The sequence below is a fragment of the Synechococcus sp. LTW-G genome, from assembly GCF_054459035.1.
Map to the genome: position 1 here is coordinate 1 of NZ_JBTKYW010000006.1, position 54,824 is coordinate 54,824.

The 54,824-nt window shown below is 64.9% G+C and carries 54 protein-coding genes and 1 tRNA gene (1 of these 55 running past the window's edge); 29 read left to right on the forward strand and 26 right to left on the reverse strand.

Annotated elements, in window-relative coordinates:
• The first annotated feature begins 221 nt into the window (after positions 1–221).
• On the forward strand, positions 222–1,967 hold the full coding sequence (alsS, locus tag ACXIQ9_RS09620) for an acetolactate synthase AlsS (RefSeq protein ID WP_459016537.1): 1,746 nt from the start codon (positions 222–224) through the stop codon (positions 1,965–1,967).
• Between the two features lie 7 nt (positions 1,968–1,974).
• On the forward strand, positions 1,975–2,829 hold the full coding sequence (gene budA, locus ACXIQ9_RS09625; protein ID WP_459016538.1) for an acetolactate decarboxylase: 855 nt from the start codon (positions 1,975–1,977) through the stop codon (positions 2,827–2,829).
• On the opposite strand, the gene ACXIQ9_RS09630 is transcribed toward budA, so the two are convergent.
• Together ACXIQ9_RS09630 and ACXIQ9_RS09635 are read right to left on the reverse strand one after the other, a co-directional pair.
• A complete protein-coding gene (locus ACXIQ9_RS09630; RefSeq protein WP_296421366.1) occupies positions 2,776–3,531 on the reverse strand; it encodes a 16S rRNA (uracil(1498)-N(3))-methyltransferase in 756 nt (251 codons plus the stop codon). The two genes, budA and ACXIQ9_RS09630, sit on opposite strands and share 54 nt — an antisense overlap.
• A 6-nt stretch (positions 3,532–3,537) precedes the next feature.
• Positions 3,538–3,972 (reverse strand): nucleoside deaminase, encoded by a 435-nt coding sequence (locus ACXIQ9_RS09635; RefSeq protein ID WP_459016539.1) that lies wholly within the window; start codon positions 3,970–3,972, stop codon positions 3,538–3,540.
• A gap of 50 nt (positions 3,973–4,022) precedes the next feature.
• On the opposite strand from ACXIQ9_RS09635, the gene ACXIQ9_RS09640 reads away from it, so the two are divergent.
• Positions 4,023–4,514 carry a cupin domain-containing protein gene (locus tag ACXIQ9_RS09640; RefSeq protein WP_296416266.1) on the forward strand — a complete coding sequence of 164 codons (492 nt, stop codon included), beginning with the start codon at positions 4,023–4,025 and terminating at the stop codon, positions 4,512–4,514.
• A gap of 99 nt (positions 4,515–4,613) precedes the next feature.
• On the opposite strand, the gene ACXIQ9_RS09645 is transcribed toward ACXIQ9_RS09640, so the two are convergent.
• Positions 4,614–4,685, reverse strand: a tRNA-Thr gene (locus ACXIQ9_RS09645).
• Positions 4,686–4,731: 46 nt separating this feature from the next.
• Here ACXIQ9_RS09645 and ACXIQ9_RS09650 point away from each other — a divergent pair.
• Positions 4,732–4,992, forward strand: coding sequence for a DUF3493 domain-containing protein (locus ACXIQ9_RS09650; protein WP_459016540.1), 261 nt, complete (start codon positions 4,732–4,734; stop codon positions 4,990–4,992).
• Here the strand turns inward: ACXIQ9_RS09650 and ACXIQ9_RS09655 are convergent.
• The 6 genes from ACXIQ9_RS09655 to ACXIQ9_RS09680 form a co-directional block, all read right to left on the reverse strand.
• On the reverse strand, positions 4,936–5,979 hold the full coding sequence (locus tag ACXIQ9_RS09655) for a low-complexity tail membrane protein (protein ID WP_459016541.1): 1,044 nt from the start codon (positions 5,977–5,979) through the stop codon (positions 4,936–4,938). The genes ACXIQ9_RS09650 and ACXIQ9_RS09655 overlap by 57 nt on opposite strands.
• A gap of 2 nt (positions 5,980–5,981) precedes the next feature.
• Entirely contained in the window at positions 5,982–9,296 is a 3,315-nt protein-coding gene (gene infB, locus ACXIQ9_RS09660) for a translation initiation factor IF-2 (RefSeq protein ID WP_459016622.1), read from the reverse strand.
• A gap of 61 nt (positions 9,297–9,357) precedes the next feature.
• Entirely contained in the window at positions 9,358–9,639 is a 282-nt protein-coding gene (locus ACXIQ9_RS09665) for a YlxR family protein (protein ID WP_029626136.1), read from the reverse strand.
• On the reverse strand, positions 9,636–11,054 hold the full coding sequence (gene nusA / locus ACXIQ9_RS09670; protein ID WP_459016542.1) for a transcription termination factor NusA: 1,419 nt from the start codon (positions 11,052–11,054) through the stop codon (positions 9,636–9,638). Before nusA ends, ACXIQ9_RS09665 begins: the two co-directional genes overlap by 4 nt.
• A gap of 42 nt (positions 11,055–11,096) precedes the next feature.
• Positions 11,097–11,570 (reverse strand): ribosome maturation factor RimP, encoded by a 474-nt coding sequence (gene rimP / locus ACXIQ9_RS09675; RefSeq protein ID WP_029626137.1) that lies wholly within the window; start codon positions 11,568–11,570, stop codon positions 11,097–11,099.
• 151 nt (positions 11,571–11,721) lie between these two features.
• Positions 11,722–11,991 (reverse strand): hypothetical protein, encoded by a 270-nt coding sequence (locus ACXIQ9_RS09680; protein ID WP_010315231.1) that lies wholly within the window; start codon positions 11,989–11,991, stop codon positions 11,722–11,724.
• Here ACXIQ9_RS09680 and ACXIQ9_RS09685 point away from each other — a divergent pair.
• The 3 genes from ACXIQ9_RS09685 to rpiA are packed head-to-tail and all read left to right on the forward strand — an operon-like array spanning position 11,990 to position 14,715.
• Positions 11,990–12,835, forward strand: coding sequence for a metallophosphoesterase (locus ACXIQ9_RS09685; RefSeq protein ID WP_459016543.1), 846 nt, complete (start codon positions 11,990–11,992; stop codon positions 12,833–12,835). The genes ACXIQ9_RS09680 and ACXIQ9_RS09685 overlap by 2 nt on opposite strands.
• 33 nt (positions 12,836–12,868) lie before the next feature.
• Positions 12,869–13,963: a trypsin-like peptidase domain-containing protein gene (locus ACXIQ9_RS09690; protein ID WP_459016544.1), complete on the forward strand. Its 1,095-nt coding sequence runs from the start codon at positions 12,869–12,871 to the stop codon at positions 13,961–13,963.
• 38 nt (positions 13,964–14,001) lie between these two features.
• Positions 14,002–14,715, forward strand: coding sequence for a ribose-5-phosphate isomerase RpiA (gene rpiA / locus ACXIQ9_RS09695; protein WP_010315237.1), 714 nt, complete (start codon positions 14,002–14,004; stop codon positions 14,713–14,715).
• A 4-nt stretch (positions 14,716–14,719) separates the two neighbouring features.
• Here rpiA and hisD read toward each other — a convergent pair whose 3' ends face one another.
• Positions 14,720–16,054: a histidinol dehydrogenase gene (gene hisD, locus ACXIQ9_RS09700; RefSeq protein ID WP_459016545.1), complete on the reverse strand. Its 1,335-nt coding sequence runs from the start codon at positions 16,052–16,054 to the stop codon at positions 14,720–14,722.
• Positions 16,055–16,162: 108 nt separating this feature from the next.
• Between hisD and rpsT the strand changes: the two genes are divergently transcribed.
• The 14 genes from rpsT (at position 16,163) to ACXIQ9_RS09770 (ending at position 33,366) form a co-directional block, all read left to right on the forward strand.
• Positions 16,163–16,465, forward strand: a complete 303-nt coding sequence (gene rpsT, locus ACXIQ9_RS09705; protein WP_010315240.1) for a 30S ribosomal protein S20 — start codon at positions 16,163–16,165, stop codon at positions 16,463–16,465.
• A gap of 34 nt (positions 16,466–16,499) precedes the next feature.
• The gene (locus ACXIQ9_RS09710) at positions 16,500–17,321 is read left to right on the forward strand and encodes a TatD family hydrolase (protein WP_247477047.1); all 822 of its coding nucleotides are present in this window, start codon (positions 16,500–16,502) and stop codon (positions 17,319–17,321) included.
• A gap of 314 nt (positions 17,322–17,635) precedes the next feature.
• Positions 17,636–20,926 (forward strand): DNA-directed RNA polymerase subunit beta, encoded by a 3,291-nt coding sequence (gene rpoB / locus ACXIQ9_RS09715; RefSeq protein WP_247477049.1) that lies wholly within the window; start codon positions 17,636–17,638, stop codon positions 20,924–20,926.
• Between the two features lie 78 nt (positions 20,927–21,004).
• Positions 21,005–22,909, forward strand: coding sequence for a DNA-directed RNA polymerase subunit gamma (locus ACXIQ9_RS09720; protein ID WP_010315245.1), 1,905 nt, complete (start codon positions 21,005–21,007; stop codon positions 22,907–22,909).
• A gap of 47 nt (positions 22,910–22,956) precedes the next feature.
• A complete protein-coding gene (locus ACXIQ9_RS09725) occupies positions 22,957–27,063 on the forward strand; it encodes a DNA-directed RNA polymerase subunit beta' (RefSeq protein WP_459016546.1) in 4,107 nt (1,368 codons plus the stop codon).
• The gene (locus ACXIQ9_RS09730) at positions 27,060–27,215 is read left to right on the forward strand and encodes a high light inducible protein (RefSeq protein ID WP_459016547.1); all 156 of its coding nucleotides are present in this window, start codon (positions 27,060–27,062) and stop codon (positions 27,213–27,215) included. The genes ACXIQ9_RS09725 and ACXIQ9_RS09730 overlap by 4 nt, the downstream gene beginning before the upstream one ends.
• Positions 27,215–28,312, forward strand: a complete 1,098-nt coding sequence (rlmN, locus tag ACXIQ9_RS09735; protein ID WP_459016548.1) for a 23S rRNA (adenine(2503)-C(2))-methyltransferase RlmN — start codon at positions 27,215–27,217, stop codon at positions 28,310–28,312. The genes ACXIQ9_RS09730 and rlmN overlap by 1 nt, the downstream gene beginning before the upstream one ends.
• 47 nt (positions 28,313–28,359) lie before the next feature.
• The gene (locus ACXIQ9_RS09740; protein WP_459016549.1) at positions 28,360–30,102 is read left to right on the forward strand and encodes a sodium:solute symporter family protein; all 1,743 of its coding nucleotides are present in this window, start codon (positions 28,360–28,362) and stop codon (positions 30,100–30,102) included.
• A gap of 24 nt (positions 30,103–30,126) precedes the next feature.
• A complete protein-coding gene (locus ACXIQ9_RS09745; protein ID WP_010315253.1) occupies positions 30,127–30,252 on the forward strand; it encodes a hypothetical protein in 126 nt (41 codons plus the stop codon).
• A gap of 39 nt (positions 30,253–30,291) precedes the next feature.
• Positions 30,292–31,092: a HEAT repeat domain-containing protein gene (locus tag ACXIQ9_RS09750; protein WP_247477057.1), complete on the forward strand. Its 801-nt coding sequence runs from the start codon at positions 30,292–30,294 to the stop codon at positions 31,090–31,092.
• 65 nt (positions 31,093–31,157) lie between these two features.
• Positions 31,158–31,370 carry a DUF2997 domain-containing protein gene (locus tag ACXIQ9_RS09755; RefSeq protein ID WP_010315257.1) on the forward strand — a complete coding sequence of 71 codons (213 nt, stop codon included), beginning with the start codon at positions 31,158–31,160 and terminating at the stop codon, positions 31,368–31,370.
• Positions 31,370–31,762: a DUF1257 domain-containing protein gene (locus tag ACXIQ9_RS09760; protein ID WP_247477059.1), complete on the forward strand. Its 393-nt coding sequence runs from the start codon at positions 31,370–31,372 to the stop codon at positions 31,760–31,762. The genes ACXIQ9_RS09755 and ACXIQ9_RS09760 overlap by 1 nt, the downstream gene beginning before the upstream one ends.
• Before the next feature lie 9 nt (positions 31,763–31,771).
• Positions 31,772–32,167: a ferredoxin gene (locus ACXIQ9_RS09765; RefSeq protein WP_010315260.1), complete on the forward strand. Its 396-nt coding sequence runs from the start codon at positions 31,772–31,774 to the stop codon at positions 32,165–32,167.
• A complete protein-coding gene (locus tag ACXIQ9_RS09770) occupies positions 32,167–33,366 on the forward strand; it encodes an aldo/keto reductase (RefSeq protein ID WP_459016550.1) in 1,200 nt (399 codons plus the stop codon). Before ACXIQ9_RS09765 ends, ACXIQ9_RS09770 begins: the two co-directional genes overlap by 1 nt.
• On the opposite strand, the gene rsmG is transcribed toward ACXIQ9_RS09770, so the two are convergent.
• The gene (gene rsmG / locus ACXIQ9_RS09775; protein ID WP_459016551.1) at positions 33,363–34,091 is read right to left on the reverse strand and encodes a 16S rRNA (guanine(527)-N(7))-methyltransferase RsmG; all 729 of its coding nucleotides are present in this window, start codon (positions 34,089–34,091) and stop codon (positions 33,363–33,365) included. The two genes, ACXIQ9_RS09770 and rsmG, sit on opposite strands and share 4 nt — an antisense overlap.
• A 55-nt stretch (positions 34,092–34,146) precedes the next feature.
• On the opposite strand from rsmG, the gene ACXIQ9_RS09780 reads away from it, so the two are divergent.
• Together ACXIQ9_RS09780 and ACXIQ9_RS09785 are read left to right on the forward strand one after the other, a co-directional pair.
• Entirely contained in the window at positions 34,147–34,647 is a 501-nt protein-coding gene (locus tag ACXIQ9_RS09780; RefSeq protein ID WP_296416281.1) for a J domain-containing protein, read from the forward strand.
• The gene (locus ACXIQ9_RS09785) at positions 34,589–34,855 is read left to right on the forward strand and encodes a DUF3143 domain-containing protein (RefSeq protein WP_010315269.1); all 267 of its coding nucleotides are present in this window, start codon (positions 34,589–34,591) and stop codon (positions 34,853–34,855) included. Before ACXIQ9_RS09780 ends, ACXIQ9_RS09785 begins: the two co-directional genes overlap by 59 nt.
• Here the strand turns inward: ACXIQ9_RS09785 and ACXIQ9_RS09790 are convergent.
• The 5 genes from ACXIQ9_RS09790 to ACXIQ9_RS09810 are packed head-to-tail and all read right to left on the reverse strand — an operon-like array spanning position 34,852 to position 38,301.
• Positions 34,852–35,016, reverse strand: coding sequence for a hypothetical protein (locus ACXIQ9_RS09790; RefSeq protein ID WP_459016553.1), 165 nt, complete (start codon positions 35,014–35,016; stop codon positions 34,852–34,854). The two genes, ACXIQ9_RS09785 and ACXIQ9_RS09790, sit on opposite strands and share 4 nt — an antisense overlap.
• 13 nt (positions 35,017–35,029) lie before the next feature.
• Positions 35,030–35,689, reverse strand: a complete 660-nt coding sequence (gene bioD, locus ACXIQ9_RS09795; protein WP_459016554.1) for a dethiobiotin synthase — start codon at positions 35,687–35,689, stop codon at positions 35,030–35,032.
• Entirely contained in the window at positions 35,686–36,462 is a 777-nt protein-coding gene (locus tag ACXIQ9_RS09800; protein ID WP_459016555.1) for a methyltransferase domain-containing protein, read from the reverse strand. The genes bioD and ACXIQ9_RS09800 overlap by 4 nt, the downstream gene beginning before the upstream one ends.
• Positions 36,449–37,144 carry an alpha/beta hydrolase gene (locus ACXIQ9_RS09805; protein ID WP_459016556.1) on the reverse strand — a complete coding sequence of 232 codons (696 nt, stop codon included), beginning with the start codon at positions 37,142–37,144 and terminating at the stop codon, positions 36,449–36,451. The genes ACXIQ9_RS09800 and ACXIQ9_RS09805 overlap by 14 nt, the downstream gene beginning before the upstream one ends.
• The gene (locus tag ACXIQ9_RS09810) at positions 37,141–38,301 is read right to left on the reverse strand and encodes an aminotransferase class I/II-fold pyridoxal phosphate-dependent enzyme (protein ID WP_459016557.1); all 1,161 of its coding nucleotides are present in this window, start codon (positions 38,299–38,301) and stop codon (positions 37,141–37,143) included. Before ACXIQ9_RS09810 ends, ACXIQ9_RS09805 begins: the two co-directional genes overlap by 4 nt.
• A 69-nt stretch (positions 38,302–38,370) precedes the next feature.
• Between ACXIQ9_RS09810 and ACXIQ9_RS09815 the strand changes: the two genes are divergently transcribed.
• Positions 38,371–41,181 carry a DEAD/DEAH box helicase gene (locus tag ACXIQ9_RS09815; protein ID WP_459016558.1) on the forward strand — a complete coding sequence of 937 codons (2,811 nt, stop codon included), beginning with the start codon at positions 38,371–38,373 and terminating at the stop codon, positions 41,179–41,181.
• Positions 41,182–41,290: 109 nt separating this feature from the next.
• A complete protein-coding gene (locus ACXIQ9_RS09820) occupies positions 41,291–41,725 on the forward strand; it encodes a 23S rRNA (pseudouridine(1915)-N(3))-methyltransferase RlmH (RefSeq protein WP_459016559.1) in 435 nt (144 codons plus the stop codon).
• Between the two features lies 1 nt (position 41,726).
• Here ACXIQ9_RS09820 and purB read toward each other — a convergent pair whose 3' ends face one another.
• Entirely contained in the window at positions 41,727–43,022 is a 1,296-nt protein-coding gene (gene purB / locus ACXIQ9_RS09825) for an adenylosuccinate lyase (RefSeq protein WP_459016560.1), read from the reverse strand.
• 52 nt (positions 43,023–43,074) lie between these two features.
• Positions 43,075–43,281 carry a hypothetical protein gene (locus ACXIQ9_RS09830; protein ID WP_010315289.1) on the reverse strand — a complete coding sequence of 69 codons (207 nt, stop codon included), beginning with the start codon at positions 43,279–43,281 and terminating at the stop codon, positions 43,075–43,077.
• Positions 43,282–43,421: 140 nt separating this feature from the next.
• On the opposite strand from ACXIQ9_RS09830, the gene ACXIQ9_RS09835 reads away from it, so the two are divergent.
• A complete protein-coding gene (locus ACXIQ9_RS09835; protein WP_459016561.1) occupies positions 43,422–44,255 on the forward strand; it encodes a TlyA family RNA methyltransferase in 834 nt (277 codons plus the stop codon).
• Between the two features lies 1 nt (position 44,256).
• Here the strand turns inward: ACXIQ9_RS09835 and ACXIQ9_RS09840 are convergent, their stop codons facing one another.
• Positions 44,257–44,595 carry a P-II family nitrogen regulator gene (locus ACXIQ9_RS09840; RefSeq protein ID WP_010315293.1) on the reverse strand — a complete coding sequence of 113 codons (339 nt, stop codon included), beginning with the start codon at positions 44,593–44,595 and terminating at the stop codon, positions 44,257–44,259.
• A 172-nt stretch (positions 44,596–44,767) separates the two neighbouring features.
• Between ACXIQ9_RS09840 and queF the strand changes: the two genes are divergently transcribed.
• Positions 44,768–45,172, forward strand: coding sequence for a preQ(1) synthase (gene queF / locus ACXIQ9_RS09845; RefSeq protein WP_459016562.1), 405 nt, complete (start codon positions 44,768–44,770; stop codon positions 45,170–45,172).
• On the opposite strand, the gene ACXIQ9_RS09850 is transcribed toward queF, so the two are convergent.
• From ACXIQ9_RS09850 to ACXIQ9_RS09880, 7 genes are all read right to left on the reverse strand, one after another.
• Positions 45,160–46,440 (reverse strand): cytochrome c biogenesis protein ResB, encoded by a 1,281-nt coding sequence (locus ACXIQ9_RS09850; RefSeq protein ID WP_010315297.1) that lies wholly within the window; start codon positions 46,438–46,440, stop codon positions 45,160–45,162. The genes queF and ACXIQ9_RS09850 overlap by 13 nt on opposite strands.
• A gap of 25 nt (positions 46,441–46,465) precedes the next feature.
• Entirely contained in the window at positions 46,466–47,182 is a 717-nt protein-coding gene (locus ACXIQ9_RS09855) for a cytochrome c biogenesis CcdA family protein (protein ID WP_010315299.1), read from the reverse strand.
• A gap of 23 nt (positions 47,183–47,205) precedes the next feature.
• Entirely contained in the window at positions 47,206–48,387 is a 1,182-nt protein-coding gene (locus tag ACXIQ9_RS09860) for an FtsW/RodA/SpoVE family cell cycle protein (RefSeq protein WP_459016563.1), read from the reverse strand.
• Positions 48,388–48,492: 105 nt separating this feature from the next.
• The gene (locus tag ACXIQ9_RS09865) at positions 48,493–48,693 is read right to left on the reverse strand and encodes a phycobilisome linker polypeptide (protein WP_247477076.1); all 201 of its coding nucleotides are present in this window, start codon (positions 48,691–48,693) and stop codon (positions 48,493–48,495) included.
• A gap of 32 nt (positions 48,694–48,725) precedes the next feature.
• Positions 48,726–49,214, reverse strand: coding sequence for an allophycocyanin subunit beta (gene apcB, locus ACXIQ9_RS09870; RefSeq protein WP_247477078.1), 489 nt, complete (start codon positions 49,212–49,214; stop codon positions 48,726–48,728).
• A 41-nt stretch (positions 49,215–49,255) separates the two neighbouring features.
• Positions 49,256–49,741 carry a globin family protein gene (locus tag ACXIQ9_RS09875; protein ID WP_247477079.1) on the reverse strand — a complete coding sequence of 162 codons (486 nt, stop codon included), beginning with the start codon at positions 49,739–49,741 and terminating at the stop codon, positions 49,256–49,258.
• A 412-nt stretch (positions 49,742–50,153) separates the two neighbouring features.
• Positions 50,154–53,195, reverse strand: a complete 3,042-nt coding sequence (locus ACXIQ9_RS09880) for a phycobilisome rod-core linker polypeptide (protein ID WP_424163634.1) — start codon at positions 53,193–53,195, stop codon at positions 50,154–50,156.
• A 163-nt stretch (positions 53,196–53,358) separates the two neighbouring features.
• Between ACXIQ9_RS09880 and ACXIQ9_RS09885 the strand changes: the two genes are divergently transcribed.
• Both ACXIQ9_RS09885 and ACXIQ9_RS09890 read left to right on the forward strand, forming a co-directional pair.
• Entirely contained in the window at positions 53,359–54,579 is a 1,221-nt protein-coding gene (locus ACXIQ9_RS09885; RefSeq protein WP_459016564.1) for a class I SAM-dependent methyltransferase, read from the forward strand.
• A 38-nt stretch (positions 54,580–54,617) separates the two neighbouring features.
• Positions 54,618–54,824, forward strand: partial view of an ATP synthase gene (locus tag ACXIQ9_RS09890; protein ID WP_459016565.1) — the beginning only. Its footprint extends 297 nt past the window's final position; the window shows 207 of its 504 coding nt (coding positions 1–207); the start codon lies at positions 54,618–54,620; its stop codon lies beyond the right edge, outside the window.

Genomic DNA, 54,824 nt, shown 5'->3' on the forward strand with positions numbered 1-54,824 from the left:
CGACCTGGCTGCTGCTGAGTCCACCCCCGTGGCTCTGACCGCACCTGCCATCGGCTGAGGTTGATCCTCAAACCAAACGGTTCAATCTCGGTTGAACCAGAAGCCCCCTCGCAAGAGGGGGCTTTTTGTTGGTGGGGCGCAGATTCCCGAAAAAAAACGAACGCAGGGGCTGTGGTGCAGCGTTGTGGTCATGGTGTGCGAATCAGCCTTCGGACCGTCGGATGACGACATCGGCACGCCATTCCCATCCCCACGCACCGCAGACCTCTAACCGCAGAACGCCAGGCCGCCCAGTGGAGCCGGCGCCGCGGTCCAAGGCTCTGACGGGTGCTCAGTTTCTGGTCAAGGCGCTGGAAGCCCATGGCGTCACCCATGTGTTTGGCATCCCCGGGGCCAAGGTCGACAGCGTCTTCACGGCCCTGCTGGATTCGCCCATCGAGCTGGTGCTCTGCCGCCATGAGCAGAACGCGGCATTCATGGCTCAAGCCTTTGGCCGCCTCACCGGCCGCATCGGCGTCTGCCTGGCCACCTCCGGCCCTGGCGTGACCAACCTGGTGACGGGCCTGGCAACGGCGACCACTGAAGGCGATCCGGTGTTGGCGATCGGTGGTGAGGTGCCCCTGGACGATCGCTTCAAGCAGACCCATCAGTCGCTGGATGCCATCGGCCTGATGCAGCCGGTGACGCGCTTTGCCCAGTCCGCCCTCTCGATTCACGACCTACCGGAGGTCCTGGGCAATGCCATTCGGGCGGCTGAGCAGGGCCGGCCGGGGGCAGCCTTTCTGGGGCTGCCCAAGGACGTTGGCTTGGCTGAGATCGAGGCCGACCCATCGGCGGGCTGGGGTGAGCCGATCCTGCAGGGGCCCTGCCATCCCCAGGCCCTGAGCCGGGCCGCGGAGTTGATGGCAACCCTGGAGCGGCCCCTGCTCCTTCTGGGGATGCAGGCTTCAGATCCAGATCTCAGCGAAGCGCTCCAGGCCTATGTGCGCCGCAGCGGACTGCCCTACTGCGCCACCTTCCAAGGGCCCGGGCGCTGGGTCGCGCCGGAGCAGTACGTGGGGCGGTTGGGACTCTTCCGCAACCAACCGGCGGATGCTCTGCTGAGCGCGGCCGATGGGGTCATCTGCCTCGGCTTTGATCCGGTCGAATACGACCCCAGCCTCTGGAATAGCGATCAATCCCGCACCCTGATCAATGTCGATGTCCAGGCTGCGGACCAGGACCAAGCCTTCCTGCCCCAGGTGGAGTTGATCGGAGATCTGCAGCAGACCCTGATCGCCATGGCCACCCTGCCGCCACTGACGATCGCCCCTGATTTCCGTCAGCAGCAGCAGGCCCTCGCCGCTGAATTACGGGCGACGGCCGCCGAGGGTGCCTCCATGGGTGGGGCTGCTCCTCTTCATCCGTTGCGCCTGGTGCACGAGATCAGTTCGGTGATCACCAAGGACACCACGCTCTGCCTGGATGTCGGCTCCCACTACATCTGGATGAACCGCTATGCCCAGGCTGAGCGAGCCCGCCAGGTGCTGGTGAGCAATGGTCAGCAGACCCTGGGCGTGGCCCTGCCCTGGGCCATTGCCGCTGGGATGGTGCGCCCCGGCTGTCCCGTGGTCTCCGTCTCAGGGGACGGTGGCTTTTTGTTCACGGCGACAGAGCTGGAGACGGCGGTGCGGATGGGCAGCCGCTTCGTGCACGTGATTTGGAACAGCCACTCCTACAACATGGTGGAGTTCCAGGAGCAGGCCCACTACGGACGGGTCTCGGGGATCCAGCTTGGCGACTACGACGTCGTCAAGTTCGCCGAGGCGTTTGGCGCGAAGGGCTACTCGATCCAGAACGCCGAGGACCTCGGCCCTGTCCTGCGGGAGGCCCTGCAGCAGCCGGTACCGGTTCTGATCAATGTTCCGGTGGACTACTCCGAGAACATCCGGCTGATGCAGAACGTGCACCAGCAGTTCATCCACTGAGGTTCCGATGAGCACGCAGCATGCGAGCGGTCACCACCTGAACGTCTCCGTTGGCGATGGTCTCTGGGACGCGCTGCACGCCTTGGCTGAACGCACGGGCGACAGCGTCAGCCATCTGGTTCGCCGCTCCCTGGCGGAAACCCTGGATCTTGACCACCACACGATCTATCAGGTCTCCACCTCTGGAGCGCTGGTGCAGGGGGTCTATGAGGGTTGCGTGCGGGTGGCGGACATCAAGCGCCATGGAAACTTCGGCCTGGGCACCTTCGATGGCCTCGATGGTGAGGGGATCATGCTCGATGGCACCTGCTGGCAGGCCCGCAGTGATGGGTCGGTGCATGTCGCCCCGGACTCGGCCCTGGCTCCCTTTTGGGCAACGACCTTCTTTGCGGCTGACACCACCACGACGCTGCCGTCCGTCAGCAGTTGGGACGACCTCACCGCCCAGCTCGATGGCCTAAGGCGCAGCGACAATCTCTTCTGCGCCATCCGCATTACCGGCACGTTCGAAAGGATCCACTACCGCGTGGCCTGCAAGAGCGCCCATGGCACGGACCTGGTGAGTGCGACCAGTCACCAGGCGGAGTTCAGCCAGAGCGGTCTGCGCGGAAGCCTGGTGGGGTTCTGGACTCCCAGCTATGCCCGCACGATCAATGTGCCCGGCTATCACCTGCACCTGCTGAGCGATGACCACAACCATGGCGGTCACATCCTCGACGTGCAGGCCAAGGATCTGACTGTGCAGGTGCACATGGACAACCACGTGCACTTGGCCTTGCCGGAAACGCCGGCCTTCCTGGAGGCGGATCTACAGGGGGATCCCGCCGAGGCTTTGGCCCGAGCTGAGAGCAAACACAGCTGATCCCTGAGCCAGGGTTGCGCTGAGGGCTGTGTCCACGCTCAAGGTGCGCTCTCCTAGATGGACGGGGCGGGCACCGTGGGCCTGGGCGAGCTCGATCTCAAAAGGGACAAAGCCGCCCTCGGGCCCGATCATCACCAGAGCGGGTTGGCCGGCGTGCTGAGCCAAGGGCTCCTCGGCCCCCATCTCAGTGATCAGGCAGAGCCGTCCGGCGCAGAGCCCTGGGAGCTCGTCTTCGATGAAGGGCCGGAAGCGTTGGTGCAGATGCACCTGCGGGGCGATGGTGTCTCGGGAGCGCTCCATGCCCGCCAGCAGGGCGGCCTCGACGTTGCTGGCTTGCAGCAGCGGGCTTTGCCAGTAGCTCTTCTCGACCCGCGCACTGTTGATCAGGTGTAGATGGCTGATCCCAAATTCGGCGCATTGCCGCAGGATCCGGCGCAGCATCTTGGGTCTCGGTAGGGCCAGCACCAAATCGAAGGGATGGCGCTTGGGTGGCGGTTCGCTGAGGACGGTTCTGAGCACCACGCCACTGGAGTCCAGCGACTCAATCAGCCCCTGACCGCAGGCACCTCCGATGAGCCCGAGCCGCAGGGTCTCGCCCACGCTCGACTTGAGCACATTGCGGATGTGGCGCGCCCGCTCGTCATTCAGCAGCACGCGCTGCTCGTCGATCCAGTCTTCTGGCCTCAGCAGGACGATGTTCATCGCTGTTCAGCAGCCGATGTCTTCTGCCCAGAGCTCAGGCTTCTGCTGCTGCATGGTTTGCATCAGCGCTTCGCAGCGTGGATCGTCCAGGCAGGTGACTTCGATTCCAGCCTCCTTGAGCCAGGTCTCGGCCCCTTGAAAGGTCTTGCGCTCTCCGATGACCACCCGCCGGAATCCCAGCAGAACGGCCGTTCCGGCGCACATCGGACAGGGAGAGAGGGTGGTGACCAGGGTCAGCTCACGCCAGTCGCGGCGCCGCCCGGCGTTGCGGATGCACTGGGTTTCACCATGGCTGGTGGGATCCCCGTTCTGGACCCGTTGGTTGTGTCCACGGGCGACGATCGTTCCATCCTCTTGGGCTAGGACGGCGCCGATGGGAATTCCCCCTTCGCTCCAGCCCTGTTTGGCTTCGGCCCGGGCCGCATCGACCAGACGTTGCATCGTGCTGCGATCGATCGCACCTCCGTGCCGTTGGCCCAAGCATGGCAGGCATGACGCAAGACAACCTCGGTCCGTGGGATCCAGAACGCCACAGCGTGGCTGAGATCGTTGCGGCCCTTGATCTTCAACCTCACCCCGAGGGGGGGTGGTATCGAGAGACCTTCCGCAGCGCGCTCAAGGTGCGCCGCGCCGATGGGGTGCAGCGCGACGCCCTGACCCAGATCCTGTTTCTGTTGGGCCCCGGGGAGATCAGTCGCTGGCATCGGGTGAACCACGCCGATGAGAGTTGGTGCTGCCTAGCGGGGGATCCCTTGGCGTTGCTGTTGGTGATGGATGGGCAGCTGCAGGAGCACTGTCTTTTACCGGCTTCAGCAGAAACGGTCGTGGTGCCAGCGGGTGTCTGGCAGGCCGCTCGGGCTTCAGGGCGTTGGAGCCTGATGGTGTGTGCGGTCGCCCCTGGTTTTGACTTTGACGACTTTCAAATGCTCAGCGAACTTTCAGAAGCTGAACATCCACCAGCTGCCCTGGTCGAGTATCGCTAGAGCCAGGTGCCATCTTTGGCTCGAATTCAAAGCCGCTGGCTCAGATGTCTTGCTGTGACTGCAGGGTCCCATCTCTTTTGAGAGCGTCAGGACCTGAAAAGCCGGAGATCGGACTTGAACCGACGACCTACTGATTACGAATCAGTTGCTCTACCACTGAGCTACACCGGCAGCCCAGTGAAATTAGCATTCAGGCTTCGATGCCTGAGACGCACGGATGCCGCCTGACCCCCGTCCCCCACTGGATCCCGATCTCAGGGCTCGCCTGTTGCAGGAGGCCCGCACCCCCTGGCGCGGCCTCAGGCGAGGACTCTGGTTGGCCTTCACCGCTTCGGCGGCCGTTGGCCTCGCCACGATGGCCATGCGTTCGGCCGGTGGGGAGGTGGTGCAGTCCACTGACCTGCTGATTCAGGTGTCGGCGTTAGCCCTCTTCGGGCTTCTCCTCTGGCGCGACCGTTCCCCCAGCGTCGACGACTGACGCGTCTTCGCTGTCCTGTTTGGCAGGGTCTTCCTCAGTGTCTTGGGGTGCTTCGGCAGTGGTCTCTTCGGGGCCGGTTTCTTCGGAACAGGGCTCTTCGTGAACGACCGCTTCCTCCTCGGGCTCTGCGTCGGCGCCTGAGGCTTCCGCTTGCGGCACATCGACGTCTTCTGAGGCAAGGGCTTCAGCGTTGGCCTCGTGGCCCTCGTCGGTTTCCTCAACGACCTCCGCGTCCGCCTGCAAAGGCTCTGCAGCAGGTTCAGAAGCTTCTGCGGCGACGGGCTCTGTCTCGGTAGGTGAGTCGGTCTGCTCGGGTTCAGGAGCGATAGCTTCGGTTTTTTCCTGTTGCTCTTGCGGTGTGACCTTCGGTTCCGGCTCGACGGAAGCCGCAGGTTCCGCAAAGGCCAACGGCGCGAGAAGCAAGAGCGGTAGCCCAGCGTTGAGGCGCTGCTCAGCGGCCTGGACTTGGGTGAGGGGCAGGGTCTGATCCACCAGACCCGCGGATCTGGTGAGCATCCAGAGGGACTGGATCACTTGGGCCCACTGCCATTGGATCAGCGCCAGCACCGGGATGCAGAGCAGCAGAATCACCAGCCTGGGGCTGCTGGAGAGAGGGGACCAGGCCCAGGCCATGCCGGCGTGGCTGTCGGCCCACCAGGTCAGGGGAAGCAGCAGTGCGGCGCCCAGGGCAATGACAACCTTCAGAGGCAGGGCGGTCTGTAGGGCACTCAGACGAAACTGCTCAGGCCTGCGACCCCGCAGGGGCACCTGCAGGATCAGCACAGACCAGAGGTCGGGAGGAAGGCGCCAGAAGAGGACCGCGCTTCCCAGGGCGCCGATCGCCCAGGTCAGTAAGCGTTCAAAGCCGGGGAAGGGACCCGGGTCTGCCCCTGCAAACAGCAGGAATAGCAACAGGATTTCGAGCGGCAAGGCCGCGAGCCCCAGTAGCTGGAGCCACAGGAGCGGTTCGCGTCTTGCCGGATTCACGGTCAGTTGCTGAGGGTGCGTCGCTGTGTGACCAGTTTGAAGGATTCCACCCGGTCGCCCTCTTGCCAGTTGGCAAAACGATCACAGCCGATGCCGCATTCGAAGCCGGTGGCGACTTCTTTGACATCGTCCTTGCCGCGGCGCAGGGAGTCCAGGTCGCCCTCGAACACCTTTTCCTTGCCGCGCCAGACGCGGACCTTGCAGTTGCGCTGCAGTTTGCCGCTTGTGACGTAGCAACCTGCCACGGCGCTTTTGCCGATCGTGAAGACGGCCCGAACCTCGGTTTCGCCCAGGGGCTCTTCCACCAGTTCGGGTTCCAGCAGGCCTTCCATGGCCATCTGGATGTCCTCGAGCAGTTTGTAGATGACGTCGTAGTCACGAACATCCACGCCCGTGGCGTCAGCAGCACGCTTGGCGCCAGGCGCCATCGAGGTGTTGAAGCCGACGATGACAGCACCGGAAGCCGCCGCCAGGTCGACGTCGGTTTCGGTGACTTCGCCCGGTGCAGAGAGCAGCACGCGGACCTGAACCTCCTCTTGAGGCAGTTGTTCCAAGGACCCGAGGATTGCCTCGACGGAACCCTGAACGTCGGCCTTGAGGATGAGGTTGAGTTCCTTGAGTTCCCCTTCGCTGGCCTGGCCCGACATGGAGGCCAGAGAGACCCGGCGGGAGGCCATCTGTTGGGCCAGGCGGGTTGCGCGGGCTTCGGTGGCGCGGTCGCCGACCACCGCACGGGCCGTTTTTTCGTCGGTGTAGACCTCGAACTCGTCGCCGGCCGTCGGCACTTCGCTGAAGCCCAGGGCCTCAACGGCGTAGGAGGGGCCGGCTTCTTTGACGCGCTTGCCGTTGTCGTCGACCATGGCGCGCACCTTGCCCAGGATCGGACCAGCGGCCAGCACGTCGCCGGTGCGCAGGGTGCCGTTCTGGATCAGCAGGGTGGCCACAGGGCCCTTCGCCTTGTCGAGGTGTGCCTCGATGACGGTGCCCCGGGCCATCCGGTCTGGGTTGGCCTGCAGGTCTTCCACTTCGGTGACCAGCAGGATCATCTCCAGCAGCTTCTCGATGTTCTCGCCCTTGATGGCACTCACCGGCACCATCACGGTGTTGCCGCCCCAGTCCTCAGCCACGAGTTCGTGGGAGGACAGCTCCTGTTTGACGCGATCCGGGGAGGCACCTTCTTTGTCGATCTTGTTGATCGCCACCACGATCGGCACCTTGGCGGCGCGGGCGTGGCTGATGGCTTCCAGGGTCTGGGGACGCACGCCGTCATCGGCGGCCACCACCAGCACGGCCACGTCAGTGACCTTGGTGCCACGGGCCCGCATGGCGGTGAAGGCTTCGTGGCCAGGGGTGTCCAGGAAGGTGATCTTCCGCTGCTCCCCGGCGTGGGGAACTTCGACTTGGTAGGCACCGATGTGCTGGGTGATGCCACCGGCTTCGCCAGCGGTGACCCGGGTTTTGCGGATTGAGTCCAGCAGGCTGGTCTTGCCGTGGTCCACGTGGCCCATGACCGTGACCACAGGTGGACGCCGGATTAGGTGAGCGAGATCGCTCTCTTCGATCATCTCGACGGTCTTGGCCGCCGCTTCCTCGACGTCGTCCTCGAGCACCGGAACGCCGAATTCCTGGGACACCGTCTCGATCGCTGAGAGATCGAGGGTTTGGGTCACCGTGGCGATGATGCCCTTGAAGAAGAGGCTCTTGATGATCTCGGAGCTCTCGACGCCCAGCTTGTCGGCCAGCTCCTGCACCGTGAGGTTGCCCTCCGGAACGATGAGCATTTCGGGCCGCTGTTGCTTGGCTTCCCGTGCGGCACGCAGCTCCATCGCACGGCGGCGCTGACGCTGACGGGCGGTTTCCTTGCGGCGCTTGCGGGCCACAACGGTTGGCTTCGGCTGAGCGGAGCCAGCGCTGCGGGGTTTCGCTGGACGGGCGAGGGAGGCCTGCAGCACCACCGCATCGGTGTCACCGGCGTAGCCGCCGGTTTGTGCGGCCAGCGAGTCGTCGTTCTCGCCAATGATGTGAACGCGCTGGCGCTGCTTCTGGGGTGAGCGGCTGCGCAGTGCATCCAGACGCGCGCTGTCGTCCCAATCGGGGCGGCGGGGACGGCCGCCACCGGGCGGCATGGGAGCGCGGAAATTCGGGCGGCGAGGAGCCGACGGGGGAGTGGCTGAAGGACGGTTGGCGTCGCCTGCTCCAGGGGCTCCGGGGGCGCCGGCGGGTGCGCCAGGGGCGCCACCAGGACGCCGAGGCGGCGGTGCGCTGGGCCTTGCTCCAGGTTTCTGGAGCTGCATGAGCTCGCCAGGGGCCACCGGCTTGCGCATGCCAGGCATGCCGGGACGGGTCGGGGGCGCGGGGCGGTTCCCGCCGCCACCAGGACCGCTGAGATCACGGCGAATGGGTTTGCCGACCAGCTCCACCTGAGGGCGGGCGGGTTTGGCGGGCTTGCCGCCCTGTCCCACCCGCGTGGGGGCTGGTGCGCCGGGGCGTGTGGGCATCCCTGGCCGCTGGCTCAGGGCCGGGCGGCCGGAGGGCGTGGCAGGACGGGCTCCGCCCTGGCCGCCCTGAGGACGGCTCACGAGCTGCGGGCGGCCACCGCCTGCAGCGGGACGCGTGGGGGCGCCAGGACGCTGGGGGGGGCTACCTGCCGCAGGGCGCGACACAGGGGGCGCCGGCTTGCGGGCCGGGGGGGCTCCTGCTCCTGCCGGGGTCTTAGACACGATTGCCGGTGCAGGTCGGCTCGGGGCCGGGGCTGCGGGCCGGCTGGGGGGAGCGCTGGCAGCGGGTTTGGCGGCAGGCTTGGCCGCTGCGGGACGAGCCGGAGGCGCTGACGGGGCCGCTGGACGGCTGGGGGGAGCACTGGCCGCAGGTTTGGCTGCGGGCTTGGCCGCTGCCGCAGGGCGGGCTGGGGGAGCGGATGGTGCAGCTGGGCGAGCTGGAGCGGACGGAGCGGCGGGCTTGGCTGCCTGGGGCTGGGGCCGAGGAGCAGGGGCCGCAGCAGCAGGTTTGGCCGGAGCAGGGCTGGCTGCTACCGGTTTGGCCGCTGCGGGTTTCGCAGGCGCTGCCGGTGCAGCAGGAGCGGCCTTCTTGACCGAGAGGATGGCTTTCTTGGGCTCGTCCACCGTCGGAGCGGCCTTGCTGCCATTCCCGCCACCTTTAATCAGGCTGCGGATTTTCGCTGCCTCGTCATCGCTGATGGAGCTGCTATGGCTCTTCGCTGCGATCGACAGTTTCTCGGCGGCATCGAGCACGTCCTTGTTCTCAAGGCCCAAGTCCTTGGACAGCTCGTAAATCCTGACTTTGCCGCTGCTGGTCATCAAGTGCTCCAAGTGGTCGGGGGCAACACGTGCCACCGGGCCATCACCCACAGTGAGGCCACTATTTATCTTGCCTCAGCGCCTGATAAGAGGTGGCATTCAGGCGCTGCGCCAAGGCCGCGTAGATGGAATCTGACACTTGGCACCGGAGTGCCTTCTGCAGACGCTTGCGGCGCTTGGCTTCCTCAAAACAGCTCTCGGTCGGACAGAGATAGGCCGATCGGCCCATCCCTTGGTCCAGAGCCATGCCGCCCTCGGCAAGGCGGATGACCCGTAGCAGGTGCTGGCGATCCAGCAGTGCACGGCAGGTCACACAACGCCTGAGGACGGGCTGTTGCTTCACCGGGCTCCTTCCTCGTCGGTCGTCTCTTCCGTTGCCACGGCTTCGGTGGCCTCAGCCTCAGCCACAGGCTCTTGCTCGTAGGCCGCTTCGTCGTACTGGGCCTGCTCGCCGTACTCCTCTTCGTCCTCGGGCAGGGGATAGAGCTCCCGAAGACGGGCGTCTTCCTCGGCACGCAGGGCGTGTTCTGCCTCCATTCGGGCTTCAGCTTCCGCCTGAAGCGCTTCCTCTTCCTGGCGCATGGAGATCAGTTCCGCGACCTTCTCGTCCTCAGAGGCCTGGTCGTACTCGGTGCTGTTTTTGATGTCGATCTTCCAGCCGGTCAGGCGAGCGGCGAGACGGACGTTCTGACCCTCGCGACCGATGGCCAGGCTGAGCTGATCGGGGGGCACTAGGACGTGGGCATGCTGCCCTTCGGGATCCACCAGTCGAACCGCTTCCACGCGGGCGGGGCTCAGGGAGTTGGCGATGTACTGGCCCGGGTCATGGGACCAGCGGATGACATCGATTTTTTCGCCACGCAGTTCGTTCACGACCTGTTGGATGCGAGAGCCGCGGGCGCCAATGCAGGCGCCGACAGGGTCCACTTCGCGCTCCACGCTGTCCACGGCCACCTTGGTGCGGGGACCGACCGAGCGGGAGGGGGGGTTGGCCTCACGGGCGACGGCAACGATGCGGACCGACCCCTCCTGGATCTCGGGCACTTCGTTCTCGAAGAGATAGACGACCAGACCGGCGTTGGCGCGGCTGACAAACAGTTGAGGTCCGCGGCGCGGAATCTCACTGACTTCCTTCAGGAAGACCTTGAAGGTGGCGTTGGCCCGGTAGTTGTCATTGGGCAGCTGGTCGCGGCGGGGGAGTTCGGCCTCCACTTCGGGGCGACCCAGTCCGCTGCTGACGGCCATGATCACGCTCTGTCGCTCGAAGCGAATCACGCGAGCGGTCAGGACGGGATCTTCCAGGTCGGCGAACTCCTCCTGGATCATGCGGCGCTGCTGGTCGCGCAGCTTCTGGGCCAGCACCTGTTTGGTGGTGGCGGCGGCCATGCGGCCGAAGTCTTCCTTCTCGGGGGTGACGTCCAGCACCACGGTGTCACCGGCCTGGGCGTCTTCCGCCACCTGCATCACTTCGGCCAGTGAGATTTGGTGGTCTTCGCTCTCGACCTCTTCAACGATGATTTTGGAGGCCAGTACCCGGTAGCCCTCTTCGTCGAGATCCAGGGCGACATCGAAGTTGGAGAAGTAGTCCTCCTCGAAGGGGTCCTCGCTAATCCCCAGATAAAGGGTGCGGCGGTAGCGCTCATAGCCCTTGAGCAGGGCTTCACGCAGGGCCGCTTCCACCACCGCAGGGGGCAGTTTTTTCTCTTCGCTGATGTCCTCGATCAGATTGGAGAGACCGGGGAGCAGGACCAGTGCCATGGCAGGTGGTTGGGTGCGGGATTGGAGAGGGGAACGGAGGGGTTAGGCCTCTTTGGGAGTCACCAGCTTCACGCTGATCACATCGGGGCGCGGGATTCGAACCGTGCGTCCCCGGACGTTGAGGAGAACGTTCTCCTCATCGCGTTCGAGCAAGAGGCCCTCACGCTCGTTGTCGCCCCCGGATTTGGTGTCGCGGTAGCGGATCGAAACCGGGAATCCGCGGAAGCTGCGGAAGTCTCGGTCGTCGCTCAGCTGCTCGCTGACGCCCGGACTGCTGACTTCCAGGACATAGGGGTCCTGCAGCAGCCCGCTGTTCTCGATGGCGTCGCCCAGCACTCCGCTGAAGCTGGCGCAGTTGTCCAGGCTCACGTCTCCGCCATCGGCCAGACGCAGCTGGACCAGCAACGTCATCGGAATTCGATGGGTGAGCAGTTCAAGGCCGCAGACCTGGAATCCAGCGCCCTCCGCCGCCTGGCTAGCCAGGGTTTGGAGGTCAGGGTGCAGGGGATGCGGCAAAGCCTGGATCGTGAACAGGGGAACGGGCGACCCGTCCGGCACCTGCAGTGATCTGCTGTCTGGCTGTCCAGCTGCTCCCGAGGAGTCAGCGCTGTTCAGTCAGAGGTGCCCGCCGGGCACAACACAACAGTACGTGATCGGCCTTGGAGCGTCAGGCCCCCATGCTGCCGAGATCGACAGCAGGTGGCTCCATGTAGGCATCCCCAGGTTGGGCCTCGCCCCGCAAGCTGGGGTCCTGGTTGAGGCACTGCGACTTTTGTTCGTCTGTGCGCAGGAACTGGCAAACCCGGGCGTAGAGCTTGGAGCGGGTGGAGGGCTTGCCTTGGCTGAAGTGCACCTGATCCAGGCCGCCGACTAAGCCCTGAATCTCCACTTGGCAGAGAGCACAGCGTTGACGGGTGCCCGGGGGGATAGCGGCCATGCCAGCTCGGTCAAGAACGGGCAACTTAGGGCCATTGATCTGCTCGGTTGGTGTGCTTGGCCTCCTTCAGTTGAGTGATCCGCACCTCCTGGCAGACCCTCGGGGGCACTGCCGAGGTCGTCCCTCCATGGCGTCCTTGCGCCACGGCCTGCGGCAGGCCCTGTCCCAGATCGATCAGCCCCCGGATCTGCTGCTGATCACAGGGGACCTCTGCCAGGACGAAAGCTGGGGCGGGTATCGCCGCCTGCAGGAGGTCCTGGAGGACGTTGAACCCCTGAGGGAGGTTCCCCTGGCCTTGACCCCGGGCAACCACGACCATCCGGCCCTGATGCGATCGGCCTTGGGACGTCGCGCTGTGATTGCCCCGGCGGCCCTGGACCTCGGCGACTGGACGCTGCTGTTGCTCTCGAGTCACCGCAGTGGCGCCGTTGCTGGCTTCCTTGACCCCAGGCAGCTGGCTTGGCTCGAGCGCCAGCTGGAGCTGGCCGATCAGCCCGTGGTGCTGGCTTTGCACCATCCCCCGGTGCCCATTGGTGATTCAGGCTTGGATCCGATCGCTCTGCAGGATCCAGGCCCGTTTCTTCGCTGCCTCCAGCGGGCCCCAGCCCTCAAAGCCGTTCTCTTCGGCCATGTCCACCAGCATTGGCAGGGCGAACTGCCCCGCAGCGGCGCTGGGTCTCCCATACCCCTTTGGGCCTGTCCCTCGTCGTTGGCGTCCTTTGCGGCTGTTCAACCCTGTCCCTTGGGGCGGCCTGACTGGCCGGGGGGGCGTTGGCTGACCTTGCAGCCCTCGGGCGAGGTGGCCTCGACCCTTCTGCGTTGGTCTCCCGTGGAATCTGCCTAGCCTTCAGTCCACTTGGGTGTGTTGCGGATCTTGGTGCGCGTTCTGCTGGCCCTGGTGTTGTTGCTGGCCGCTTGGTTCCCGGCGGCTCCAGCCTGGGCGGACTTTGGAAGCAACACCAACCACAGTTTTGTCTCTGCGGCGGTGAAACGGGTTGGGCCGGCGGTCGTGCGGATCGACACCGAGAGGACCGTCCCACGGATTGGTCTGGACCCTTCCTTTAGCGACCCGCTCCTGCGGGAGATGTTTGGCGATCAGATCCCCAATAGCCGTGAGCGCGGGCAGGGATCCGGAATCGTGATTGATGGTCAAGGCATGGTTCTCACGAACGCCCACGTCGTGGATGGCGCTGACCGGGTTGAGGTGACGCTGGCCAGTGGTCAAGAGCTGGAGGGCTCGGTGCTCGGAATCGATCCCGTGACCGATCTGGCGGTGGTGCGCATTGCCAAAACCCAGGGGTTGAAGTCCGCGCCACTGGGGGACTCCAGTGCCCTGGAGGTGGGGGATTGGGCCATCGCCTTAGGGACCCCCTATGGCTTGGAGCGCACCGTCACCCTGGGCATCGTCAGCAGCCTGCACCGCAACATCACCAGCCTGGGCTTCTCGGACAAGCGTCTGGAATTGATTCAGACCGATGCGGCGATCAATCCGGGCAATTCCGGTGGCCCACTGATTAATGCCAGCGGCGAGGTGATTGGGATCAACACCCTGGTGCGTTCGGGTCCGGGAGCTGGATTGGGCTTCGCGATCCCGATCAACCTGGCCAAGGGTGTTGCGGCCCAGCTGAGCCAAGGGGACTCCGTGGTGCACCCCTACCTGGGCCTACAGCTGGTGCCCCTCAATCCGAGGCTGGCTCGCGACAACAACGCTGACCCCAATGCCCTGCTCCAACTGCCCGAGCGGGACGGAGCACTGGTGCAACGGGTGATCCCGGATAGCCCTGCCGAACGGGCTGGCTTGCGCCGGGGAGATCTGGTGGTCCAGGCCGCGGATCAAGAGGTCAGCGATCCCGGGGAGCTGCTGCGTTTGGTGGAGGCCTCCCAGGTTGGTGATGTCCTGGCGATCCGCGTGTTGCGGGGCGATGAACAGATCGATCTCTCGATCCGGCCTGAGGCTCTGCCGCATTCCTGAGGCCTGAGCTACGGTCACTGGCCAGTGAAAACGGCGTGATGGCGGATCTGCAGGACCAGATGAAACAGGCGGTGGCGGCTGCAGCCACCGAGCAGATCCAGAGCGGAATGGTGGTGGGCTTGGGCTCCGGTTCAACCGCTGCCCTGATGATTCAGGCCCTCGGCGCCAAGCTCAAAAGCGGAGAGCTGCGGGACATCGTTGGGGTGACCACCTCCTTCCAAGGTGAGGTGCTTGCTGCCGAGCTGGGTATCCCGCTGCAGAGCCTGAATGCCGTGGATCGGATCGATCTGGCCATCGATGGCGCCGATGAGGTGGATCCTTCGTTCCAGTTGATCAAGGGCGGCGGCGCCTGCCACGTTCAGGAGAAGCTGGTGGCGGTTCGTGCCAAGCGCTTCGTGGTTGTGGTGGATTCCACCAAGCTCGTGGACACCCTCAACCTGGGCTTTCTGCTGCCCGTGGAGGTGATGCCCGGTGCCTGGCGTCAGGTCCAGGGCCAGCTCAAGGAGATGGGGGGTGACGCCCAGCTCCGTATGGCAGTCAAAAAGGCTGGTCCCGTCGTGACGGACCAGGGCAACCTCGTGCTGGACGTCAAGTTCAGCGGTGGCATTGGCGATCCCGTCAGCCTGGAGAAGGAGATCAACAACCTCCCCGGCGTCCTGGAGAACGGTCTGTTCGTGAACATCACCGACCAGGTGCTGGTGGGCGAGATCAACGACGGTGTTGCCGGCGTCCGGGATCTGGTCAAGCGCTGAGCGCTTAGGCCAGGCGCCGGCGAACGGACTCTGCGTGGCTGTGGAGTCCCTCGCTGTCAGCCAGGGTGCCAACGGCAGCGCCGGTGGCTTCCAGGGCTTGCCGGTTGAATTGAATCAAGCTGGTGTGGCGCATGAAGGTCTCCACGCACAGCGCTCCGGCGAATCGGGCCGTACCCGAGGTCGGCAGGGTGTGGTTCGGGCCGGCCAGGTAATCGCCAACAGCCTCCGGGGTCCAGGCCCCCATGAAGATCGCCCCGGCCTGTTGGATCTGTTCGGCCAGGGGCTCAGGCTGCTCCACCTGCAGTTCCAGGTGTTCGGGGGCAAAGCGATCACTGAGCTGTGCCGCCTCATCCAGGTCTGAGCAGACCACGATCAAGCCCCAGTCGTTGAGGGCCTGACGGGTGATGGCGGCACGGGGGTGTCCCTCCAGTTGCTGCTCAATCGCGGCGGGGATGGCCCGTGCCAGTTCCTCGCTGGTGGTCAGAAGGATTGCTGCAGCTAGGGGGTCGTGCTCCGCCTGCGCCAGGAGATCGGCCGCGACGTGGTCAGGATTGGCGCTGGCATCGGCGATCACCAGCACTTCACTGGGACCAGCTAGTGAGTCAATGGCGACCCGGCCGTAGACCGCTTTTTTGGCCAGGGTCACATAGAGGTTGCCTGGACCGCTGATGACATCCACCCGGGGGATGGATTCCGTGCCGTAGGCCAGGGCTCCCACGGCCTGGGCACCTCCGACCCGATAGATCTCGTCGATTCCTGCTAGGTGGGCTGCCGCCAGCACGGTGCTGTTGATGCGGCCGTCGGGTCCGGGAGGGGTCACCATGACCACCCGCTTGACCCCCGCAACCTTGGCGGGCACCGCATTCATCAAAACGGTGCTGGGGTAGCTGGCGCGGCCCCCTGGGACATAGAGACCGGCCCGCTCCACCGGGCGCCAGCGGCGGCCCAGCCGCTCTCCGTGCTCTCCGGTGATGGCCAGGTCCTTGGGCAGTTGGCGCTGGTGGAAGTCCAGGATCCGGCGGTGGGCCAGGGCCAGGGCCTCCTGCAGCTCAGGGGAGGTGGCGGCCCAGGCCGCTTCGATTTCCTCCTTGGGAACGCGCAAAGGATCCGGGCGGACCCCATCAAAACGCTCGGTCAGTTCAAAGAGGGCGGCATCGCCCTGCTGTTGCACCTGCTCGAGGATTCCCTCAACCCGTTGGGCGACCTCTCGGCTTTGGCCGCTACCGGTGCGCTCGGCGATGGCCTCGAGCCGTTGACCGGCCTGCTCGGCATCGCGCAGCAGCTCGATCTGCAGCGGTGCGATCGACTCGGCACGGCTTGGAGGGGAGCTGGCGGTCACGAAACCGTGGTGCGGCGGTGATTGTTCAAGCTAGTTGCTCAGCCTTTGGGGAGGGTCGCAAGCCAGGGGGTAAGCTTGTCGACTGCCGAATCAGCGCCTTTTCCGTCTGTGGCCAATAACAAGTCGTCGAAGAAACGCATTGAGGTTGCCGAGCGCAATCGTCTGCACAACCGCACCTACAAGTCTGCGGTCCGCACCCTGATGAAGCGTTGCTTCGCCGCTTGCACCGCCTACAGCCAGGAGCCCGGCGATGCAGCCAAGCAGGCTGTCCAGTCGAGCCTGAGCGCTGCCTTCAGCAAGATCGACAAGGCCGTCAAGGTCGGCGTGCTGCACCGCAACAACGGTGCCCACCAGAAATCTCGCCTGAGCGCTGCTGTTAAGAGCGCCATCGAGCCCGCAGCGAAGGCCTGATTTTTTAGGTTGGATCCAGGTGAACCTTGGATCCATGGCAGCTGCCGTCGCTCTCGAGAGCCTTCCGGCTCCTTTGATTGACAGCCACTGCCACATCGTCTTTCGAAATTTCGACGAAGACTTGGAGGAGGTTGCTCAACGCTGGCGTGATGCCGGTGTGGGGCGCCTCCTTCACGCATGTGTGGAGCCTTCTGAGATTCCGGCGATTCGAGCGCTGGCCGATCGCTTCCCCGAGCTTCGCTACTCCGTTGGCGTTCATCCTCTGGATCCGGAGCATTGGGCTTCCAACACGCAGCAGGTGTTGCGCGAGGCGGCTCAAGCTGACCCCAGGGTCGTGGCGATCGGCGAGCTCGGTTTGGATCTGTTCCGCGACAACAATCTCGAGCAACAGCTGGCGATGCTCCGGCCCCAGCTGGATCTGGCGGTGGAGCTGGATCTGCCCGTGATCATTCACTGCCGCGATGCCGCTGAACCGATGCTTGCCGAGTTGCGCGAGCGTGCTGAGCGGGGTGCCTGCCCTAAGGGCGTGATGCACTGCTGGAGCGGTACTCCCGAGGAAATGCAGGGGTTCCTTGAGTTGGGGCTCTACATCAGCTTTAGCGGCAATGTGACCTTCCCGAAGGCCACCGACACCCATGCCTGCGCCCAAGCGGTTCCCGCGGATCGATACCTCGTGGAGACCGACTGCCCGTTCTTGGCGCCCGTGCCGCGACGGGGCAAGCGCAACGAGCCTTCCTATGTGATGGCTGTGGCGGAGCGAGTGGCAGTCCTGCGCCAGGAGCCGCTGCAGACCGTTGCCTTACAGAGCACCCGCAACGCCTGTGCACTGTTTGGACCCGCTCTTCACAATGTATGATGTTTCATTGGCCTGGCAGCGAGTCGTGATTTATCCGTGCTCGTTGCAGCCCGAAAGCGCTCGCCAGGGATCTGGTGAGTTAGCCCATGACCAGTGGTGCGTTGTCTTTCCGGTGCGAGTTGTCGTTCCCTGCGGTGTTCAAGCGATCTGAATAGGCGCCCCTGCTGGCCAGTCGCTCCCGAGAGGGACGGCTGGCTCTGTCGTCTGTGTGGTGATGTCGCGCTGGCATCCCCCTTCGTCTTGATCTCCGCCTGGTTCTGAAACTGCTGTCCAGGCCCTCCGTTCCGTTTCACCCGTTCCTGCAGGTTCACCGCATGAGCAGCGCGATTCAGGTCGCCAAGACCGCCACTTACCTCCCCGACCTGGTGGAGGTGCAGCGCGCGAGCTTCAAATGGTTTCTGGAGAAGGGCCTGATCGAGGAGCTGGAGAGCTTCTCCCCGATCACCGACTACACCGGCAAGCTTGAGCTGCACTTCATCGGTAGCGAGTACCGCCTGAAGCGCCCTCGCCACGACGTGGAAGAGGCCAAGCGCCGTGACGCGACCTTCGCGTCCCAGATGTATGTGACCTGCCGCCTGGTCAACAAGGAGACCGGCGAAATCAAGGAGCAGGAAGTGTTCATCGGGGAACTGCCCCTGATGACCGAGCGCGGCACGTTCATCATCAACGGCGCCGAGCGCGTGATCGTGAACCAGATCGTGCGTTCACCCGGCGTCTATTTCAAAGACGAGCAGGACAAGAACGGCCGTAAGACCTTTAACGCCAGCCTGATCCCCAACCGTGGCGCCTGGCTGAAGTTTGAAACCGACAAGAACGACCTGCTGCACGTTCGCGTCGACAAGACCCGCAAGATCAACGCCCACGTGTTGATGCGGGCCATCGGCCTGTCCGACAACGATGTCCTCGACAAGCTGCGCCACCCCGAGTACTACCAAAAGTCCATCGAGGCGGCGAACGACGAAGGCATCGCTTCAGAAGACCAGGCTCTGCTTGAGCTCTACAAGAAGCTGCGTCCGGGTGAACCCCCCTCGGTGAGCGGTGGTCAGACCCTGCTGCACAGCCGCTTCTTTGATCCCAAGCGCTACGACCTCGGCCGGGTTGGTCGCTACAAGATCAACAAGAAGCTGCGCCTGACCATCCCCGATGCGACGCGCACCCTCACCCCTGAGGACGTCCTCAGCACGATCGATTACCTGATCAACCTCGAGCTCGATGTGGGTGGCGCCACCCTCGATGACATCGACCACCTCGGTAACCGCCGCGTTCGCTCCGTGGGCGAATTGCTGCAGAACCAGGTCCGCGTTGGTCTGAATCGCCTCGAGCGGATCATCAAAGAGCGGATGACCGTTGGTGAGACCGAAAGTCTGACCCCGGCCCAGCTGGTGAACCCCAAGCCCCTGGTGGCGGCGATCAAGGAGTTCTTCGGCTCCAGCCAGCTGAGCCAGTTCATGGATCAGACGAATCCCCTGGCTGAGCTGACCCACAAGCGCCGCATCAGCGCCCTGGGCCCAGGCGGTCTGACCCGCGAGCGCGCTGGCTTTGCCGTGCGCGACATCCACCCTTCCCACTACGGCCGGATTTGCCCGATCGAGACCCCTGAAGGTCCGAATGCCGGTCTGATTGGCTCCTTGGCCACCCACGCCCGGGTGAACGAGTACGGCTTCATCGAGACTCCGTTCTGGAAGGTGGAGGACGGCATCGTCCTCAAGCAGGGTGACCCCCTCTACCTCTCGGCGGATCTCGAGGACGAGTGCCGTGTGGCTCCTGGCGACGTCGCCACCGACGCCGATGGCCGGATTAAGGCCGACCTGGTTCCCGTGCGCTACCGCCAGGACTTTGAGACCGTGCCCCCCGAGCAGGTTGATTACGTGCAGCTCTCACCGGTTCAGGTGATCTCGGTTGCAACCTCGCTGATCCCCTTCCTCGAGCACGACGACGCCAACCGGGCCCTGATGGGTTCGAACATGCAACGTCAGGCTGTGCCTCTGCTGCGCCCTGAGCGTCCCCTGGTCGGCACCGGTCTGGAGACCCAGGTCGCCCGTGACTCGGGCATGGTCCCCATCACCACCGTCAACGGCACGGTCAGCTTTGTCGATGCCACCGCGATCGTCATTCGCGATGAAGAGGGCAACGACCACACCCACTACCTCCAGAAGTACCAGCGCTCCAACCAGGACACCTGCCTCAACCATCGTCCGATCGTCAAACTTGGCGATCAGGTGATTGCCGGTCAGGTCCTGGCCAACGGTTCGGCCTGTGAGGGTGGTGAAATCGCCCTGGGTCAGAACGTTCTGATCGCCTACATGCCTTGGGAGGGTTACAACTACGAGGACGCGATTCTCGTTTCCGAGCGCCTGGTGCGCGACGACCTCTACACCTCGGTGCACATCGAGAAGTACGAGATCGAAGCCCGTCAGACCAAGCTTGGACCTGAGGAGATCACCCGCGAGATCCCCAACGTTGCCGAGGAGAGCCTGGGCAACCTGGACGAGATGGGCATCATCCGCATTGGTGCCTATGTCGAAAGCGGCGACATCCTGGTCGGCAAGGTGACCCCCAAGGGTGAGTCGGACCAGCCCCCGGAAGAGAAGCTGCTACGCGCGATCTTCGGTGAGAAGGCTCGCGATGTCCGCGACAACTCCCTGCGAGTTCCCAGCACCGAGCGTGGCCGTGTGGTCGACGTCCGGATCTATACCCGCGAGCAGGGCGATGAGCTGCCGCCCGGCGCAAACATGGTGGTTCGGGTCTACGTGGCCCAGCGCCGCAAGATCCAGGTCGGCGACAAGATGGCCGGCCGCCACGGCAACAAGGGCATCATCAGCCGCATCCTTCCCCTGGAGGACATGCCCTATCTGCCCGACGGCACCCCGATCGACATCGTGCTCAACCCCCTGGGTGTGCCGAGCCGGATGAACGTCGGACAGGTCTTCGAGTGCTTGATGGGCTGGGCTGCATCTCACCTGGATTGCCGCGTCAAGGTGGTGCCCTTCGACGAAATGCACGGCCCTGAGACCTCGAAGAACACCGTTCAGGCCTATCTCGAGGCAGCTAAGTCCCAGCCCGGTAAGGACTGGGTCTACAACCCTGATAACCCCGGCAAGATCCAGTTGATCGATGGCCGGACCGGCGAGGCCTTTGACCAGCCCGTGACCGTGGGTTACGCCCACATCCTCAAGCTGGTTCACCTGGTGGACGACAAGATCCACGCTCGTTCCACGGGTCCCTACTCCCTGGTCACCCAGCAGCCCCTGGGTGGTAAGGCCCAGCAGGGCGGCCAGCGTCTGGGTGAGATGGAGGTCTGGGCCCTCGAGGCCTACGGCGCCGCCTACACCCTGCAGGAACTGCTCACCGTCAAGTCCGACGACATGCAGGGCCGCAACGAGGCGCTCAACGCCATCGTCAAGGGCAAGCCGATTCCCCGTCCTGGCACCCCCGAGTCCTTCAAGGTGCTGATGCGCGAGCTTCAGTCCCTGGGTCTCGACATCGCGGTCTACACCGATGCGGGTGAGGAAGTCGACCTCATGCAGGACGTGAATCCACGCCGCAGCACCCCCAACCGACCCACCTACGAATCCCTCGGCGTCGCGGATTACGACGACGACTGATTGCTGATCAACTCGGCCCACCCTTTGGGGTGACCGTCAGATCCCTTCTTCCTTCCGATCTCCGCGCGCTCTTAGGTCATGACCAACAGCAATCTCCGCACCGAAAACCACTTCGATTACGTCAAGATCACGCTCGCCTCACCCGAGCGGGTCATGCAGTGGGGGCAGCGCACGCTGCCTAACGGTCAGGTGGTGGGCGAGGTCACCAAGCCCGAAACCATCAACTACCGCACCCTGAAGCCCGAAATGGACGGGCTCTTCTGCGAGAAGATCTTTGGCCCCTCCAAAGACTGGGAATGCCACTGCGGTAAGTACAAGCGGGTGCGCCACCGCGGCATCGTCTGCGAGCGCTGCGGTGTGGAGGTCACGGAAAGCCGGGTGCGCCGTCACCGGATGGGCTTCATCAAGCTCGCCGCTCCGGTGTCCCACGTTTGGTACCTGAAGGGCATCCCCAGCTACGTGGCCATCCTGCTGGACATGCCACTGCGGGATGTTGAGCAGATTGTTTATTTCAACTGCTATGTGGTGCTCGACCAGGGCGACCACAAGGATCTGACCTACAAGCAGCTGCTCACCGAAGACGAGTGGCTGGAGATCGAAGACGAGATCTACGCCGAAGATTCGGAGATCGAGAACGAGCCCACCGTTGGTATCGGCGCTGAGGCTCTCAAGCAGCTGCTCGAAGACCTGGATCTTCCGGTCGTTGCTGAACAGCTCCGCGAAGAGATCGCTGGCTCGAAAGGTCAGAAGCGCGCCAAGTTGATCAAGCGCCTGCGCGTGATCGACAACTTCATCGCCACCGGTGCCCGTCCTGAGTGGATGGTTCTGGACGTGATTCCGGTGATTCCCCCCGACCTGCGCCCGATGGTGCAGCTCGATGGTGGCCGTTTCGCAACCTCTGACCTCAACGACCTCTACCGCCGTGTGATCAACCGGAACAACCGGTTGGCGCGTCTGCAGGAAATCCTCGCCCCTGAAATCATCGTCCGCAACGAGAAGCGGATGCTGCAGGAGGCGGTCGACGCCCTGATCGATAACGGCCGTCGCGGTCGCACCGTGGTGGGTGCCAACAACCGTCCGCTCAAATCACTGAGCGACATCATTGAGGGCAAGCAGGGCCGCTTCCGTCAGAACCTGCTCGGTAAGCGCGTCGACTACTCCGGTCGTTCCGTGATCGTGGTGGGTCCGAAGCTGAAGATGCACCAGTGCGGTCTGCCTAAGGAGATGGCGATCGAGCTGTTCCAGCCCTTCGTGATTCACCGTCTGATTCGTCAGAACATCGTCAACAACATCAAGGCTGCGAAGAAGCTGATTCAGCGCGCCGATGATGAGGTGATGCAGGTGCTGCAGGAGGTGATCGATGGTCACCCGATCATGCTGAACCGAGCCCCAACCCTGCACCGTCTTGGCATTCAGGCCTTTGAGCCGAAGCTGGTCGATGGCCGCGCCATTCAGCTGCACCCCCTGGTTTGCCCGGCCTTCAACGCTGACTTTGACGGTGACCAGATGGCCGTCCACGTGCCCCTGGCCATCGAGGCACAGACCGAAGCCCGCATGTTGATGCTGGCCAGCAACAACATCCTTTCTCCGGCAACGGGTGATCCGATCATCACGCCGTCCCAGGACATGGTTTTGGGTGCCTACTACCTCACCGCCGAGCAGCCAGCGGGCATCAAGCCTGAGTTCGGTGACCGCAGCCGCACCTTCGCTGGTCTGCGTGACGTGCTGAATGCCTTTGAAGACAAGCACCTGACCATGCACGACTGGGTCTGGGTGCGCTTCAACGGTGAAGTCGATACCGAAGGTGAAGCCAAGGAGCCTGTCCAGCAGGAGACCCTCAGCGATGGGACTCGGATTGAACAGTGGAGGTTCCGTCGTGATCGTCTCGATGAGGACGGTGCTCTGATCAGCCGTTATCTGTTGACCACCGTCGGACGCGTGGTGATGAACAGCACGATCATCGATGCGGTGGCAGCCGCCTGAGATCCCGGACGTTTTCAACCCCTAACTCCCTTTCTTCGCGCGCAGCCATGACCGCCACCCCCTCCAAAAAGACCAGCAAAAAGTCCAGCAAGAAGTCCGCAAAGGCTGAGGCTCCAGCACCCGCAAACGCCCCCTTGAGCAAGGCGGCTCCGACCTTCCGTAATCGGACGATCGATAAGAAGCAGCTGCGCAACTTGATGGCGTGGGCTTACAAGAACCACGGCACCGCGGCGACGGCTTCCCTGGCCGATGAACTCAAGGATCTGGGCTTCCATTACGCCACCCAGGCCGCCGTCTCCATCTCCGTGGATGACCTGCGGATCCCCGGTGAAAAGGCTCGTCTGCTGGAAGAAGCAGAGCAGCAGATCACCGACACCGAGGAGCGCTATCGCCTGGGTGAAATCACCGAGGTGGAGCGGCACACCAAGGTGATCGACACCTGGACTGAAACCAACGAGCGTCTGGTTGAAGAAGTCAAGAAGAACTTCAACGAGAACGACCCGCTGAACTCGGTCTGGATGATGGCCAACTCCGGGGCCCGGGGAAACATGTCCCAGGTGCGTCAGCTGGTGGGCATGCGCGGCCTGATGGCCAACCCCCAAGGGGAAATTATTGACCTTCCGATCCGGACCAACTTCCGTGAAGGCCTGACGGTTACTGAGTACGTCATCTCCTCCTACGGCGCCCGTAAGGGTCTGGTGGACACGGCACTGCGTACCGCCGACTCCGGCTACCTGACCCGTCGTCTGGTGGACGTCGCCCAGGACGTGATCGTCCGTGAAGACGACTGCGGCACCACCCGCGGTATTCCCATCAACGCCGATGACAGGGGCCGTTACGCCGCCAAGCTCGTCGGCCGTCTTGCCGCTGAGCCCGTCCTGGACGGCGAAGGCAATCTGATTGTCGACCGCGATGGTGAGATCGATGCCGTCATCACCGCCCAGATCGAAGCCGCCGGCGTGCAGACCGTGGTGGTTCGTTCACCGCTGACCTGCGAAGCCGCCCGTTCGGTTTGCCGCAAGTGCTATGGCTGGGCCCTGGCACACAACCAACTGGTTGACCTGGGCGAAGCCGTCGGCATCGTCGCCGCCCAGTCCATCGGTGAGCCCGGTACCCAGCTCACCATGCGGACCTTCCACACCGGTGGTGTGTCCACCGCAGAAACGGGTGTGGTTCGCTCGCAAATCGCGGGCACGATCGAGTTCGGAGCCAAGGCGCGCGTGCGCCCCTTCCGCACCCCCCACGGTGTGGAGGCTCAGATTGCCGAGAACGATTTCCCCCTGACCCTGAAGCCCAGCGGCAGCGGCAAGGCCCAGAAGCTCTCGATCACCGCCGGTTCCCTGCTGTTCGTCACCGATGCCGCTGAGGTGCCGGCCGACATGATGCTGGCTCAGATCTCTTCTGGCTCCTCCGTCAAGAAGAGCGTTGAGAAGGCCACCAAGGACGTCATCTGTGACCTGGCTGGCCAGGTGCGTTACGAGGACGCCATCCAGCCCAAGGAAGTCACCGACCGCCAGGGCAACAGCACCTTCAAGGCCCAGCGTCTTGGCCGGATGTGGGTCTACAGCGGCGATGTCTACAACCTGCCGCCCAACGCCCAGCCCGTGATCGCTGGCAACACCAAGGTCACCACTGGCGAGGTTCTGGCCGAGAGCCGTCTGGTCAGTGAGTACGGCGGTGCCGTGCGCCTGCGCGAGAGCGCTGGCGACTCCCGTGAGGTCCAGATCGTCACCACCAGCCTCACCCTGAAGGACTGCAAGCTGCTGGGTGAATCCACCCATGCTGGTGAGCTCTGGCACCTGGAGGGCAAGGACAACATCCGCTATCGCCTCAACACCCACCCCGGCACCAAGATCGGAAACGGTGAGGTGATCGCGGAACTCGCCGATGATCGCTTCCGCACCCAGACCGGTGGCATCGTCAAGTTCGCCCCTGGGCTGGCCATCAAGAAAGCCCGTAGCGCCAAGAACGGCTACGAGGTCAACAAGGGCGGCACCCTGCTCTGGATCCCCCAGGAGACCCACGAGATCAACAAGGACATCTCCCTGTTGATGATCGAAGACGGTCAGTGGATTGAAGCCGGCACCGAGGTGGTGAAGGACATCTTCAGCCAGACCGCGGGCATCGTCACCGTCACCCAGAAGAACGACATTCTTCGCGAGATCATCGTTCGCTCTGGCCAGCTGCACCACGTCTCCGACGCCAAGGTCGTGGCTCGCTACAGCGACGGCAAGATGGTCAACCCCGGCGAGGAGATCGCCAAGGGTCTCAAGGCCGACGCCATGGTCTTCGTTGAAGCCGTCGAGACCTCCGAGGGCGGCGCCCTGCTGCTGCGTCCCGTTGAGGAGTACCGCATCCCCGATGAGGCTCACCTGCCTGATCTCGGTAGCGTCACCCAGAAGAACGGTCCCAGCCTGGGCCTCAAGGCCACCCAGCGTTTGGCCTTCAAGGACGGCGAGCTGATCAAGAGCGTTGAGGGCGTCGAACTGCTGCGCACGCAGCTGATCCTCGAAACCTTTGACACCACCCCTCAAATGACGGTGGATGTCGAGGCTGTTCCCGACAAGCGCGCCAAGACCATCGAGCGCCTCCAGCTCGTAATCCTTGAGAGCCTGCTGGTTCGTCGCGACACCCTGTCTGACGCCAGCCACGGTTCCACCCATACCGACCTCTCCGTCAATGACGGCGACAGCGTCAAGGCCGGTGATGTGGTCGCAACCACCCAAATCCTCTGCAAGGAAGACGGTGTGGTGCAGGTCCCCGATGTGATCGATGGTGAGCCTGTGCGCCGTCTGATCGTTGAGCGCGCAAGCGACACCCGCAGCATTGACCTGGGCTCTGCGAAGTCCGAGGTCAAGCCCGGTCAGCGCTTCGTCGATGGCGATCTCCTGGCCAAGGGCGTTCCGGCCCCCTGTTGCGGTCAGGTCCAGTCCGTGGATGGCAACACCCTCACCATCCGCTTGGGCCGTCCCTACATGGTCTCGCCCGACTCCGTCCTGCACGTTCGCGATGGTGAACTGGTGCAGCGCGGTGACTCCCTGGCCCTCCTGGTGTTCGAGCGCCAGAAGACCGGTGACATCGTGCAGGGTCTGCCTCGTATTGAGGAACTGCTCGAGGCCCGCCGTCCGCGGGAATCGGCTGTGCTCTGCCGCAAGGCCGGCACCGTTGAGATCAAGCAGGGCGACGACGACGACTCCGTCACCGTGACGGTCATCGAAGGCGATGACTCCATCACCGAGTACCCGATCCTCCTGGGCCGGAACGTCATGGTCAGCGACAGCCAGCAAGTCACCGCCGGTGAGCTGCTGACCGACGGTCCGATCAACCCCCACGAGCTGCTGGAGTGCTTCTTCGAAGATCTGCGCAGCCGCAAGCCGACCCTGGAAGCGGCCATGGAGGCGATCTCCAAGCTCCAGTTCCGCCTGGTGCAGGAAGTCCAGAACGTCTACAAGTCCCAGGGCGTGACCATCGACGACAAGCACATCGAGGTGATTGTTCGTCAGATGACCAGCAAGGTCCGGATCGAGGACGCCGGCGACACCACCCTGCTGCCCGGTGAGTTGATCGAACTGCGCCAGGTGGAGCAGGTCAACAGCGCCATGGCCATCACCGGTGGTGCTCCCTCCGAGTTCACTCCGGTGCTGCTCGGCATCACCAAGGCCTCCCTCAACACCGACAGCTTCATCTCCGCGGCCTCCTTCCAGGAGACCACCCGCGTGCTGACCGAAGCCGCCATCGAGGGCAAGAGCGACTGGCTGCGCGGCCTCAAGGAGAACGTGATCATTGGTCGCCTGATCCCTGCAGGTACCGGCTTCAGCGGCTTCGAAGAGGAGCTCCGCGCTGAGGCGGGTCCCCATCCCGACATCCTTGATGAGGATGCGATGAACTACCGCCGTCTGCAGAACCTGCGCCCGGATTACACCGTCGATATGCCCGCAGCTCCCTCTGCGGCCAATGCCGGCGCGATCCTCGACGATCCCTCCGATGCCGACCTGGATGCCACCCGCACCCGTCACGGCATCGAGGCCAGCGCCAGCACCACCGCAGCCTTCACCCGCCCCACGGTGGAAGAGGGACTTGAGGAGGAGCTGATCGCCGACCCGGAGGCCGTTCAGGGTCTCCAAAATGAGGGTCTGTTGGCCGACGAGTCATGATCCAGCCCAAGCTCGTTCCCCAGCGCCGTTTGCCGCGCTACGGCTTCCACGCCCATACCGAACGACTGAACGGTCGTGTCGCAATGCTGGGCTTCATCGCCCTGCTGGCGGTGGAGTACAAGCTGGGGCATGCGCTGTTGGCTTGGGGTTGATGCCCCAGGCCAGCCCGCCACTAGATGAGGCCCGTCCCCTGTTGGGGATGGGCCTCTCTGCTTTGGAGCAGTGGGCCAAGCAGCACGGGCAGGCCGCCTTCCGCGGCCGTCAACTCCATGACTGGCTCTATGCCAAGGGAGCGCGCTCCCTGGATCAGGTCTCGGTCTTGCCCAAGGCCTTCCGCGAGGAGCTCGCAGCCCAACCCCCTGCCGGTGCGTTCGACTGGATGGGACGCTCGCGGGAGCTCCACCGCAGCATCGCCAGTGATGGCACCACCAAGTTGCTGCTGGGGACCCACGATCAGCTCAGCATTGAGACCGTCGGGATCCCCGCCGAAGGTCGCCTGACGGTCTGCGTCAGCAGCCAGGTGGGCTGCCCGATGGCCTGCCGTTTTTGCGCCACCGGCAAGGGGGGCCTGCAACGCTCCCTGGCGGTGCACGAAATCGTGGATCAGGTGCTGAGCGTGCGTGAGGTCATGGACCAACGCCCCAGTCATGTGGTCTTCATGGGGATGGGTGAACCGCTCCTGAATGTGGAGTCGGTCCTCTCGGCCATTGATTGCCTCTGCACGGATCTGGGCATGGCCCAGCGTCAGATCACGGTCAGCACCGTCGGGGTTCCGCGCACCTTGCCGCGATTGGCGGAGTTGGCCCTTGAGCGCCTGGGCCGTGCCCAATTCACCCTGGCGGTGAGTTTGCACGCCCCGGATCAGCGGCTTCGCGAGGAGCTGATCCCCACCGCCCATGCCTACCCGATTGAGGCGTTGCTCGAGGACTGCCGCCGGTACGTGGAGATCACCGGCCGCCGAGTCAGTTTCGAGTACATCCTGCTGGGGGGCCTGAATGATCAGCCGCGTCATGCGGCGGCGCTGGCTCAGTTGCTGCGGGGCTTCCAAAGCCACGTGAACCTGATTCCCTACAACCCGATCCAGGAAGAGGAGTTCCAGCGCCCCACCCCCCAGGCGGTTGAGGCCTTCCGCCGCGCGCTGATGGACCGGCATGTGGCCGTGAGTGTTCGCGCCAGCCGCGGTTTGGACGCGGATGCGGCCTGTGGTCAGCTGCGCCGCCGCCTCGAAGGAAGCCTGGAGCCCGCGTAGCCGTTGCTGCTGAACTGAGGGAGACTGCCCTCCAGTGAAGGGCGGCCATGACCAGCATCGATTGGGCGATCGTCATCGCCTATCTGGTGGCAAGCCTCGTCCTTGGCCTCTGGCTGGCCCGCCGCAATCGCAGCGAGGAGGACTACTTCGTTGCGGGTCGTCAGCTCAAGGGTTGGCTGGCCGGGGCCTCGATGGCGGCCACCACCTTCTCGATCGACACGCCTCTCTATGTGGCGGGCCTGGTGGGCGTGCGCGGCCTCGCCGGCAACTGGGAGTGGTGGAGCTTTGGTGTGGCCCATGTCGCCATGGCGGTGGTCTTTGCTCCGCTCTGGAGACGTAGCGGTGTCCTGACCGATGCGGCCCTGACGGAGTTGCGTTACGGCGGGCCCACGGCCGCCTGGTTGCGGGGCATCAAGGCCTTTTTGTTCGCCCTGCCGATCAACTGCATCGGCCTGGGCTATGCCTTCTTGGCCATGGCCAAGGTGAGTGAGGCCCTGGGCTTGGCGCCCACGCCCCAGGCCAGGGTCACCCTGCTGGCCATCGTTGGCCTGCTGGTTTTGGTCTACACCGCAGCTGGCGGCCTCTGGGCCGTGGTCGTCACGGACATGCTTCAGCTGGTGCTGGCCCTGCTGGGGGCGATCGCTGTCTCGGTGGCAGCGGTCCATGCCGCGGGCGGGATGGATGCCCTGCTGGAGAGCATCCGCGGTCTCGAGCGGCCAGAGCTGTTGTCCTTGGTGCCCTGGCAGGTCGAGGGCGGACGGCTGCAGTGGCTGGATGGGGCAGGCATCTCCATTGCCACCTTCAGCTCCTACCTGGCCCTCCAGTGGTGGAGCTTCCGCCGCAGCGATGGTGGTGGCGAATTCATCCAGCGCCTGCTCGCCACTCGCGACGAGCGCGAAGCACGCACCGCTGGTTGGGTCTTCCTGGGCGTGAACTACGTCCTCCGCAGCTGGCCCTGGATCGTGGTGGCCCTGGCCGCGGTGGTCCTGCTGCCGGATCAGACCGACTGGGAGCAGAGCTACCCCCTGTTGGCGGTCCAACTGCTCCCCCCTGTGGCCTTGGGACTGGTCGTGGTTTCCCTGGTGGCCGCCTTCATGAGCACCGTCAGCACCTCGGTGAACTGGGGGGCGAGCTACCTCACCCACGACCTCTATCAGCGCTTTGTTCGGCCTCAGGCCAGGGAGAAGGAGTTGCTCCTGGTCGGTCAGCTGGCGTCGGTGTTGCTGGTGGTCTTGGGGGTGCTCACCGCCTTGATGAGCACCAGCATCGGCACGGTCTTCCGGTTGGTGATTGCCATGGGGACCGGCCCCGGGGTCGTTCTTGTCTTGCGCTGGTTCTGGTGGCGCGTCAATGCCGCGGCTGAGCTGGCGGCCCTACTCGGCGGCTTCCTGATTGGCTTCTCCACCTCCGTGGTGCCCCTGTTGCGGATCGATGACTACGGGGTGCGCCTCTTGGTGACCACCCTGCTGACAGCGGGGCTCTGGTTGCTGGCGATGCTGGCGACCCCGCCGGAGTCGCCCGAGGTGCTCGAGCGCTTTGTCCGTCAGGTCCGCCCCCCGGGGCCCGGCTGGACCCACTGGCGCCAGCGGACGGCCGTGCAGGCCGACGAGACGCTCCCAGGCCTGTTGCTCTTGTTGCTGGCTGGCTGCGCCCTGCTCTTTGGTGCCCTGCTTGGCATCGGTGGCTTCCTCTTGAAGCTCCAGCTTTGGGGATGGGGCGGTCTGGTCTTGGCAGTGGTCGGGGGCCTGTTGCTGCGGCGCGGCAGCGGTCGCGTGCCGGCGGAGGGATGATGGCCTGATCGCTTAGGCCCAACCGTGCAATTTCTCCGCTCCACCCTGCTCCCCGCCGCGATCGTGTTGCTCTTTGGTTTGGCCCTGTTTGCGGTGAGTGCTCGCATCTGGCTGCCCGGCGATATGGCAGCCCCCGCGCCGGTGGGTTGAGTCCGGGACTCGGCCACCACGGCCCTTACGATCCTCCGCATGACTGGCCCTTATCCCGAGTCTTCGCAGAGCCCGGCTGAACTGGCCCTGGACCCGGAGATGTTGGCCCGGGAGCTGGCCCAAGAGCTGCTTGGTGACCCCCTCGATGAGCTCGACTCGGCTGAGCTGGCTGCCGCCGATGTCGCAGCGGAGTGCGACCTGGGCTTGGCCTGGCTCGATGGCAGCCATGAGGAGCGCATGCAGGGACTGCGGATCTTCTGCGAGTACCGCGATCCCCGTGCTCCGGCCAAGCTGCTGCCCCTGCTGGAGGCCAGCTGCCCGATCATTCGCATGAGCGCGGTCTATGCCCTGGGGCGGAACCCGGACCTCCAGGCGCTGACGCCGCTCCTGCAGCTGCTGCAAAACGACAGCAATGGCTACGTGCGTAAGGCCGTTGCCTGGAGCCTGAGCAGCTATCCCGATGCTCCGGTCATGAATCCCTTGATCCGGGCCCTGGAAACCGATATCGCAGCGGTCAGGCTCTGGGCCGCGAGCTCCTTGGCCGATGCCGGGGCGACGGGCCTGGCGAAGGCTGATCAGGCCGCTGGTCAGCTGCTCTTGGCCCTCAAGATCGACAGCGAGCCCGTGGTCCGCAGCAACAGCGCCTGGTCCCTGGGCCGCCTCTATGCGGATCTGGTGGAACCCCGCCAGAAGGAGGTGGTGGACTCCCTGCTCAACGCCATGCTCAACGACGCGGATTTGGCCGTGCGCGATGAGGCTCGCCTGGCCCTGGAGCAGCTGGAGAGTCCGGAGATCCTCGAGCGCCTGCAGACCCTGGTGGATGAGGGACTGCTGGCATAAGGCGCCGCTCCACTCAGCAACCGGCTCTCGCGGCTAGCATCGCGTGACACCGCCCGTGTCTCGGGATGGCCCAGCAAACGATCCGCTTTCGCATTCGGCCTGACGGTCGCGTCGAAGAGGTCGTTGAGGGCATCACCGGCCACGGCTGCGAGCAGCTCACCGAGCGGATCGAGGAGAAGTTGGGCGTTGTTCAACAACGCCAGCCCACCTCTGAAGCCTTCCAGGGCCAAACCACCACAGTTCAGCCCGAGCAGACTCTTTCGTCCCAGGTCTCCTGATGTCGCACTTCAGCACCGTCAAAACAGAACTGCGCGATCGCTCCGCTCTGATTGATGCCCTGAAAGATCTGGGTCATTCCCCCATGGAGGGCGAGTGCCAGGTGCGTGGATACCGCGGCCAAACCGTGACCGCTGAGCTGTCCATCCCCACCGAGGGTGCCGGCGATCTGGGCTTCCGTTGGAATGCCGCCTCTGGCAGCTACGAGTTGGTGACCGATCTCGATCTCTGGAGTCAGCCGATCCCCGTCGAGCGCTTCCTCTCCAAGCTCACCCAGCGCTATGCCCTGCGCAGCATCCTGGCGGCCTCGGCCCAGGAAGGCTTCCAGGTGGCGGAAGAGCGCCAAGAGCAGGACGGCACGATTGAGCTCGTCGTGACCCGCTGGGACGGCTAGGCCCTCGGCGTGGGGATTGATCCCTCCGTTGCCTTCTCGGCACCAGCGGCCCCGGCCACCGAGCGCAGCGGTCTCGAGCCCGTACTCGGAGGAGCGCTGCGCCAGAAGGCGGTCTGGGTGGATGAGGCCGTCTGCATCGGCTGCCGCTACTGCGCCCACGTGGCTGGCAACACCTTTGTGGTGGAAGCCGACTGGGGCCGCTCGCGGGCCATCCGTCAGGACGGCGACAGCACCGAGACGATTCAAGAAGCCATCGACACCTGCCCGGTCGATTGCATCCACTGGGTGAGTTACGAGGAGCTGCCCGAGCTCCAAGAACAAACCCGTCACCAGGAACTCCAGCCCCTGGGTTTGCCGACGCCGGTTCGCTCCCGGCGCACCTTCCCGAGGCGGGAGCCCCATTGATGCTGCCCACACGGCGCTTTGGCCGCACCGAGCTGGCAATGCCGCTGCTCTCCCTCGGCGGGATGCGCTTTCAGCAGAGCTGGTCTGACCTGCCGCCGGATCGCATCACGGCTGAGAGCCAGGCCAACCTGCTGGCCACGCTGGCAGCGGCCGTGCAGCACGGCTTTCACCACGTCGAGACGGCCCGGCACTACGGCAGTTCCGAGCGTCAGCTGGGTTGGTTGCTACCCCAGGTTCCTGATTCTCAGAGGATTCTGCAGACCAAGGTCCCTCCCCAGGACGATGCCCAGGCCTTCGAGGCAGAGCTCCAGCTGAGCTTCGATCGCTTGGCGGTCGATCGGGTGGACTGCCTGGCGATCCATGGCATCAACCTGCCGGAGCATCTGCAGGCCACCCTCCAGCCAGGGGGCTGTATGGAGGTGGCCCGGCGCTGGCAGCAGGACGGCCGCATTGGCTGCGTGGGCTTCTCGACCCATGGCCCCCTGGAGCTGATCGAGGCGGCCATTGCCAGCGATGCCTTCGATTACGTCAACCTCCACTGGTATTTCATCCGCCAGGACAACGGCCCCGCCATCGCGGCGGCACGCGCCCGGGACATGGGGGTGTTTGTGATCAGTCCCACCGACAAGGGTGGGCATCTCCATAGCCCGTCAGAGCGGCTGCTGGAACTTTGTGCTCCGCTGCATCCGATCGTCTTCAACGATCTGTTCTGCCTGAGCCACCCCGGGATTCAGACCATCAGTGTCGGAGCCTCAGGGCCGCAGGACTTGGCCTTGCATCTGGAGGCCGTCGCCTTGCTTCCCCAGGCCGCTGAGCTGTTGCCTCCGATTGTGAGTCGTCTCGAGGGGGCACGGCTCTCCGCCCTCGGCGATGCCTGGCTGGGCAGTTGGCAGCAGGGGCTGCCCAGATGGCAGGACACCCCTGGACAGATCAACCTGCCTACCCTGCTCTGGCTGCACAACCTCCTGGAGGCCTGGGATCTCCAGAGTTATGCCAAGGCCCGCTACGGCCTGCTGGGTGCGGCGAGCCATTGGTTCCCTGGTGCCAATGCCGACGCCTTGGACGAGAGCGTGAGCGAGGCCGAGCTCAAGGCGGTGCTTCAGGCCAGTCCCTGGGTTGAGCAGATCCCCGGCATCCTGCGCCGCCTGCGGGAGCGTGTGGGGGGTGCCCCCAGCAAGCGCCTGATGCAGGAGGACTAACTCCCCAGCGGGAATTTGCTGGGAAGTCCCACGGCCCGGGGGTAGGTCTTCGGGCAGGGTTCCTTCGGCTGCAGCACGATCGCGGTGCGTTGCCCCCGCTCCCCCGGCAGTTCCTGTTGACGGCAGGACAGGATCTGGGCCCTGAGCTGCGTGGCCGCCTTCTCCAGCTGGGCTTGGTCCTCCGCACCCCACTGCCCGCGGTAGAGCAGGGCCTCGCCACCAGGGGCGAGCAGGGGCACGAGATATTCCGCCACCACCGGTGCGGCGGCCACGGCGCGGGCCATGGCCAGGTCGAATTGGCCGCGGCAGCGTTTTTGCCGCCCGGTGAGTTCAATGCGCTCGCAGCGCAGCTCCACGCGCTCCCCCAGGCCCAGGCTCTGGGCCATTGCTTCAACGGCCTGGGTTTTGCGCCCCACGGAATCCACCAGGGTCAGCTGCGCCTGGGGGAAGGCAATGGCGACGGCCAGCCCCGGGAAGCCCCCCCCGGTGCCGACATCGATACAACGCAGAGACGCTTCGGGGTTCGCCTGCAACTGCGGCACCAGGGGCCAAAGGCTGTCGAAGATCTGGGCGATCCAGAAGTCATCGCCCTCCACCAGGCGGGTCAGGTTGACCCGGCTATTCCACTGGCGCAGCTCCTCCTGGAGTTGGAGGAAGCGCTGGAGCTGATCGTCGCTGGGTCTCCAGTGCAAGGCCTCCCATAGTGCGTCTGCTGGCGCTGGCATCCCCTGGGCTGATCTCGTCACACTCTCTAGGATCCTCCCCAACCGGTGTCCTGCGTTGGCGGCTGCCAATCACTACGAGCTGCTGGAGGTGCCGAGTGAGGCCTCCAGTCAGGAGTTGAGGCAGGCCTTTCGCAGCCTGAGCAAGCGCTACCACCCGGACACCACCGACTTGCCCGAGGCCGAGGCCCGGGAGGCCTTTCGCCGTCTCCAGCAGGCCTACCTCACCCTCAGCGATCCCGAGCGCCGGCGCAGTTACGACGCGACCCTGCGGGCCCCCCTGCCCCTTCGGCCACTACGGACCGCACCGAAACCAGTTCCGGTCCGTCGCGCCCTCTCCGGTGGTGAGTGGTTCGCGCTGCTGCTGCTGGCCGTGGCGGTCGCCTTCAGCCTGGTGTTGGGGGTCGGCCTGGCCTGGTCCCGCGGCGCCGAATTCCTAAAGCCCCCCAGCTGGCTGGAGGCCGGTGGGCAAACTGATGGATCAAGCCCGCTGCTTGTGGATGTCGGATCTGCCGTCGCCTCAGACCCCGCTGTACAACCACCCGCTGCCGGTTCTTGAGCGTTGGCTCGCTGAGCTCGGCGGCATCCAGCGCGGCCACCACTCCTGTGAATGGGACCTGACCACCGTCGCCTGGAGCGCCGAGATGGTCTTGGGTTCAGAAGAACTGACGGTGCGCTGGGGGCAGGGTGCGGGCTCAGTGGAGCGCCACTTCCCCTACGGCCTCACCCGCGCGGACGTGCAGGCTGCGATCCTGGCGGGCCCCTAGAGCTGGCGCTTGCAGACCTCGCTCTGCTCTTCGTTGAGGGTGGAGAACGGGCCGCAGTTCACCCAGCGCACGAACGAAACTTCGATGTCGGTGAACAGCACCAGGATCCCAGCGCAGAGGGCTGTGACAGCAGCGATGACTGCGACAGAGGAGGGTTTCATGCGTTTCTCAAGATCACTTGAGCTTATGAACGAGCCCCAACGATCGCCACTGTTGATCTAGTTCCGTCGCGTTCAGCCTCGGGAGCGGCGGCAGACAGCCCAGCACCGGAACCCCTGAGATGCTTTCGAGGGTGCTCGCATTGTTGGGGTGGGGCTCCCCGTTCAGCAGGATCCCCAGCAGCGGCAGATGGCGTCTGCGCAGGGCCTCGATCGAGAGCAGGCTGTGGTTCAAGGTGCCCAGCCCCGAGCGGGCCACCAGCAGCACCGGCAGGTTCCAGCGTTGCAACTGCTCAATCTGCAACCAGTCCAGGCGTAGGGGAACGAGCAGCCCACCGGCGGTCTCCACCACCAGGGGCCCCTCCACGTCCGGGAGAGAGAGGTGCTCGCAGTCAATCGGGGGCTGATCCCCAGGTTCCAGTTCGGCGGCCCAATGGGGCGAGACCGGAGCGGCGAAGCGATAGGCCTCAGGCAGGGCCCGCGCCTCCGGGAGGCCGAGCCAGCGCTGCACCCGCTCACGATCCCCTTCTCCGTTCTCCAGCCCGCACTGCACCGGTTTCCAGTAGTGGGCCTTCAGGCCCTGCACCACTAGGGCGCTGACCACGGTTTTGCCGACATCGGTGTCGGTGCCGCAGATCACTAGGCGTTGGTTGGCGCCAAGCGGTGTGTCTGTCATCGCTTCTGTCCCAGGAGCACGAGCACCTCCCAAACGATCGCCTGCTGCGGGCCCGGCCAGGCCCGCAGCAGGCGGCGGAGTTGTCCAGCATTGAGCTTGGAACTGCGGCTGGCCTGGGCGCCGATCGCCTTGATCTGTTGCAGGAACCAGAGACCGCCCCGGTTCGGACGGCTGAACCGCAGCACCTGAGCGTGATGCAACTGCAGCCGTTGCTGGGCGCAGTCGATCAGCCGTTGGGCGCAAGGCAGCTCCAGGGCGGTGCAGGGCACCCCTGCCTGGGCCGCGGCCGAGTGCCAGAGCGGGAAGCTGCCGGAGGTGGGGACCCCCAGGATCAGCCAGCCTCCAGGTTGGAGTTGCTCACACCAGTTCCCCAGCTGCTGTTCGGGTTGCTCCAGCCATTGCAGGGCGAAGCTCGAGGCCAGGGCCGCCGGTGGCTGCAGGCTCGCTGGCAGGCCCTGATTGAGATCCCAGTGGATCAGCGCAGCGTTCTCACCAGCACCCTGCTCGAGGAGGGCGCTGCAGGCGTCGATCCGTAGCCAGGGGCCTTGGCCGAGGGCTTTCTCAAGGGAGCGACTCAGCAGCCCACTGCCTGCCCCCAGATCAGCCAGGGGACCGGGGGGGAATCGCACCCCCTCGCGGGCAGTGAGGCTGGCGAGCCGTTGGGCGACAGCGGCCTGAAGGCGCGCCCGGCTGGGGTACAGGCGGGCCCCCTCGCTGAAGCAGCCGCGGACGGCCTCGCTGAAACCCTCTGCCGGTGGTTCAGGCCTGGACATCGGCAATCCAATCGAGCACGGCGTCCGGCAAGGCCGGATCGATCAGGGAGTGCCCCAGGTCGTCGCGTGTCCAGACCGTGGCCTGGGGCAGGGCTTGCTGCAGTTCCAGGCGACTACTGGTCGTCACGATCTGGTCCTGGCCAGCCTGGACCAGCAGCACGGGGATTCCGCTGGGGAAGCCCGCTGGGAGAGCGCTGGTGGCCCCCAGGTGCTCGAGGTCCTCGAGCAGTCGTTCCCGGCCCGCATCGCTGATTCCCTGTTCCAGGGGGCCAGCGGGCAGCAGCGACCTGGATTGCGGTGCAGCGGCTTGCCGCAGGAAGTCCCGCAGTTGCTCCTGCTCCTCTCCGAGCTTGATCCTGCGCCCCATGGCCCGCAGGGCCGCACTGATGGCCCGCCCCTCCCGGCCTTCCGGGACAAAGCGGGTGAAGCTCGCCAGCAGCACAGCCGCTGTGGCTCCCTGCCAGAGGTCCTCGTTCAGTAGGTGCGGGCCGAAGGAATGGGCCAGGACAACGCGCCGCTGGGCGCTGGTCTCCCAGCGGGGTTGCAGGGGGGATTCCTGGCCATAGCCCCGTTCCCCGCAGTTCATGGACCAACCCCGCGCCGCAGCGCCCGCCGCCCAGGCAGCCCAGCTGCGGTGGTCTCCAGCCCAGCCATGCATTCCGATGAGCTGGATCGCGCTCATGGTTCCCCCAGAGCCTCAATCAACCGGTCCAAAGTCCCGGCGGGGCAATCGTGCCGAAGCACGAGCCGCAGCCGTGCCGTTCCCACAGGGACGGTCGGGGGGCGGATCGCCACGCTCAGCAGTCCTGCCTGCTCCAGTTGCTGCTGCAGTTCCAAGGCGCGGTGATCGTCCCCCACCAGCAGCGGCAGGATCGGCCCGCTCCCGCAGGGCCTCGGCCAGCCCGCTGCCTCGAGGGCGTCACGCCAGCGCTGGGCCCGCTGCAGCAGGGCCAGGCGCTCGGGTTCCCGCTCCTGAATCGCAGTAAGACCGGCGGCGGCCGCCGCCACGAGCGGTGGCGCCAGGGCCGTGCTGTAGCGGAACGGCCCGGAGTGCTGCAGCAACCAGTCCCCCACCGTGACATTCCCCGCCAGAAAGGCTCCGCCACTGCCGAAGGCCTTGCCGAAGGTGCCGCTGATCACGCTGATGTCCTGGATGCCGTAGCCCAGGCCTCGGCCCCCCTCCCCCAGCACCCCAAGGGCGTGGGCTTCATCCAGCAACAGGGCAGCGCCATGGCCGCGGCAGAGCTCGGCTAAGGCGGCGACATCGGGGGAGCTGCCCTCCATCGAAAACAGGCTTTCACTGAGCACCAGCAGCCGGCGTTTGGGGGCATCGCGGCGGGCGCGCTGCAGCTGCGCCTCCAGGTCACTGAGGTCGTTGTGCTGAAAGCGCCGCAGCTTGGCCCCCGTCGCTTGGATCCCCACCAGCAGCGAGTGGTGAATCAACCGATCGGCCAGCACCCAGGTGTGCCGGTCCGCCAGGGCCTGAACCGCAGCAATGTTCGCCTGAAATCCGCTGGGATAGAGCAGGACCCGCTCGCGCCCCAGCCAGGCGCCCAGGGCCCGCTCGAGGGTCTCGTGCAGGGGGCGTGTTCCGCTGATCAGCCGAGAGGCCCCAGCCCCTACCCCTTCTCTCTGGATGGCTTCAGTCGCTGCACGCTGGATGGCCGGATCGCGGCTCAGCCCCAGGTAGTCGTTGCTGGCGAGATCCAGCAGGGGAGATCCCTCGGCGACAAAGGCGGCCTGGCCCGCCGGCTGCAGGCTGCGCAGACGGCGGCGGCGTTCCGGAGCCAGGGCGGCCAGATCGGCGGCCAGGGGTGCCAATGGATCGGCTGCCTCCATCGCCCCAGCTGCGCCCTCGGGTGAATGCCCTCAGTTTGCCCGTTTGGCTGGAGCCCATAGGATCTACTAATGCCCAGTAGCGCTTCGGTCCCCGGCACCCCGGCCCAGTCCACGGACGTGCCGCCCCTGGAGCAACTCTTCCCCTTCAGCCTCGATGACTTTCAGCTGGAGGCGATTGAAGCCCTGAATCAGGGCCATTCGGTGGTGGTCAGCGCCCCCACCGGATCGGGCAAGACCTTGATCGGTGAGTACGCGATCCATCGCGCCCTGGCCCACGGTCAGAAGGTCTTCTACACAACGCCGCTCAAGGCCCTCTCGAACCAAAAACTGAGGGATTTCCGCGAGCAGTTCGGGGCCGAGCGCGTCGGCCTGATGACTGGCGACCTCACCGTGAACCGGGAGGCCTCGATCGTGGTCATGACCACGGAGATCTTCCGGAACATGCTCTACGCCGAGGCCGAGCAGGGGGATGACCCCTTGGCCGACGTGGAGGCCGTGGTGCTCGATGAGTGCCACTACATGAATGACTCCCAGCGCGGCACGGTCTGGGAGGAGTCGATCATTCATTGCCCTCCGGTGGTGCAGCTGGTGGCTCTCTCGGCGACGGTGGCCAACGCCGGGCAGCTCACCGACTGGATCGAGCAGGTCCATGGGCCGACCCGCTTGGTGATGAGCGACTTCCGGCCGGTGCCGCTGCAGTTCAGTTTTTGCAGTGCCAAGGGCCTGCATCCCCTGCTCAACGATGAGGGCACGGGCCTCCACCCCAACTGCAAGGTCTGGCGTGCCCCCAAGGGGGGGCGTAACCGCCGCGGGCCGAAAACCCCGAGGCCGCCGCAGCCGGAGGCGCCACCGCTGGCCTTCGTCGTGGCCCAGATGGCGGAGCGGGAGATGCTGCCGGCCATCTATTTCATCTTCAGCAGACGCGGCTGCGACAAGGCCGTTCGTGACCTGGGCAAGGTCTGCCTGGTCAGCCCCCAGGAGCAGGCCCGCATTCAGGCGCGCCTGGATGTCTTCATGGCGGCCACCCCCGAAGCCGTACGTGATGGCGGCCATGACGATGCCCTGCTGCGGGGGATCGCGGCCCACCACGCCGGGGTGTTGCCGGCATGGAAAGAACTGATCGAGGAGCTCTTCCAGCAGGGGCTGGTGAAGGTGGTGTTTGCCACCGAGACCCTGGCGGCCGGCATCAACATGCCCGCCCGCAGCACCGTGATTTCAGCCCTCTCCAAGCGAACGGAGCGGGGCCACCGCCCCCTGATGGGCAGCGAATTCCTGCAGATGGCCGGCCGGGCGGGTCGCCGTGGACTGGATTCCCAGGGCTACGTCGTCACCGTGCAGAGCCGCTTTGAGGGTGTCCGGGAGGCGGGTCAGCTGGCCACCAGCCCGGCTGACCCGCTGGTGAGTCAGTTCACCCCGAGCTACGGCATGGTCCTGAACCTGCTGCAGCGCTATGAGCTCTCCAAGGCCAAGGAGTTGGTGGAGCGCAGCTTCGGTCGCTACCTGGCGACCCTTGATCTCACGGAGGACGAGGCCCGCATTAGTGAGCTGCGCGAGCAGTTGGGGGACCTGAGCGGCACCGTTCAGGAGGTTGATTGGGAGGACTTTGAGGACTATGAGAAGCAGCGCGGCCGCTTGCGGGAAGAGCGCCGACTGCTGCGGATCCTGCAGCAGCAGGCCGAGGAAACCCTGGCCCATGAACTCACCTTGGCCCTGCGTTTTGCCAGCGAGGGAACGCTGGTGAGCCTGAAGGCTCCGGTTCTGCGGGGCCGGGTCACACCGGCGGTGATCGTTGAGAAGCAACAGGGCTCAGGTCAGTTCCCTCTGCTGTGCTGCCTCACCGACGAGAACGTTTGGGTGCTGGTGCCCTGCAGTGCAGTGGTCAGCCTCCATGCCGAGCTCACCTGCCTTCAGGTCAAGGATGTGGCCGTTCCCGAGCTGCACCGCCCCGGCGAGCTGCGCCATGGCGATCAGGCCAGTGGTGGCCTGGCCTTGGCCGTCGGACACATGGCCCGGCGCCACGACATGGTCACGCCCCAGTACGACCTGGCCGGTGAGGTTCAGGCCCAGGCCCATCTGGTGCGTGAACTTGAGTTGGCCCTGGAATTGCATCCGGCCCACGGCGCCGGCGACCGCAAGAAGCTGCGTAAGCAGCGCTTCCGCATGGAGGAATTGGAGGCGGAGATTGCAGAGCGCCAGCGCGTGTTGCACTTCCGCGCCAATCGCCACTGGGAAACCTTTCTGGCATTGATCGAGATCCTGCGCTTCTTCGGCTGCCTCGAGGGGGACGAGGGTCTGGATCCGAGCGAAGTGGGCCGCACCGTGGCCGCCCTGCGGGGGGACAACGAGCTCTGGCTGGGATTGGCGCTGATGAGCGGTCACCTCGATGAGCTGGATCCCGCGGACCTCGCCGCCGTGCTGGAGGCGATCTCAACGGAGGTGAATCGCCCGGATCTCTGGAGTGGCTATCCACCGCCGCCAGCGGCCGATGAGGCGATGCATGACCTGCGCGGCATTCGCCGCGAACTGCAGCGGCAACAGGAGGCCGGCAAGGTCGTGATGCCGGTCTGGTTTGAAGGGGAGCTGATGGGCTTGGTCCATGCCTGGGCCAAGGGCGTCAGCTGGAGCGACCTGATCGCGAACACTTCGTTGGATGAGGGCGATGTGGTGCGGATCATGCGCCGCACCGTCGATCTTTTGGCGCAGATCCCCTACTGCGAAGCCATCAGCGAGCAGTTGCGCACCAACGCCCGGGCGGCCCTCAAGGCGATCAACCGCTTCCCTGTGCGGGAGCCGATCGATGGCGGCCAGGCTTCTGGGGAGGACTCCAATCCCGCCACCGCCCGCCAGGCCGACCCGTCGGCGCTTAATTCCGCGGCCTAAGCACCAGCCAGACGATCAGCAGCAATCCAGCCGTACTGCCCACGGTGTACAGCCAGTCGGCGTAGGGCGTCCAGAAGAGGGCAAGGGGCATGGGTAGCGTGAGCGCGTGATGAATCCGTCCCGCATCCGCATCCTGGCGGTGGGCAAGTTGCGCAAGAGCTGGGTCCTCGAGGGAGCCTCCACCTTCCTCAAGCGCCTGCCGGGATTGCAGGTCCTGGAGCTCCGCGATGCCAGCATGGCCAAGGAGGCCGAAGCGATCCTGGCGGCCCTCAAGCCCGACGAGCGCTTGGTGATCCTCACCGAGGAAGGCCAGACCTTGGATTCGGTGGCTCTGGCCCAGCGTCTCGAGGGCTCGGGGTCAGAGCGCTTGGCCTTTGTGATCGGCGGTGCCGAGGGCATTGACCCGGCCTTGAAGGCCCGCGCTAGCTGGCGCCTGAGCCTCTCGCCGATGACCTTTCCCCATGAACTGGCCCGGTTATTGCTGCTGGAGCAGCTCTACCGGGCGATGACCATTCAGCAGGGCGGGCCGTATCACAAGCCCTGAATCAGATCGCGAGGCGCTTCCAGATCACGTCCAGGTTGGCCTGGTGCAGATCGGTGGAGAAGCACTCCGCCAGCTGCTCGGCAGTGAGGCGTGAGGTCACCTCGCCATCGGCCTCCAGGTTTGCCCGGAAGTTGCCGCCCTCGGTGTTCCAGGCGGTGTGGGCGTTGCGCTGCACGATCCGGTAGGCGTCTTCGCGGCTGATGCCGGCTTCCACCAGGGCCAGCAGCACCCGCTGGCTGAAGACCACGCCGCCGTAGACGTTCATGTTGCGGGCCATGTTGCCGGGGTAGACCCCGAGACCCTTCACCACGGAGGTCATCTCCCGCAGCATGAAGTGGAGGGTGACCGAGCAGTCGGGCAGCATCATGCGCTCCACGGAGCTGTGGCTGATGTCCCGCTCGTGCCAGAGGGCGCAGTTCTCCAGCGCTGCCACGACGTAGCTGCGCAGCACCCTGGCCAGGCCACTGATCCGTTCGCTGCGGATTGGGTTGCGTTTGTGGGGCATGGCGGAGCTGCCCTTTTGTCCCTTGGCGAAGTTCTCCTCGACCTCCAGCACGTCGGTGCGCTGCAGGTTGCGGATCTCGGTGGAGAAGCGCTCGAGGGCGGCACCCACCAGGGCCAGGGTCTGGATGTATTCCGCGTGGCGATCGCGGGAGATCACCTGGGTGCTGGCGGTGTCGGGCACCAGGCCGAGCTTGGCGCAGGCGATCTCCTCCACCCGGGGGTCGGTGTTGGCGTAGGTGCCCATGGCACCGGAGATCTGGCCGACGCTGACGGCGGTTTCCAGGTGCTCCAAGCGCTGCTGGTTGCGCACCACCTCGGCGAGCCAGCCAGCCACCTTGAAGCCGAAGGTGATGGGTTCGCCGTGGATGGCGTGGGAGCGGCCGATCATCACCGTGGCCTTGTGCTCGCGCGCGAGGGCCCGCAGGGCGTCCGCGAGCAAGTCCAGCTCCTGGCGCAGCAGCTTGACGGAGGCCTTCATCTGCAGGGCCACACCGGTGTCGAGGACATCGGAGCTGGTCATGCCCACGTGGATGTGGCGACCGGCGTCACCCACGTGCTCGTTGACGTTGGTCAGAAAGGCGATGACGTCGTGACGGACCTCGGCTTCGATCTCGAGGATCCGCTCGACGCTGAAGCTGGCGTTCTCTTTGATCGTCGCGACGGCCTCAGCCGGGACGCGTCCCAGTTCACAGTTGGCCTCGGTGGCTGCAATCTCCACGTCCAGCCAGCTCTGGAACTTGGCCTGCTCGCTCCAGATAGCGCCCATCTCGGGCAGGGTGTAACGCTCGATCAAGGCCGCGCCTGGCTCACATCAAGACCAATGTATGGAATGGCCTTTCGGGGCCCTAGGCGACGCTGGTGAGCTTGTGGTGCTCCACCTCCCACTGCACCAGTGGGCCCCAAGCCTGTTGTTGAACCCAGCAGCGCCCTCCACGGCAGCGCAGCACTTGGAAGGGGGGCAGGTCCGAGGGCTGATTGCGCAGCTTCACGAAGCTGCCGGGTTGGAGCAGTTCAACCACCTTCGCGCTGTGGGGTTTGGGAGTGCGGGCCACAGTGGTACCCCTTGGTTTGGAACATCCTCAGGAGTGTTCCCAGGGAAACCCATTCAGCACCGGTTTTTATTCGGTTTCGCTTCGAGCTTTGTGATTAAACGGGCGTACGGCACGATGCAGAGGTGCTGGGCCGCTGCCCGATGGGTCGAAAGCGACGCTTGGATCTGCAGCTGGTGGAGCTGGGTCTGGTCAGCTCCCGTCAGCAGGCGCAGCAGTTGATCCGTGCAGGCAAGGTCCGCAGCGGTGATCGCATCCTGGATAAGCCTGGACTTGAGGTGCTGCCGGAGCTGGAGCTGCAGGTGGAGCAGCCCCAACGGTTTGTCTCCCGGGGTGGCGAGAAGCTGATGGCAGCCGTTGAGGCCTTCCCCTTAGGCCTGGATCAGCGCGTTTGCCTCGATGGCGGGATCTCCACCGGTGGCTTCACCGATTGCCTGCTGCAGCACGGGGCATCCCGGGTTTACGGCGTGGATGTGGGCTACGGCCAAACAGCCTGGAGCCTGCGCACCGACGAGCGCCTGGTGCTGAAGGAGCGCACCAACCTGCGCCATCTGCAGCCGGAGGATCTCTATGGCGGTGATGACCCCTGGCCTGATCTGGCCGTGGCGGACGTCTCGTTTATTCGCTTGGGCTTGGTGCTGCCGGCCTTGGGCCGCCTGCTGAAGGGCGAGCGCCGCGAGGCGGTGCTGTTGGTCAAACCTCAGTTTGAGGTGGGGAAAGAGCGGGTCGGTAAGGGGGGAGTGGTGCGAGACCCCCTGGCCCATGCCGATGCCATTGCGGGGGTGATCGAAGCGGCGGAGCGGGAGGGCTGGCGCGGTTGTGGGGTGGTGGCGTCTCCAATCACCGGGCCCGCGGGCAACCACGAATATCTGCTCTGGTTGCGTTCAGGGGACTGGAGTGAGCAAGAGAAAACCTCCGAAGTGCCCCCCTCAGAGGAGCAGATTCGGAGGTTGGTGGAGCTGACCTTGGCCAGCTAGCTCAGATCGCGCTGTTGTCCTTGTCGCCGGTGCGGATCCGGACCACAGACTCCACGGGGCTGATGAAGATCTTGCCATCGCCGATCTCGCCGGTGCGGGCGGCGTCTTGGATGGCATTCACCACGGTGTCGACGCGGGCGTCATCCACCACGATTTCCAGCTTGAGCTTCTGCAGAAACTCCACGGTGAACTCAGAACCGCGGTAGCGCTCGACTTGGCCCTTCTGGCGACCAAAGCCGCGAACCTCGCTGACGGTCATGCCGACGATGCCGGCGTTGACCAGGGCCAGCTTCACGTCTTCGAGCTTGAAGGGGCGAATGATGGCCTCGATTTTTTTCATGGCTCAGGGCTGGAGATGGGGGAATTCTCTCAGGAAAATCCGGCGAGGAAAGGTCTTTGCGGACCTTCTGAAGCCATTAGGGCGCAGTCTTTCGGCGGACGATGTGACCGTTGATACCGCCTTGGTTGAAGGGCCGCGATGCGTAGCATCCGAAGTCAGGACGAGCGCTTGGATGACTGCGACCGCAACAACCCGTACTCCCCTCTACGGAGAGCGCGCCATTGCCGAGGCGGAGCTGATCTGTTTCGACAACCCCCGGCCTGAGCGCCCCTACGAGGTGTCGATCACCCTGCCGGAATTCACCTGCAAGTGCCCGTTCTCGGGGTACCCCGATTTCGCCACCCTGCGCTTGATCTATCAACCCGGTCCCCGGGTGATGGAGCTCAAGGCGATCAAGCTCTACATCAACAGCTATCGCGATCAGTCGATCTCCCATGAGGAGGTGACCAACCGCATCCTCGATGACTTCGTCGCGGCCTGCGCTCCGGTCTGGATGCAACTGGAGGCCGATTTCAATCCCCGCGGCAATGTCCACACGGTGATTCGGGCCTGCCACGGCACCCGTCAGCCCTGCTGAACCTCCGCGATCAGCAGCGGCAATTCATTGGCCAGGGCCGTCAGGTTGCGGTTGCAGAGACCGGCAACGTGGAGCTTCTGGCCACCGGCCTCGGCGATCGCCCAGATCTGACGGGTCGCGATCAGGCTGAGGGCACCGCCGGCCAGGGCGATGGCGAATCCGCCGTAGACCAGGGGCACCCCGGGGTCCCGTTTGAGCAGGATGCCGCTGGCTGGGACCACACCGGCCACCCGCAGCGGAATTCCCTCGACCTCAGCGGCGTCCCCCCCGGGGATCAGGGTGGCCAGGATTTCAGCGTCGGCGGAGTAGGCCGTCACCGGACCTTCCTCACTGGAGAGAGCCAGAAGCACCGGGTTGCTGCCATCGGGCCGGGTGGGTAGGACGATCCCCCAGACCTGTTCTCCAAGCTGGGGAAAGCTTTGAAGAGGCAGCTCCAGGATTGGGCTCTTGCCGAGTTGCACCTTGATGGCGGAGAGGGCCCAGTCCGCCTGATACAGGGTCATGCCGCGGTAACGCAGCGGATGGTTGACGCTGATCTCCGCCTGGGAGACCTCCTGGCCTTGGCTTGGGGTCAGGGTCAACTGGGAGCGGAATTGTTCCGGACGTCCCGCCGGGTCCCGCTCCACGCCGAAGCGCTCCAAGCTGACGCTGACCTGGGTTTCACCGCGGCTGTTCAGCAGCTCCAGCTCGTTGCCAGGGGCGAGAAACCGCTCCAGACGTTGGCCTCCGAGGGATCCCCAGGCGGCCCCCACCATCAGGACCACCAGACCGGCGTGAACAAGCAGCGGCCCGACCCGTCCCAGCACGCCTTTGCGGGCCGCCAGGCGATCCCCCTGGGGTTGGAGTTCCCAGCCACGGCTCTGAAGCAAGGTCTCAAGCCGCGTCAGGCTGGCCTTGGGGTCGGGAACGGCGATGGTCTCCGCCAGGGTGAGCTTGCTGAGCTGACGGGGGGTTTGGTAGTCGATCCAGCGCAGGGCGGCCTGTAGGGCCGGCCACTGGCGACGCCAGCTGCAGAGGATCAGGGCGAGCCCGAGCCAGGCCAGCAGGGCGAGGAACCAGCTGCTCGAATACACATGATCCAGCTGCAGCGAGAGGATCGCGTCACCATTGAGCAGTCCCAGCCAGGGTTCTGGGTCATAGACACGGTGGTACAGCGCGGCGGCTTCCTTCTGCGGCACAAAGGTCCCCAGTCCGCTGGCCGCGGCGATCAGGATCAACAGGCCAATGGCCACCCGCAGGTCAGAGATCCAGGCGATAAGTCGCTTCATCGGTGGGGTGGAAGGAAAGCTGGGGTTAGGTCCAGCGGGCCAGCAGGGTCAGGCAGCCGGTCAGCAGCAGCACGGCCCCGCTGATGGGCGGTACCCATTGCCCCAGGGAGCGCAGGGCCAGGAGTCGCGGGGCCCAGGCCGCAGCGGTGCCCGCCAGCAGCAGAGGCATCACCTGCCCAGCGGCGAAGGCGGTCAGCAGGAGGGCGCCGGTCAGGGGGGTCCCCGACTGGGCGATCCAGGCCAGCAGGACCGCCAGCACAGGGGTGGTGCAGGGGGAGGCCGCCAGACCAAAGGCCAGGCCTGCGGCCAGTGGGGCCAGCGCGGGTGGCACCCGCTGCCGCCACTGCTCCGGATCGGGCCCCGCCGGCAGCTGCAGGGGCACCAGGCCCAGCAGGTTCAGACCCATCACCACCGCCAGGAGGGCCACCAGGGTCGGCACAACACCAGGGACCTGGCCATAGATGCGGCCTAGGGCGCCGCTACCCAGGCCCAGGAGAACCAGGGAGCCGACGATGCCGCTGCAAAAACTGAGGCTGCGGGCCCAGGGCCTCTGGCCACCGCGGTCAAATCCCGCCAGGTAAGCCAGCGTCACAGGCAGCAGCGAGAGGGAGCAGGGGCCCAGGCTGGTGATCAAACCGCCAGCAAACACCAGCCCCACGGTCAGGGGCCCGGGATGGGCCAAGGAACTGCTCAGCAGCTGCTCACCACTGCGGGCCCAATCCGCTAGGGCCTGAGCCAGCATCAAACGGTACGCAGCGCGAGGGGTCAGCCTATCGGCATGCTCTGCCGCTTGGCTTGGATCCGGCGGTTGCGGTGGGGCTTGCCGGGCTCCAGGCCGGCCCCCTCCAGGGAGCAGCGCAGCAGGAGGCCTGCGGTGAGCAGGCTGGAGAGGAGGGAGTTGCCGCCGTAGCTGATCATCGGCAGCGGTAATCCCGTGGTGGGCATGGCACCACTGGCCACGGCAATGTTCAGGATTGACTGGCCCACCAGCAGGGTCGTGCAGCCGATGGCCACCAGCCGCTGTTGGTTGCTTCTGCAGCTCAGGGCAATGCGCAGGCCGACAAAGCCAAAGAGCAGCAGGAAGACCAGCAGCAGCAGGGATCCGACGTAGCCGAACTCCTCAGCGAAGACCGCGAAGATGAAGTCGGTGGTCTGGATCGGGAGGTACTGCAGCTTCTGTGTGGACAGGCCATAGCCCTCACCCCAGAGACCACCGGAGCCGATGGCCAAGAGGCTCTGAACCAGCTGATAGCCATCCCCCTGGGCATCTTTCCAAGGGTTGAGGAAGGAGGTGACGCGAATGCGCTGGTATTCGTTGATCGAGATGCTTCCAACCGCCACCGCCAGGCCAGCGCCGGCGGTGCCGAGCATGGCCCAAAGCGGCAGACCTGACCCCAGTGCCATCAGCCAGAGCAGGATCCCGCAGAGGGATGCGGTACTCAGGTTTGGCTGTTTGAGGATCAGTCCCAGGGTCACCACAAAGACCCCGAGCCAGAGCACCTTTTGATCGATGGAAATGCGTCTCCAATGGGAGAACAGGGCAGCTCCCTGGAGGACGAGAAAGGGCTTGATCAGTTCAGTCGGCTGGATCTGAATCGGGCCGATCACCAGCCAACGGCTGGCGCCATTCACCGTGCTGCCGATCACCAGGGTGAGGGCGACGAGAACGCTTCCAGCCAGTAGGGCTGGACCGGCCATGCGCAGCCAGCGCCTGAGGTTGATGCTGATGCCGGCATAGAGCAGGCCCCAGCTCACCAGCATCCAGATGGCCTGGCGCTTGAGGTAGTAGCTGGCATCCCCCATCTCCCGGGCGGCGACCCACCAACTGGCGGATCCCAGGACGGCTAGGCCCAGGAGGCACCAGACCGCGATCATCCCGAGGAGCAAGCGTGCCTCTGCGGGCCAGTGCTCAAACGGCACGGGGAGCCACGGTCGCTTAGCGGGCAAGGGGGTGCGGAAATCAGACACTGACTATCCCGTATTTCTCTGGCGCTTGCCAATAAAAAAGCCCGGCACTGCCGGGCTTTTGAAGAAGGTTTCGGCCTGAAGGAATCAGTTGCCAAGGTTCACCTGACGGCGACCAGCAACGAGTTCAACTTTCAGGATTTTGCCCCCTTGCTTCATGATCCGCTGCTGTTCAGCGAACCAGCTTTCATAGGGCACCCACTTGGTGAAGAAGGTGTTCTGCAGCTCTCGCTGGGAACGGGTCTTCTCCGGGCAGGGAATGCAAGCTGTGATTTTGAAGAGGCGCATGGATTGATCCGCAGGTTTGCCGAAGGCAGGGATCAGTTACCCAGGCCGGAGCTGATGTAGTCGAAGTACACGCCCATTTCACGGCCTGCGTCAGGACCCACCAGGGAAGCGGTCACTTCCTTCATGGCCTGGATGGACTGAACGGTGGCGCCGATGGGCACACCCAGGGAGTTGTAGGTCTCCTTGAGGCCGTTCAGAACGCGCTCGTCGAGGATCGAGGTGTCACCGGCCAGCATGGCGTAGGTGGCGTAGCGCAGGTAGTAGTCGAGGTCGCGGATGCAGGCTGCATAGCGACGGCAGGTGTACATGTTGCCGCCGGGACGGGTGATGTCCGAGTACAGCAGCGACTTGGCCACAGCTTCCTTGATGATCGCGGAAGCGTTGGCGCTGATGGTTGCAGCGGCACGAACGCGCAGCTCACCGCTGGCGAAGTACTGCTCCAGGCGCCCCATGGAGGAGCTGTCCAGGTACAGACCCTGAACGTCGGCCTGGTTGATGACGTTGGTGATTGCGTCTTGCATGGAACCTGTTCGAAGAGGCGGGGATCAGAGAGAGAGCAACCTCAGGAGAGGGCGCCGACGACGTAGTCGAAGTAGAAGCCAGCCTCTTCGGCATCAGCACCGGTGAGCAGGCCCATGGCGGCGTTCTTCATCTCGCGCACGGCTTCAGCCATGGCTTCGAGGGGAGTGCCGAGGGAGCGATACATCTCCTTGGCGCCGATGATGCCGATCTCCTCGATCGGGGTGACATCGCCGGCGATGATCCCGTAGGTCACCAGGCGCAGGTAGTAGTCCATGTCCCGCAGGCAGGAGGCGGTCATCTCTTCGCCATAGGCGTTGCCGCCGGGGGAGATGACGTCGGGACGCTTCTGGAAGAGGGCGCCGCCAGCGGTCTTGACGATGCGCTCACGGCTCTCGCTCAGGACCTGGGCGACGCGAAGACGGCGCTGACCGCCGCTCACGAAAGCCTTGATCTGGTCGAGTTCGCCAGGGCTGAGGTAGCGGGCTTCGGCGTCCGCGTTGATGATCGAGTTGGAGACGATGCTCATGCAGTTCTGCCTCGAAACAAGCGGTCGCCTGAACGGTGACCGATATCCGGTGGGTAAGGGGGAGTCTCCAGCCTTGAGCGATGCAGTGACCTGCGTCGACGCGAGCTGAAGGGGCGACAGCTGAGCTGTGCGCCGAATCATTCTGTGGCAACGCCCCGCGCCGTCCTGAGTCCCGGTAACAGTTCTTCACGGCGATTATTTTTGCTTGAAACCCTTGCCGGCACTGGGTTTCTCTTGATCGAAGACTACGTTCAGGCTGCGGCGGTTGCTAACAGCCAGATTTGCTTCATGGCTCCACTGAATATTTATCTTTGTCTCAATCTTTTTCGCTTCATTGTTAAGAATGCCCATTAAAAAGCCGGCTCGTTAGAGCCGGCGAGGTGGACAGGGTCTGGATCTGAGGCTGGACTTCTCAGCGCCCCACTGGATTGAGTGCGGCATTGCCGCCATAGAGGGCGGCCGTGCGGTTGACCGTGCTCAGGGGGATCCCGTTGCTGGTGCCCATGCCCTTGAGGTAGGGAACGGTGTCGCGACCGAAGTTCTCGGCGTAGGCAGGATTGTTCAGAACGCCGTCGATGGCGGTGCGCATGCCCTCAACACAACGGGTGTTGAGGAAGGCGCTCGTTTCATCGGCCTGCGCTGCCCGACCCAACAGGGCGATATGGGCGGCGGCGGCGGCCTTGAACGGTGCCATCCGGTTCAGTCGGCTGACGAACAGGTCACAGCCTGCAACCCGAGCGACAAACTCGGCGACGCACAGGCGACCTTGACGGAGCTGGGATTCGGCATCCCCCAGTTGTTCTGAAGCCAGGGGCTGGCGACCGAGCAGCTGGCGATAGACCGCCTCGATCACCTGCGTGACTTCAGCGCTGCTGGGATCCATGGAGAGCTTCACGGCGGTGCCGAGGCTCTTGCGCTTTCCGAAACCTTGCAGGGTTCCAGGCTTCAGGGCCTTGGCCATGGCAGCCCGGGGCTGCTCGGCGTTAGCGCCAGCTCCGCCAGTCGACACAGCGGCATTCCAGCCACTGCCGAAGCTGCTGCGGGCGGGGACCGCCGCGGCTGCAGAGGGGGCCGGGGCAAAGCTGGTGATCCCTGCCGCGCTCCAGGTGGGAGCTGCGCCGCCACCGGGTTGCCAGCGGGGAGCGCTCCACTTGCGCTCGGGCGAGGGCTTGGTCTGGACGGAATCGGGGCCGGAGCGCTTGGACGGTGCTGGAGCCAGCTGCTCTCCACCGGTCAGGGTGGCGCTCCAGCCGCCACGCACAACGCTGGTGCGGCCCTTGAGGTTGCGGGGGGTCAGCGAACTGCTGTCGCGGAAATCGCTTGGGGGGGTGACCTCAGGGCGAATCCGTGGGGTGATGTCGGCGTAAGCCGCTGCGTTGAAGGCGCGCTTCAGCGAGGGCACGCGACGGGTGTTGAGGTCGTTCGGGGTAATGAACCGCTCATAGGGAACGGTGTCTTCGCCGAAGGTCTCGCTGTACTCGCTGCTGTTGAGCATGGCGTCCACCACGCCGTAGAAGCCCTTGCGGGCAGCCACGTCGAAGTAGCTGTCAATTTCCCAGCGGCCAAAGGTGGGGCGGCCCAGCAGGCGGCGGTGCATGACCTCGATGGCCTTACAGATGTAGAGGCCACTCCAATAGCGACGGCGGAAGGCCTCGCTTCGTGCCACCTGGCGAATGAATTCACGCAGGCTCAGGTCACCGTTCTCGAGCTTGATTTCCTCGACGGTGTTGTGCTCGCCGGCGTAGCCGGTGTTGCCCAGGACCTGGACATAGACGGCGCGAATCACAGCCTGCGTGCTGGATTCGGTGTTGCGGATGCTGGGTTGACCGCCGCGACGGGGAACGGAGTTGCCGCCGGTGGCGATCTGCTGAAGCCTCACCAGCTTCGGCCCTGCCTTGCGGGGGGTCGATGCCCGGAACTGCGGGCTGTTCATCTGGCCCGGCTGACGCATGCCATTGCCCACCAGGATGCGGCGGGTGTCGTAGCTCAGCGGTGCTGGACGGGTCGAGACATTGGCGGTACCCGAGGGGAAGATCGCGCCGTAGTTCAGGCCCAGGGGATCGTTGCCGCCGCCATAGGGGTGCTGATCGGCGTAGGGCTGGCGGTAGCTGGCGTAGAGGGTGACGTATTGGGGAGCGCCTTCAAAGGGAGCGCTGAAGCGGAAGAGCTTGCGGTTGGATCCCCAGCCGGCGCTTTCCTGTGCTTCCTCGCCGATGTCCCGCAGGTAGGGAACGGTCTCCTCGCCGAACACCTGGGCGTACTCCATGGTGTTAATCAGCGAATCCACGAGGCCCTTGAGGCCTTGGGCGCTGACGATGTCGAAGTAGCGGGTGAATTCCTCGCGGGAGCTGATCCCCCGGCCCAGGAAGTGGCGGAAGGCCAGCTCAACGGCACGGCTATTGGAGAAGCGGCCGTAGAACTGCTGTTGGTATTCCTTGCTGTGGCCCAGGGAGCGGATGAACTCCCGCATGGAGATGTCGCCCTGGCGCACCTGGGTGGCTTCCACGGGGCAGGGCACCTGGCTGTAGGCCTTGGCAATGTCCCGCTCGAAGATCTGGCGGTAGGCCGCCCGCACCACTTCTGCTTTCTGGCCGCCACTCATGGCGGGCCTCATGATGAAGCGCTGGGCCTTGCCCTGGGCCGCCAGGGCGTAGATCGCAGGCAGCTGTAGGCCCTGGTTTTCGGGGCTGCCCAGGCGCTGGCGGGCTGAGGGGGTTGGCACGGCCAGCTCTTCGAGCAGGACGTTGAAGCTGTCGATCAGGAGTTGACGGGCTTCGGGCAGGTCCTTCAGCAGTTCGGCGGCACCGGCACGCATTTCCTGCAGGGCCACGTTGGTGGCGGCCAGGGAGCAACCCTTCTCCAGGACATCGCGGAGACCACGGGTGTTGACCCGCAGGATGCTCGGATCGCCAGCCACGACGGCGTAACCGACGTAGCGCAGGAACCAGGCCAGGTCGCGGATGGACTTTTTCATCCGCTCGGTGCCATAGATGGCCACCGAGATCGGGTTGAAGCCCGTGGGCAGAACGACGCGGACATCTGCGTCGCCGCCCGCTCCCTCCAGGAGGCGGGTGAAGGCATTGCCGCGCTTGGTGCTGCCGCTGGCGCCAGCGAAGGTCTGCACGGAGCGCTGGAACGCGGCTTGGTCGGCCGCCAGTGGGGTCTGAGACCCTGCCGCCACTGGGTTCAGAGGCGCATCGAGATAGGAGAGCGGGGTGCCGCCCGCAAAGATCCGGTTGGCCGCCCGAGCGACGATGGCTTCGGCATTGGCCGAGACGCGACGGGCCGCCTCAACCCGGAGCTGGCCGCTCTGGAAGAAGTTCGTGAGGTTGCTGAGCTCGCCCCCATCCGGGAAGCGGTCCTGCTGCTCCGCCTGACGGACGCTGGAGAGCGGCAGGGTGTCGTAGCGCTGAGGAGCAACCCTGCTGCTGCCGCTGCTGGCGGTCACAGTCATGGACGAAAGCGAACCTGGCCTGGGCACGTTACGGCTGGCCCTCTGGCCTCCTGGCAGGCCATGAACAAATGTTTGCAGCCCGTTGTGGGTTTGCTCGAGCGGCAAGGCCGGGACATGAAATGCTCGGCCTCAGCGGATCCACCTTCTGACCCGCTTCCAGCCCATGACTCAGGCACCTGCTGATGCCGCCACCCCAGTGGTGAGCGACTTTTACGACCGCTTCCCCTATCCCGGGGATCCTCTCCAAGACGGCCCACCGCCCGGATACAACTGGCGCTGGTGCGTTGACGCTGCCTACTCGGCCAGCACCGGTGCCTTGCCTGCGGCCCGTTCGAGCGCTGAGCCCCTCAGGATTTTGGATGCGGGCTGCGGGACGGGGGTCAGCACGGACTACCTCGCCCATCTCAACCCGGGGGCAGAGATCCTCGCGGTCGATATTTCGCCGGGGACTTTGGAGGTGGCGCGAGAGCGCTGCCGGCGCTCCGGTGCCCTGGACCGAGCCCAGGTCCGGATCGAAAACAGGAGCCTGCTTGAACTGGCGGGAGAGGGGCCGTTCGACTACATCAATTCCGTCGGGGTCTTGCACCATCTCCGGCAACCGGAGGCCGGGCTGAAGGCCCTGGCTGCGTTGCTGAAGCCCGGCGCCTTGCTGCATCTCTTCCTCTATGCCGACGGTGGCCGCTGGGAGATTCACCGCACCCAGCGGGCGCTGACGGCGATGGGCGTGGGGACCGAAGCGGATGGACTGCGGTTGGGGCGTCAGCTCTTCACGGAGCTTCCTGAGCACAACAGGTTGAGGCGCCATCACGAGCAGCGCTGGGCGATCGACTGCGCCGCCGACGCGAACTTCGCGGACATGTATCTCCACCCGCAGGAGACCAGTTACAACCTCGAGCGCCTGATGGCCTTTGTGGCGTCGGCAGATCTGGACTTTGCCGGCTTTTCCAATCCGGAGGTCTGGGACCCCGCGCGGCTGCTCAAGGGTGAATTGCTGGAGCGGGCTCAGGCTCTTCCACCCGAAGCGCAGTGGCGTTTGGTGGAGGATCTGGATCCCGACATCAGCCACTTCGAGTTTTTCTTGAGCAAGGGTCCAGTTCAGAAGCAGCGCTGGGATGAGGACAGTGATCTACTGGCGGCCCTGGGCTGCCGAAACCCATGTCTCTGGGGCTGGCCAGGTCGCGCCCTGTTGGATTCCGACATGGCACCTCTGGACCTGAGTGCCGAGGGCTTCAGCCTGTTGCAAGCGCTCGAGCAAGCACCGGCAGATACTCCGCTGGGTCAGCTCCCATTGGACTGGTCAACGGCTCAGATCGCTTCTGTCGCAAGGGAACTGCAGCTGCAGCGTGTTCTTCTGCTTCGCTCAGGACCAGGCGTCAGCGCGTGATAGATTCCGCGCGCCTTTTCAGAGCAAAGGCGCCTTTGTTGGCTGCTTCATCACCCCAGTCAGATCCGGACTCTCACCTCGAGGGGCTGGACGCACTGGATGACACGGCGAGCCAAGAGACGGTTCCTTTTCCCCCTCTGGAAACAGAGTCCTCTGGGTCCTCTGCTGTCGCTGAAACCGAATCGGTTCCCGCTGATAGTCCCGACCTGGCTGACTTTGAGAGGCTTCAACGTCGCCTGATCCTC

Excerpts from the sequence above, each read along its gene's own strand:
- ACXIQ9_RS09740 (WP_459016549.1), top strand. The coding sequence starts at position 28,360 with ATGACCAGCATCGATTGGGCGATCGTCATCGCCTATCTGGTGGCAAGC.
- rpiA (WP_010315237.1), top strand. The coding sequence starts at position 14,002 with ATGGCGGATCTGCAGGACCAGATGAAACAGGCGGTGGCGGCTGCAGCC.
- ACXIQ9_RS09785 (WP_010315269.1), top strand. The coding sequence starts at position 34,589 with ATGTCGGATCTGCCGTCGCCTCAGACCCCGCTGTACAACCACCCGCTG.
- ACXIQ9_RS09840 (WP_010315293.1), bottom strand. The coding sequence starts at position 44,595 with ATGAAAAAAATCGAGGCCATCATTCGCCCCTTCAAGCTCGAAGACGTG.
- ACXIQ9_RS09730 (WP_459016547.1), top strand. The coding sequence starts at position 27,060 with ATGATCCAGCCCAAGCTCGTTCCCCAGCGCCGTTTGCCGCGCTACGGC.
- rsmG (WP_459016551.1), bottom strand. The coding sequence starts at position 34,091 with ATGCCAGCGCCAGCAGACGCACTATGGGAGGCCTTGCACTGGAGACCC.
- ACXIQ9_RS09855 (WP_010315299.1), bottom strand. The coding sequence starts at position 47,182 with ATGCTGGCTCAGGCCCTAGCGGATTGGGCCCGCAGTGGTGAGCAGCTG.
- rpoB (WP_247477049.1), top strand. The coding sequence starts at position 17,636 with ATGAGCAGCGCGATTCAGGTCGCCAAGACCGCCACTTACCTCCCCGAC.
- ACXIQ9_RS09885 (WP_459016564.1), top strand. The coding sequence starts at position 53,359 with ATGACTCAGGCACCTGCTGATGCCGCCACCCCAGTGGTGAGCGACTTT.
- nusA (WP_459016542.1), bottom strand. The coding sequence starts at position 11,054 with ATGGCACTGGTCCTGCTCCCCGGTCTCTCCAATCTGATCGAGGACATC.
- alsS (WP_459016537.1), top strand. The coding sequence starts at position 222 with ATGACGACATCGGCACGCCATTCCCATCCCCACGCACCGCAGACCTCT.
- ACXIQ9_RS09680 (WP_010315231.1), bottom strand. The coding sequence starts at position 11,991 with ATGGCCGCTATCCCCCCGGGCACCCGTCAACGCTGTGCTCTCTGCCAA.
- queF (WP_459016562.1), top strand. The coding sequence starts at position 44,768 with ATGACTGCGACCGCAACAACCCGTACTCCCCTCTACGGAGAGCGCGCC.
- ACXIQ9_RS09760 (WP_247477059.1), top strand. The coding sequence starts at position 31,370 with ATGTCGCACTTCAGCACCGTCAAAACAGAACTGCGCGATCGCTCCGCT.
- ACXIQ9_RS09710 (WP_247477047.1), top strand. The coding sequence starts at position 16,500 with ATGGCAGCTGCCGTCGCTCTCGAGAGCCTTCCGGCTCCTTTGATTGAC.
- ACXIQ9_RS09750 (WP_247477057.1), top strand. The coding sequence starts at position 30,292 with ATGACTGGCCCTTATCCCGAGTCTTCGCAGAGCCCGGCTGAACTGGCC.
- ACXIQ9_RS09815 (WP_459016558.1), top strand. The coding sequence starts at position 38,371 with ATGCCCAGTAGCGCTTCGGTCCCCGGCACCCCGGCCCAGTCCACGGAC.
- ACXIQ9_RS09640 (WP_296416266.1), top strand. The coding sequence starts at position 4,023 with ATGACGCAAGACAACCTCGGTCCGTGGGATCCAGAACGCCACAGCGTG.
- ACXIQ9_RS09865 (WP_247477076.1), bottom strand. The coding sequence starts at position 48,693 with ATGCGCCTCTTCAAAATCACAGCTTGCATTCCCTGCCCGGAGAAGACC.
- ACXIQ9_RS09725 (WP_459016546.1), top strand. The coding sequence starts at position 22,957 with ATGACCGCCACCCCCTCCAAAAAGACCAGCAAAAAGTCCAGCAAGAAG.
- ACXIQ9_RS09820 (WP_459016559.1), top strand. The coding sequence starts at position 41,291 with ATGAATCCGTCCCGCATCCGCATCCTGGCGGTGGGCAAGTTGCGCAAG.
- ACXIQ9_RS09770 (WP_459016550.1), top strand. The coding sequence starts at position 32,167 with ATGCTGCCCACACGGCGCTTTGGCCGCACCGAGCTGGCAATGCCGCTG.
- ACXIQ9_RS09805 (WP_459016556.1), bottom strand. The coding sequence starts at position 37,144 with ATGAGCGCGATCCAGCTCATCGGAATGCATGGCTGGGCTGGAGACCAC.
- budA (WP_459016538.1), top strand. The coding sequence starts at position 1,975 with ATGAGCACGCAGCATGCGAGCGGTCACCACCTGAACGTCTCCGTTGGC.
- ACXIQ9_RS09810 (WP_459016557.1), bottom strand. The coding sequence starts at position 38,301 with ATGGAGGCAGCCGATCCATTGGCACCCCTGGCCGCCGATCTGGCCGCC.
- ACXIQ9_RS09630 (WP_296421366.1), bottom strand. The coding sequence starts at position 3,531 with ATGAACATCGTCCTGCTGAGGCCAGAAGACTGGATCGACGAGCAGCGC.
- infB (WP_459016622.1), bottom strand. The coding sequence starts at position 9,296 with ATGACCAGCAGCGGCAAAGTCAGGATTTACGAGCTGTCCAAGGACTTG.
- bioD (WP_459016554.1), bottom strand. The coding sequence starts at position 35,689 with ATGACAGACACACCGCTTGGCGCCAACCAACGCCTAGTGATCTGCGGC.
- ACXIQ9_RS09850 (WP_010315297.1), bottom strand. The coding sequence starts at position 46,440 with ATGAAGCGACTTATCGCCTGGATCTCTGACCTGCGGGTGGCCATTGGC.
- ACXIQ9_RS09755 (WP_010315257.1), top strand. The coding sequence starts at position 31,158 with ATGGCCCAGCAAACGATCCGCTTTCGCATTCGGCCTGACGGTCGCGTC.
- rlmN (WP_459016548.1), top strand. The coding sequence starts at position 27,215 with ATGCCCCAGGCCAGCCCGCCACTAGATGAGGCCCGTCCCCTGTTGGGG.
- ACXIQ9_RS09835 (WP_459016561.1), top strand. The coding sequence starts at position 43,422 with ATGGGTCGAAAGCGACGCTTGGATCTGCAGCTGGTGGAGCTGGGTCTG.
- ACXIQ9_RS09720 (WP_010315245.1), top strand. The coding sequence starts at position 21,005 with ATGACCAACAGCAATCTCCGCACCGAAAACCACTTCGATTACGTCAAG.
- ACXIQ9_RS09800 (WP_459016555.1), bottom strand. The coding sequence starts at position 36,462 with ATGTCCAGGCCTGAACCACCGGCAGAGGGTTTCAGCGAGGCCGTCCGC.
- ACXIQ9_RS09685 (WP_459016543.1), top strand. The coding sequence starts at position 11,990 with ATGCCAGCTCGGTCAAGAACGGGCAACTTAGGGCCATTGATCTGCTCG.
- ACXIQ9_RS09635 (WP_459016539.1), bottom strand. The coding sequence starts at position 3,972 with ATGCAACGTCTGGTCGATGCGGCCCGGGCCGAAGCCAAACAGGGCTGG.
- ACXIQ9_RS09790 (WP_459016553.1), bottom strand. The coding sequence starts at position 35,016 with ATGAAACCCTCCTCTGTCGCAGTCATCGCTGCTGTCACAGCCCTCTGC.
- ACXIQ9_RS09875 (WP_247477079.1), bottom strand. The coding sequence starts at position 49,741 with ATGAGCATCGTCTCCAACTCGATCATCAACGCGGACGCCGAAGCCCGC.
- ACXIQ9_RS09650 (WP_459016540.1), top strand. The coding sequence starts at position 4,732 with ATGCCGCCTGACCCCCGTCCCCCACTGGATCCCGATCTCAGGGCTCGC.
- apcB (WP_247477078.1), bottom strand. The coding sequence starts at position 49,214 with ATGCAAGACGCAATCACCAACGTCATCAACCAGGCCGACGTTCAGGGT.
- ACXIQ9_RS09880 (WP_424163634.1), bottom strand. The coding sequence starts at position 53,195 with ATGACTGTGACCGCCAGCAGCGGCAGCAGCAGGGTTGCTCCTCAGCGC.